47 protein-coding genes (1 of these 47 running past the window's edge) are annotated in these 57,119 nt (G+C 66.3%); 19 read left to right on the top strand and 28 right to left on the bottom strand.

Annotated features, from left to right (window positions below; translation table 11 throughout):
* Both galU and cysQ read left to right on the top strand, forming a co-directional pair.
* Positions 1-576 carry the 3' portion of a UTP--glucose-1-phosphate uridylyltransferase GalU gene (gene galU, locus ACDC67_RS09480; RefSeq protein ID WP_376692600.1) on the top strand. It extends 285 nt beyond the left edge of the window, so the window shows 576 of its 861 coding nt (coding positions 286-861); its start codon lies beyond the left edge, outside the window; the stop codon is at positions 574-576.
* Positions 577-752: 176 nt separating this feature from the next.
* Entirely contained in the window at positions 753-1,562 is an 810-nt protein-coding gene (gene cysQ / locus ACDC67_RS09475) for a 3'(2'),5'-bisphosphate nucleotidase CysQ (protein ID WP_376692598.1), read from the top strand.
* Between the two features lie 27 nt (positions 1,563-1,589).
* Here the strand turns inward: cysQ and ACDC67_RS09470 are convergent, their stop codons facing one another.
* On the bottom strand, positions 1,590-2,522 hold the full coding sequence (locus ACDC67_RS09470) for an SPFH domain-containing protein (RefSeq protein WP_376692596.1): 933 nt from the start codon (positions 2,520-2,522) through the stop codon (positions 1,590-1,592).
* A 40-nt stretch (positions 2,523-2,562) separates the two neighbouring features.
* The gene (locus tag ACDC67_RS09465) at positions 2,563-3,036 is read right to left on the bottom strand and encodes an NfeD family protein (protein WP_376692595.1); all 474 of its coding nucleotides are present in this window, start codon (positions 3,034-3,036) and stop codon (positions 2,563-2,565) included.
* Positions 3,037-3,201: 165 nt separating this feature from the next.
* On the opposite strand from ACDC67_RS09465, the gene ACDC67_RS09460 reads away from it, so the two are divergent.
* On the top strand, positions 3,202-5,076 hold the full coding sequence (locus tag ACDC67_RS09460) for an ATP-binding cassette domain-containing protein (protein ID WP_376692593.1): 1,875 nt from the start codon (positions 3,202-3,204) through the stop codon (positions 5,074-5,076).
* 25 nt (positions 5,077-5,101) lie between these two features.
* Here ACDC67_RS09460 and ACDC67_RS09455 read toward each other — a convergent pair whose 3' ends face one another.
* The 3 genes from ACDC67_RS09455 to ACDC67_RS09445 all read right to left on the bottom strand — a co-directional run bounded on the left by ACDC67_RS09455 (position 5,102) and on the right by ACDC67_RS09445 (position 7,998).
* The gene (locus tag ACDC67_RS09455; RefSeq protein ID WP_376692591.1) at positions 5,102-5,239 is read right to left on the bottom strand and encodes a DUF3096 domain-containing protein; all 138 of its coding nucleotides are present in this window, start codon (positions 5,237-5,239) and stop codon (positions 5,102-5,104) included.
* A 90-nt stretch (positions 5,240-5,329) separates the two neighbouring features.
* On the bottom strand, positions 5,330-5,863 hold the full coding sequence (locus ACDC67_RS09450) for a gamma-glutamylcyclotransferase (RefSeq protein WP_376692590.1): 534 nt from the start codon (positions 5,861-5,863) through the stop codon (positions 5,330-5,332).
* Positions 5,860-7,998 (bottom strand): pilin, encoded by a 2,139-nt coding sequence (locus ACDC67_RS09445; protein WP_376692588.1) that lies wholly within the window; start codon positions 7,996-7,998, stop codon positions 5,860-5,862. The genes ACDC67_RS09450 and ACDC67_RS09445 overlap by 4 nt, the downstream gene beginning before the upstream one ends.
* 179 nt (positions 7,999-8,177) lie before the next feature.
* Between ACDC67_RS09445 and ACDC67_RS09440 the strand changes: the two genes are divergently transcribed.
* Together ACDC67_RS09440 and ACDC67_RS09435 are read left to right on the top strand one after the other, a co-directional pair.
* Positions 8,178-8,660 (top strand): YajQ family cyclic di-GMP-binding protein, encoded by a 483-nt coding sequence (locus ACDC67_RS09440; protein WP_376692586.1) that lies wholly within the window; start codon positions 8,178-8,180, stop codon positions 8,658-8,660.
* 21 nt (positions 8,661-8,681) lie between these two features.
* Entirely contained in the window at positions 8,682-9,164 is a 483-nt protein-coding gene (locus ACDC67_RS09435; RefSeq protein WP_376692585.1) for a nuclear transport factor 2 family protein, read from the top strand.
* Between the two features lie 34 nt (positions 9,165-9,198).
* Here ACDC67_RS09435 and ACDC67_RS09430 read toward each other — a convergent pair whose 3' ends face one another.
* Genes ACDC67_RS09430 through ACDC67_RS09420 form a run of 3 tightly spaced genes read right to left on the bottom strand, consistent with a single transcriptional unit; the run spans position 9,199 to position 11,665 of the window.
* Positions 9,199-10,245, bottom strand: a complete 1,047-nt coding sequence (locus ACDC67_RS09430; protein ID WP_376692584.1) for a zinc-binding dehydrogenase — start codon at positions 10,243-10,245, stop codon at positions 9,199-9,201.
* Entirely contained in the window at positions 10,242-10,577 is a 336-nt protein-coding gene (locus ACDC67_RS09425) for an SET domain-containing protein (protein ID WP_376692582.1), read from the bottom strand. Before ACDC67_RS09425 ends, ACDC67_RS09430 begins: the two co-directional genes overlap by 4 nt.
* Positions 10,574-11,665 carry a hypothetical protein gene (locus tag ACDC67_RS09420; protein WP_376692580.1) on the bottom strand — a complete coding sequence of 364 codons (1,092 nt, stop codon included), beginning with the start codon at positions 11,663-11,665 and terminating at the stop codon, positions 10,574-10,576. The genes ACDC67_RS09425 and ACDC67_RS09420 overlap by 4 nt, the downstream gene beginning before the upstream one ends.
* Here ACDC67_RS09420 and ACDC67_RS09415 point away from each other — a divergent pair.
* Complete coding sequence (locus ACDC67_RS09415; RefSeq protein WP_376692578.1) at positions 11,664-12,152, top strand: GNAT family N-acetyltransferase; 489 nt, start codon at positions 11,664-11,666, stop codon at positions 12,150-12,152. The two genes, ACDC67_RS09420 and ACDC67_RS09415, sit on opposite strands and share 2 nt — an antisense overlap.
* Here the strand turns inward: ACDC67_RS09415 and ACDC67_RS09410 are convergent.
* Positions 12,141-12,713 (bottom strand): YkvA family protein, encoded by a 573-nt coding sequence (locus ACDC67_RS09410; RefSeq protein ID WP_376692577.1) that lies wholly within the window; start codon positions 12,711-12,713, stop codon positions 12,141-12,143. The two genes, ACDC67_RS09415 and ACDC67_RS09410, sit on opposite strands and share 12 nt — an antisense overlap.
* Before the next feature lie 142 nt (positions 12,714-12,855).
* On the bottom strand, positions 12,856-13,230 hold the full coding sequence (locus ACDC67_RS09405) for an MAPEG family protein (protein WP_376692575.1): 375 nt from the start codon (positions 13,228-13,230) through the stop codon (positions 12,856-12,858).
* Between the two features lie 182 nt (positions 13,231-13,412).
* Between ACDC67_RS09405 and ACDC67_RS09400 the strand changes: the two genes are divergently transcribed.
* Positions 13,413-15,575 carry a putative bifunctional diguanylate cyclase/phosphodiesterase gene (locus ACDC67_RS09400; protein ID WP_376692573.1) on the top strand — a complete coding sequence of 721 codons (2,163 nt, stop codon included), beginning with the start codon at positions 13,413-13,415 and terminating at the stop codon, positions 15,573-15,575.
* On the opposite strand, the gene ACDC67_RS09395 is transcribed toward ACDC67_RS09400, so the two are convergent.
* The 5 genes from ACDC67_RS09395 to ACDC67_RS09375 are packed head-to-tail and all read right to left on the bottom strand — an operon-like array spanning position 15,537 to position 20,726.
* A complete protein-coding gene (locus tag ACDC67_RS09395) occupies positions 15,537-16,598 on the bottom strand; it encodes an FAD:protein FMN transferase (protein WP_376692572.1) in 1,062 nt (353 codons plus the stop codon). The genes ACDC67_RS09400 and ACDC67_RS09395 overlap by 39 nt on opposite strands.
* A complete protein-coding gene (locus ACDC67_RS09390) occupies positions 16,599-17,111 on the bottom strand; it encodes an LEA type 2 family protein (RefSeq protein ID WP_376692570.1) in 513 nt (170 codons plus the stop codon).
* Complete coding sequence (locus ACDC67_RS09385; protein ID WP_376692568.1) at positions 17,108-18,013, bottom strand: ABC transporter permease; 906 nt, start codon at positions 18,011-18,013, stop codon at positions 17,108-17,110. Before ACDC67_RS09385 ends, ACDC67_RS09390 begins: the two co-directional genes overlap by 4 nt.
* Positions 17,983-18,942, bottom strand: coding sequence for an ABC transporter permease (locus tag ACDC67_RS09380; protein ID WP_376692566.1), 960 nt, complete (start codon positions 18,940-18,942; stop codon positions 17,983-17,985). The genes ACDC67_RS09385 and ACDC67_RS09380 overlap by 31 nt, the downstream gene beginning before the upstream one ends.
* Positions 18,939-20,726 (bottom strand): ABC transporter substrate-binding protein, encoded by a 1,788-nt coding sequence (locus tag ACDC67_RS09375; RefSeq protein ID WP_376692564.1) that lies wholly within the window; start codon positions 20,724-20,726, stop codon positions 18,939-18,941. Before ACDC67_RS09375 ends, ACDC67_RS09380 begins: the two co-directional genes overlap by 4 nt.
* Before the next feature lie 210 nt (positions 20,727-20,936).
* Here ACDC67_RS09375 and ACDC67_RS09370 point away from each other — a divergent pair, with 210 nt between their 5' ends.
* Genes ACDC67_RS09370 through ACDC67_RS09360 form a run of 3 tightly spaced genes read left to right on the top strand, consistent with a single transcriptional unit; the run spans position 20,937 to position 23,597 of the window.
* Positions 20,937-21,683: an EAL domain-containing protein gene (locus ACDC67_RS09370; RefSeq protein ID WP_376692562.1), complete on the top strand. Its 747-nt coding sequence runs from the start codon at positions 20,937-20,939 to the stop codon at positions 21,681-21,683.
* Position 21,684: 1 nt separating this feature from the next.
* Positions 21,685-22,545, top strand: coding sequence for a DUF6502 family protein (locus ACDC67_RS09365; RefSeq protein WP_376692560.1), 861 nt, complete (start codon positions 21,685-21,687; stop codon positions 22,543-22,545).
* A gap of 53 nt (positions 22,546-22,598) precedes the next feature.
* Positions 22,599-23,597, top strand: a complete 999-nt coding sequence (locus ACDC67_RS09360) for a hypothetical protein (protein WP_376692559.1) — start codon at positions 22,599-22,601, stop codon at positions 23,595-23,597.
* Positions 23,598-23,741: 144 nt separating this feature from the next.
* Here ACDC67_RS09360 and ACDC67_RS09355 read toward each other — a convergent pair whose 3' ends face one another.
* Positions 23,742-24,110 carry a SirB2 family protein gene (locus ACDC67_RS09355; protein ID WP_376692557.1) on the bottom strand — a complete coding sequence of 123 codons (369 nt, stop codon included), beginning with the start codon at positions 24,108-24,110 and terminating at the stop codon, positions 23,742-23,744.
* A gap of 303 nt (positions 24,111-24,413) precedes the next feature.
* On the opposite strand from ACDC67_RS09355, the gene ACDC67_RS09350 reads away from it, so the two are divergent.
* On the top strand, positions 24,414-26,306 hold the full coding sequence (locus ACDC67_RS09350; RefSeq protein WP_376692555.1) for an acetyl-CoA hydrolase/transferase C-terminal domain-containing protein: 1,893 nt from the start codon (positions 24,414-24,416) through the stop codon (positions 26,304-26,306).
* Positions 26,307-26,417: 111 nt separating this feature from the next.
* Here ACDC67_RS09350 and ACDC67_RS09345 read toward each other — a convergent pair whose 3' ends face one another.
* Positions 26,418-27,269: an alpha/beta hydrolase family protein gene (locus tag ACDC67_RS09345; protein WP_376692554.1), complete on the bottom strand. Its 852-nt coding sequence runs from the start codon at positions 27,267-27,269 to the stop codon at positions 26,418-26,420.
* A gap of 127 nt (positions 27,270-27,396) precedes the next feature.
* Here ACDC67_RS09345 and ACDC67_RS09340 point away from each other — a divergent pair, with 127 nt between their 5' ends.
* Entirely contained in the window at positions 27,397-27,975 is a 579-nt protein-coding gene (locus ACDC67_RS09340; RefSeq protein WP_376692552.1) for a carboxymuconolactone decarboxylase family protein, read from the top strand.
* A 71-nt stretch (positions 27,976-28,046) separates the two neighbouring features.
* Here ACDC67_RS09340 and ACDC67_RS09335 read toward each other — a convergent pair whose 3' ends face one another.
* Positions 28,047-29,072 carry a threonine aldolase family protein gene (locus tag ACDC67_RS09335; RefSeq protein ID WP_376692550.1) on the bottom strand — a complete coding sequence of 342 codons (1,026 nt, stop codon included), beginning with the start codon at positions 29,070-29,072 and terminating at the stop codon, positions 28,047-28,049.
* A 357-nt stretch (positions 29,073-29,429) separates the two neighbouring features.
* Between ACDC67_RS09335 and hrpA the strand changes: the two genes are divergently transcribed.
* The 3 genes from hrpA to ACDC67_RS09320 all read left to right on the top strand — a co-directional run bounded on the left by hrpA (position 29,430) and on the right by ACDC67_RS09320 (position 37,601).
* Positions 29,430-33,260 (top strand): ATP-dependent RNA helicase HrpA, encoded by a 3,831-nt coding sequence (gene hrpA, locus ACDC67_RS09330; RefSeq protein ID WP_376692549.1) that lies wholly within the window; start codon positions 29,430-29,432, stop codon positions 33,258-33,260.
* A 144-nt stretch (positions 33,261-33,404) separates the two neighbouring features.
* Positions 33,405-35,258 carry an Ig-like domain-containing protein gene (locus ACDC67_RS09325; RefSeq protein ID WP_376692547.1) on the top strand — a complete coding sequence of 618 codons (1,854 nt, stop codon included), beginning with the start codon at positions 33,405-33,407 and terminating at the stop codon, positions 35,256-35,258.
* 183 nt (positions 35,259-35,441) lie between these two features.
* Positions 35,442-37,601 (top strand): RelA/SpoT family protein, encoded by a 2,160-nt coding sequence (locus ACDC67_RS09320; RefSeq protein ID WP_376692546.1) that lies wholly within the window; start codon positions 35,442-35,444, stop codon positions 37,599-37,601.
* 174 nt (positions 37,602-37,775) lie between these two features.
* Here ACDC67_RS09320 and ACDC67_RS09315 read toward each other — a convergent pair whose 3' ends face one another.
* A complete protein-coding gene (locus tag ACDC67_RS09315) occupies positions 37,776-42,164 on the bottom strand; it encodes a glycosyltransferase (RefSeq protein WP_376692545.1) in 4,389 nt (1,462 codons plus the stop codon).
* Between the two features lie 250 nt (positions 42,165-42,414).
* Here ACDC67_RS09315 and mrcB point away from each other — a divergent pair, with 250 nt between their 5' ends.
* Genes mrcB through tsaB form a run of 4 tightly spaced genes read left to right on the top strand, consistent with a single transcriptional unit; the run spans position 42,415 to position 47,769 of the window.
* Entirely contained in the window at positions 42,415-44,616 is a 2,202-nt protein-coding gene (mrcB, locus tag ACDC67_RS09310; RefSeq protein WP_376692543.1) for a penicillin-binding protein 1B, read from the top strand.
* Between the two features lie 45 nt (positions 44,617-44,661).
* Positions 44,662-45,180, top strand: coding sequence for a tetratricopeptide repeat protein (locus tag ACDC67_RS09305; RefSeq protein ID WP_376692541.1), 519 nt, complete (start codon positions 44,662-44,664; stop codon positions 45,178-45,180).
* A gap of 28 nt (positions 45,181-45,208) precedes the next feature.
* Positions 45,209-47,116: an ATP-dependent DNA helicase gene (locus ACDC67_RS09300; RefSeq protein WP_376692540.1), complete on the top strand. Its 1,908-nt coding sequence runs from the start codon at positions 45,209-45,211 to the stop codon at positions 47,114-47,116.
* Positions 47,113-47,769 carry a tRNA (adenosine(37)-N6)-threonylcarbamoyltransferase complex dimerization subunit type 1 TsaB gene (tsaB, locus tag ACDC67_RS09295; RefSeq protein ID WP_376692538.1) on the top strand — a complete coding sequence of 219 codons (657 nt, stop codon included), beginning with the start codon at positions 47,113-47,115 and terminating at the stop codon, positions 47,767-47,769. The genes ACDC67_RS09300 and tsaB overlap by 4 nt, the downstream gene beginning before the upstream one ends.
* A gap of 304 nt (positions 47,770-48,073) precedes the next feature.
* Here tsaB and ACDC67_RS09290 read toward each other — a convergent pair whose 3' ends face one another.
* Genes ACDC67_RS09290 through ACDC67_RS09250 form a run of 9 tightly spaced genes read right to left on the bottom strand, consistent with a single transcriptional unit; the run spans position 48,074 to position 56,918 of the window.
* Entirely contained in the window at positions 48,074-50,407 is a 2,334-nt protein-coding gene (locus ACDC67_RS09290) for a glycosyltransferase (RefSeq protein WP_376692536.1), read from the bottom strand.
* Positions 50,408-50,414: 7 nt separating this feature from the next.
* Positions 50,415-52,157, bottom strand: a complete 1,743-nt coding sequence (gene ptsP, locus ACDC67_RS09285) for a phosphoenolpyruvate--protein phosphotransferase (RefSeq protein WP_376692535.1) — start codon at positions 52,155-52,157, stop codon at positions 50,415-50,417.
* Entirely contained in the window at positions 52,154-52,423 is a 270-nt protein-coding gene (locus ACDC67_RS09280) for an HPr family phosphocarrier protein (protein WP_376692533.1), read from the bottom strand. Before ACDC67_RS09280 ends, ptsP begins: the two co-directional genes overlap by 4 nt.
* Positions 52,420-52,797, bottom strand: coding sequence for a PTS sugar transporter subunit IIA (locus tag ACDC67_RS09275; protein WP_376692532.1), 378 nt, complete (start codon positions 52,795-52,797; stop codon positions 52,420-52,422). Before ACDC67_RS09275 ends, ACDC67_RS09280 begins: the two co-directional genes overlap by 4 nt.
* Positions 52,794-53,657 (bottom strand): RNase adapter RapZ, encoded by an 864-nt coding sequence (rapZ, locus tag ACDC67_RS09270; protein WP_376692531.1) that lies wholly within the window; start codon positions 53,655-53,657, stop codon positions 52,794-52,796. The genes ACDC67_RS09275 and rapZ overlap by 4 nt, the downstream gene beginning before the upstream one ends.
* 25 nt (positions 53,658-53,682) lie before the next feature.
* On the bottom strand, positions 53,683-54,624 hold the full coding sequence (hprK, locus tag ACDC67_RS09265; protein WP_376692529.1) for an HPr(Ser) kinase/phosphatase: 942 nt from the start codon (positions 54,622-54,624) through the stop codon (positions 53,683-53,685).
* Entirely contained in the window at positions 54,621-55,091 is a 471-nt protein-coding gene (locus ACDC67_RS09260; protein ID WP_376692528.1) for a PTS sugar transporter subunit IIA, read from the bottom strand. Before ACDC67_RS09260 ends, hprK begins: the two co-directional genes overlap by 4 nt.
* 32 nt (positions 55,092-55,123) lie before the next feature.
* Positions 55,124-55,444, bottom strand: coding sequence for a ribosome hibernation-promoting factor, HPF/YfiA family (gene hpf / locus ACDC67_RS09255; protein ID WP_376692527.1), 321 nt, complete (start codon positions 55,442-55,444; stop codon positions 55,124-55,126).
* Positions 55,445-55,496: 52 nt separating this feature from the next.
* Positions 55,497-56,918: an RNA polymerase factor sigma-54 gene (locus ACDC67_RS09250; protein ID WP_376692526.1), complete on the bottom strand. Its 1,422-nt coding sequence runs from the start codon at positions 56,916-56,918 to the stop codon at positions 55,497-55,499.
* Between the last annotated feature and the right edge of the window lie 201 nt (positions 56,919-57,119).

Here is a 57,119-nt window from a genome sequence, read left to right as displayed (position 1 = left end):
GTCGAATGTCTCTACGTCCGGCAGCGCCAGGCCCTGGGCCTGGGACACGCCGTGCTCTGCGCCCGCTCGCTGGTCGCCGGTGACGCCTTCGGGCTGATCCTGCCCGACGACCTGGTCGACAACGGCGATGATCCGGTGCTCGCACAGCTTGCGCGTCACCACGCCGAAACCGGCGCCTCGGCGATCAGCGTCGAGGAAGTGCCGCGCGAGAAGACCCGTTCCTACGGTGTGGTGGATGTCGAGTCGTTCAGCGGTCGCAGCGGTCGCATTCGCGGCGTGGTCGAAAAGCCCGAGCCGGAGGACGCGCCTTCCAACCTGGCCATCGTCGGGCGCTACGTCCTGAACTCGCGCATCTTCGAACTGCTCGAGCACACCGCCCCGGACCACCGCGGCGAGATCCAGATCACCGACGCCATCGCCACGCTGCTCGACGAGCAGGCGGTCGACGCCTACCAGTTCGAAGGCCGCCACTACGACTGCGGCTCCAAGCTCGGCTTCCTCCAGGCCACCGTCGACCTCGGCCGCAAGCACCCCGAGCTGGGGGGCGACTTCTCGGCGTGGCTTGAAAACAATTGAAAACAAACCTTTGAAACGCAAAGACGCAAAGACGCAAAGAAAACTAGAATTCAATTAGGGACAGAGCCGAAACCCGGGACTTTCCGAAGTCATTCTGTTCCACAAATGGTTGAGTCTTTTCCCTTCGCGTCTTGGCGTCTTTGCGTTTAGATTTTTTTGGAAATTGAGAGAATTCAATGCAATCAGATGATCTGCTGCCGCGCGTGCGCGAGGCTGTGGCCGAGGCCGGTGAGGCCATCATGGCGGTCTACAACGACCCGGCCACGACCGAGTTTGTCGACAAGGAAGACAACAGCCCGCTGACCGAGGCCGACCTGGCCGCCAACCGCATCCTGGTCGAGCGCCTGCAGGCGCTGACCCCCGATGTGCCCATCCTTTCGGAGGAATCGAAGCAGGCGCCTTGGTCGCAGCGCAAGCATTGGCGGGAACTGTGGGTGGTCGACCCGCTCGACGGCACGCGCGAGTTTCTCAAGCGAAACGGCGAGTTCACGGTCAACGTGGCCTTGGTGCGCGACCACAAGCCCGTGCTGGGCGTGGTCTACGCCCCGGCGCTGGATCGCTGGTACTTCGCCTCGATCGAGGACGGCGCCTGGCGCCAGGATGACGCGCGCGAACCGGTCGCCATCGAGGCCGGGCACAAGCAGGATGATCGGCCCTGGCAGGTGGTCGGCAGCCGTTCGCACAACACGCGCGAAGTCGAGGATTTCGTGGCCCGGCTGGGTTCGGCCGAATTCGTGGCCATGGGTAGCTCGCTCAAGCTGTGCCTGGTCGCCGACGGTTCGGCCCATATCTACCCGAGGCTCGGGCCGACCTGCGAGTGGGATACCTGCGCCGCGCAGGCGGTGGTGGAAGCCGCCGGCGGGCAGGTGGTCAACGCCGAAACGGGCGAGCCCCTGACCTACAACGCTCGCGAGGAAGTGCTCAATCCCTGGTTCATTGCTTGCAGGGAGCCCGATAGAGCATGGTTCGAAGCGACGACCGGCTGAGCCGGCCGTCGTTCAAGGACGCCGATCTCAGGCGGCGGGTGACTTGACGCTCTTGTTGAGCGTCTGGGCCAGGCCCGCGACGACGCCGCCGATGTCCGACAATTCGGCCGGCAGAATGAGCGTGTTGGTTTCCTTGGCCAGCTTGCCGAACTCGCCCACGTACTGCTCGGCGATGCGCAGGCTCACGGCCTCGCTGCCGCCGGGCTGGTTGATGGCGCTGGCGATGCGCTCGATGCCGGCGGCCGTCGCCTCGGCAAGCAGGCGGATTTCTTCCGAATGGCCCTTGGCCTCGTTGATCTGCTTTTGCATGTCACCTTCGGAGACATTGATCGTCTCCTGCTTCATGCCCTCGGAAACGTTGATCTTGGCTTGTCGGGCACCCTCCGACTCGGCCACGGTTGCCCGGCGCTCGCGTTCGGCGCGCATCTGCTTTTCCAGCGCGTCGCGAATGGTCTCGGGCAGGATGATGTCGGCGACCTCGTAGCGCAGCACCTTGATGCCCCAGGGTTCGGCGGCCTCCGACAGGGCCTCGACCACCTTCTCGTTGATGATCACGCGTTCCTCGAAACTCTTGTCGAGGTCGGTCTTGCCGATCACCGAGCGCAGGGTGGTCTGGGCCAACTGGATGGCGGCGTAGCGGTAGTCCTCGATTCCGTAGGAGGCCGAACGGGCGTCCATGACCTGCATGTAGATCACGCCGTCGACGTGGATCTGGATGTTGTCCTTGGTCACGCAGGCCTGTTGCGGCACGTCGATCGCTTCTTCCTTGAGCGTGTGCTTGTAGGCGACGCGGTCGACAAACGGAATCATCAGGTGGAAGCCGGCGTCGAGCACGCTGTGGAAGCGCCCGAGACGTTCGACCACGTAGGCCGAGCGCTGCGGCACGATCTGGGCGGTCTTGACCACCGCGATGATGACGATCGCCAGCACGATCAGTGAAAGAACGGTTGCAAAGTCCATCGATGGATCCCTCTGTAGTGAAAATTCTAAAAAATGACGATCAGCCGGCCTGATCGTGCGCGTGGTCGGGCCGCTCGGCCGAGACCAGCAGGGTGATGCCGCGATGACCGACGACCCAGGCGGTGTCTCCCTCGCCGAGTTCGCCGTTTTCGCATTCGGCCTTCCATTCGGCGCCGCTGAGCCGCACCTTGCCGACGCCCTCGGAGAAGCTCCGGGTCACGGTCACGCGTTCGCCGCGCGCGGCGACCAGGTCGCGATCGCCGTCCCAGCGGTCGGAGACGCTGCCGCGGAACCAGACCCGGATCTTTTCGCGGGCGAACAGCAGTGAACCGACCGACAGCACGGCGAAGACGATGACCTGCTCGGGCAGGCTGCCGAGCAGGCCCATGGCCGTCAGGAGGCCGACCAGGATCGCGCCGATGCCGAAGAACAGGGCGACGACACCCGTTGCAAAGAATTCGGACAGGACCAGCAGGGCCCCGAGGATCAGCCAGAACCAGGACTGTTCGATCATCAATTTCTCCCTCCGTGAACCGACGCCAGGCCACGGCGTGCCATGGCTACCCGCAAGTCTACTGCAACCCTAACGCGGTGGCATGGCCGATAAGTCATGCATTCGGGTGTCGATTCCGTACAATGGCGGTCCGTTTCGCCCCTTCGGTCCGCAAGGCCCTTGCCCATGTCCCTGGTTGCCATTCGCAAACTCGATTTCAGTATCGGCGGCCCGCTGTTGCTCGAACAGGTCGAGCTCGATATCGACGCCGGCGAGCGCGTCGCGCTGGTCGGTCGCAACGGGGCGGGCAAGTCGACGCTGCTCAAGCTGATCGCCGGCGAAATCGAGCCCGACGACGGTGAAATCATCCGGGGTAGCGGCGTGCGCGTCGCCACGCTGCCGCAGGAGGTGCCGGGCGAGGCCCAGGGCAGCGTTTTCGATCAGATCGCGCAGGGCCTCGGCGATGTCGGCGAGTTGCTGGCGGAATTCCATCGCCTCAGCGAGGCTGAATTCGATCCCGATGCCTTCGCGCGCGTGCAGGCAAAGCTCGATGCCACCGGCGGCTGGGACGTCGACCAGCAGGTCGAGCGCGTGCTCGAGCATCTCGGGCTCGACGGCGAAGCCCGCTTTGCCGAGCTCTCCGGCGGCATGAAGCGCCGCGTGCTGCTGGGCCAGGCCCTGGTACAGAGCCCCGACGTGCTGCTGCTCGACGAGCCGACCAACCATCTCGACATCGAGTCGATCGAGTGGCTCGAGGGCTTCCTCAAGGAGTTTACCGGCAGCCTGGTCTTCGTTACCCATGATCGCCGCTTCCTGCAGAACCTGGCCACGCGCATCGTCGAAATCGATCGCGGACAGGTCACCTCCTGGCCGGGCGACTGGCAGAACTACCTGCGCCGCGTCGCCGAGCGCGCCCATGCCGAGGAACTCGAGAACCAGCGCTTCGACAAGAAGCTGGCCGAAGAGGAAGTCTGGATCCGCCAGGGCATCAAGGCGCGCCGCACGCGCAACGAAGGTCGGGTGCGCGCGCTCAAGCGGATGCGCGAGGAACGCTCCCAGCGGCGCGAGCGCCAGGGCAGCGTGCAGATGGAGGCCTCCAGCGCCGGCCAGTCCGGGCGCAAGGTGATCGAGGCGGAGGACGTCAGCTTCGCCTGGGAAGATCGAATCATGGTGCGCGATTTCTCCACCACGGTCTTTCGCGGCGATCGCATCGGCCTGATCGGGGCCAACGGCAGCGGCAAGTCGACCCTGCTGCAGCTGCTGCTCGGCCAGCTCGAGCCCCAGGCGGGCACGGTGACCCTGGGGACCAACCTGGAAGTCGCCTACTTCGACCAGCACCGCTCGGTGCTGCGCGACGACTGGTCGGCGGCCGAGAACGTGGCCGACGGACGCGATTTCGTCGAGATCAACGGCAAGCGCAAGCACATCATCGGCTACCTGCAGGATTTCCTGTTCACGCCCGAGCGGGCACGCGCACCGATCAGCAAGCTCTCCGGGGGCGAACGCAACCGCTTGTTGCTGGCGCGTCTGTTCGCCCGGCCGTCCAACCTGCTGGTCATGGACGAACCGACCAACGACCTCGACGCCGAGACCCTCGATCTGCTCGAGGAACTGCTGGCCGAGTACAGCGGCACGCTCCTGCTGGTTAGCCACGACCGCCAGTTCCTGGACAACGTGGTCACGGCGACTTTCGTGATGGAAGGCGACGGCCGCGTCGGGGAATACGTCGGCGGCTACAACGACTGGCTCAGGCAGCGGCGCGTCGATGCCGAGCCCGCGCCGGCCACCGGGCAGGGCAAGTCGCCGCCGCCGAGAGGCAAGCCCGAAAAGAAGCCGGCCAAGCTCAGCTACAAGCTCGCGCGCGAACTCGAGCAGCTGCCCGAGAAGGTCGAGGCGCTCGAATCACGCGTCGCCGAGCTCTCGGAGCGGATGAACGAGCCGGATTTCTATCGCCAGGATGCCGAGGCCATCACCCGCCACAATGCCGAGGTCGAATCGGTCCAGGCCGAGCTGGACGCCGCCTATCGGCGCTGGGAAGAACTGGAAAGCCGGACCGGGTAAGCCCGGCCCGATCCAATCGGGTTTTCTACAGTCCGAAGATCCCCACGATGCCGATCACGATCAGATAGATCGCCACGATCAGGTTGAGCAGCTTGGGCACGATCAGGATGGCGATGCCGGCGATCAGTGACAGGATGGGTACCATTTCGAGGTGGAGGGTCATGCGCATTCTCCTTGGGGTGGGTGATCCGGTACGGTCATTCGACCGTTGCAATCACCGTATCAGAATGCCTGGTCGACTTCTTCCCGGCAGTCAGTCGGCATCGTTGAGCAGGGCCCTGACGCGCCGTTCGAGATCGAAGACGTGTTCGTCCTCGTCGCCGAGTTCGCGCAGCGATTCAGCCAGCCTGAGCAGGTAGTCGCGGTTCAGGCCGCTCGGTCCGCGGGCGGCGACGATGTGTTCGGCCAGAACCTGCGGCTCGTCCGGCCCGAGAAAGGCCGGATTGTCGCGGCCCGCCACGTAGAGCATGCCCGCCACCGACTTGCCGCGACGGAGCAGGTCGATAGTCACGCGGTGGTGCTGGTAGCCGTTTTTCTCGCGATGGTCGAGGTGCTCGAACACGTCGTGTTCGACGCGGTAGGCCATGCCGCGGCAGGTGCGGGCCGCATCCGGAACCAGGGTCACGACCCGGCCCGGCGCCTCGGGCGTGCCCCGGTGGTCGTGTGAGCCCTGCCAGAAGCGGCGTACCCAGCCGTTGATCTGCGCCGGCTCGCGATCCAGGTAGGGAAAATCCACCTTGTAGATCAGCGAGCCGTAGCCAAAGACCCAGTCGCTTTCGGTGCTCACCGGCAGCTGGCGGGGAGGTGCTTGTCCTCGACGGTGTCGCTGCTGCAGGTCCAGCCAGTGAGCATTTCCGCCTCGATCTGGGGGCTGATCATCAGCTTGGCGTTTTCCGCCAGGCCCGAGCCACCGGCGAGGACCAGCCTCAGGCCGGGCGGCTCCGACTGCCAGATGGCGTTGACGACACCGGGCCCCAGCGGGATGGCGGCCGCCCAATCCGCAGCCGCCGCGCTCGGTGGCAGTCGGCCCTGCTCGGACACGTGGCGGGCGACCAGGCCGCGGAATTCGGCGGTCGAAGCGTAGGCCGTCGCCAGCTCGGCGCGGGCACGGTAGTCCTGGTAGGCGGGCACGGCCACGGCCGCGGCAACGCCCAGCGCCGCCACGGCGCTCAGGCCGCCGGCGTAGAACAGGTCGCCGGGGTGATTCTCGAAGGCCAGGGTGGCGCCGAGCCGGCCCTGCGCGTAGTGCACGGCGAATCCCACCGTGCCGGTTTCGGGCAGGTCGAGTTCGCGGGCCGTCGGGAAGGCGGAGACGTCGATGTCGGCCTCGAGCATGTCGGCGATGCCCAGAAGAGAGCTGATGTAGTAGTAATAGTTGCGTCGCGGGGCGTCGTTGAGGCGCAGGGCGCCGAACACGCCGGCATGCTCGGTATCCACGCCGGAATTGGCCAGCCACTCGCCGACGACGACGTCACCGGGATGGTCGAGGCGCGCCATCAGCACCTGCGGAACGGCGGCGATCAGGATGCGGTCATCCTCCTGCATCCAGAACAGGTGCGTGCCGACCTGCATGGATCGGCCCATGATGAACGCCAGGCCGGGGTTGCTCTCGCGCAAGTCGCCGATCTCCTCGGCGATGTCGATGCCCGGAATGACGAGGTGATGGATCCGTGCCCCGCCGATGCGCGTGCTCGATTGCTCGATGTCGAAGTGGCGGGCGAGGGCGTCCCAGAACCTGGTCCATCGTTCGCCGTCGCTCTCGTGCACCAGGTAAGTACCGTTTTCGTCGTCGACCAGGAGCATGCGCCCGGCCAGGGTCTCGATGACGCTTTCCAGGTCGAGGCCGATTTCTTCCTCGAGCCGGGCGCTGGCCTCGGCCAGCTCCGTTCCGGCATCCTCGCCGAGCGAAGCGGTGGCCTGCTCCAGCCAGTCGTTGTCCGGCACGGTCAGGCCGAACACGAAGTCGGGCGTTCCCGAGCTGCGAAAGTCGATCGCATCGGAAACCGGCAGGGAAAGATCCCAGACCTGTCCACCCTGACCTTCGGCGATGACGGCCAGGCGCGCCTTGCCGCCGGCGCTGCCGTAGCCCATCGCCAGCTGGCGGGTGGCGAACACGCCCAGCGCCTCGAACTGTGCCAGCTGTTCGGCGTCCAGGCCCTGGCGCATTATCGGGCCCAGCCGCGTCATGTCGGCCCACTGGAAGAAACCGAGTCCGGAAGCATCGATCTGCTGCTCGTAGTCGCGCATCGGGCTGCGATCGGGCGCCTGCCAGTCGTGGGAGGCGGCCAGTCCCTCGGCGCTGGTGTTCATCCCGGTGAGAAAGCGAGCGCGCCGGGTCCGGGGGTCGAAGTCGTAGAAGATGGGAAACATCGTGGCCAGGAGTTGTCCGGGGCCATCGCCTTCGGCCGTATCGATCAGCTTCAGTAGGCCGGCCTGGTCGGCGATCTCGGCCATCGCGGCATCGAGTTCGGCGACCGTCTCGAAGTCGAACCGGCCCTCGATGACCAGGTCCGCTTCCAGCGGTTGGGGGCCGTCACCGACCAGCGCGATCTCGAGCGGTGATCGCAGGGTTTCCAGCAGCAGCGTGAGCACCGGCGCGAGCTGGCCCATGTCGGCGGCCAGGACCTCCGGCAGGCGGGCTTGCAGCGCGCTGATGGCGTCGCGGTTGGCCTGGGTGTCCAGCCCCTTACCCAGGGCACTGGACTTGGGTGCGCCGGCCAGCCCCCACAGGCTGGGCAGGCGCAGGTAGGCAATGGTGTTTTCGGGCAGCCGGTCGATCAGCCGGGCGCGATCCGCGATGCCGACGTCCCAGGCCGAGGGTTCGTCCGCTCGCCCGGTTTCGCCCGATCCGGGGCGCTCGCAGCCGACCGTGGCGAGAACGGCGGCCAGCGAGAGCGCCATGGCAATGGAGTGGAGTTTCATCGAATGCCCTCTGGAGTGGTCGGAGATGGAATGCGCTTTTCAGCGGCAGTATAGCCGCGGTCGGCGGCGCCATTGCGTCTTCGTGGTGATCCGAAGGCAAGGTGGGGGCGGGTCGGAGGCGTTCAGCCGCAGGTCATTTGATCGTATGATGAGCGCTTCACGTTACCCGGAGAATCTGCATGCCGTCGTTCGATATCGTGTCCGAAGTCGACCAGCACGAAGTGGCCAATGCCGTCGACCAGGCCAACCGCGAGGTCGCGACCCGCTTCGACTTCAAGGGTACCGATTCCAGCTTCGAACTCGATGACCACCGGATCGCGCTCAGGACGGAGTCGGAGTTCCAGCTCGAGCAGATGCTCGATGTGCTCTATTCGAAGCTGTCCAAGCGCGGCATCGACCTCGAGGGCGTGGAGGCCGACGAGCCCGAGATCATGGCGAAGACCGCGACGCGCAACGTAACCATTCGCGTGGGCATCGACGCCGACACGGCCAAGAAGATGGTCAAGCTCGTCAAGCAGTCCAAGCTCAAGGTCCAGGCCAGCATTCAGGGCGAGCAGGTGCGCGTTACCGGCAAGAAGCGCGACGAGCTGCAGGCCGTCATGGCGCTGCTGCGCGAGGCGGAACTCGGCCTGCCGCTACAGTTCAAGAACTTCAGGGATTGACCGACAGGAGGGCCCGCCGCCATGACACGACCGATTGCCATCACCTGCCTTGTTGTCGGCCTTTGCCTGTCGCCGTGGACGTTCGCCTCGACCGCGGATCAGGCGGAGCTGGCTCGTCTGCTGGAGCGGTTTCTCGACGGGGCTTCGGTCAACGACGCGGCCGTGCACGAGCGCTTCTGGGCCGATGACCTGATCTATACCGGCTCCGATGGCCGGCGTTTCGGCAAGGACGAGATCATGGCTTCGCTGTCGGCGTCGGATGATGCCGGGGAGGCGGATGCGTCGGCGCCGCCCGAGTACTCGGCCCGGGACATCACCATCCGCGTCTTCGGCGATACCGCGGTGGTCACGTTTCGTCTCATGGCCCGCCAGGACGGCGAGGTCATCGGCGAGTATCTCAATACCGGGGTGTTTCGCAAGCGCGAGCCGGGCTGGCGGGCGGTGACCTGGCAGGCCACGCGTGCCGCCGCATCCGACGACGGCGTCGACGAGCCGGACTCCTGACCTGTCCTGCCTTCGAGAAGAACAGCATAAGCCGTCAGGGAATCAGAGCGAGCTTGCCGAGCGTCTGACCGGATTCGATCCGCCGCTGGGCCTCTGCGGCTCGAGAGAGCGTATAAGACTCGACCGGCAGGGGGTCGAGGCGGCCGTCGGCAAAGCGCTCGAGCAGCCACTCCATGCCTTCGCGCATGGACGGCGCGTGCGACTGCAGGAAACTCAGGTTGGCCGCCAATACGCTGCGGTTGCTCTGGGTCATGTCCATCGGGTTGAAGCGCGGCGTGCGCAGCCAGTCGCGCGCGAGCTTGAGCCAGTTGAGGCGGCCGTTTTGCGGCAGCATCGAGGCAAAGCCGTAGATCACCAGCCGTCCCGTCGGCGCCAGGTGTTTGTAGCTCGGTCCGAGCGTGGCGACGCCGTTGGCATCGAAGATGGCGTCATAGCCTGCCGGGGCGAGCGCTTGGGCCCGCTGCCAGAGCTTTTGGCTCGACTTGTCGATGACGGCATCGGCGCCCATGGCGCGGGCGTGGTCGACCTTGTGGGTGGCGCCGACAACGCCGACCGCGCGCACGCCGGCCAGTCGAGCCAGCTGCAGCAGGGCCGAGCCGACGCCGCCGGCGGCCGAATGCACCAGCCAGGTTTCCCCCGCCCGCGGATGAACCTGGCGGTGCACCATCCACCAGGCCGTCAGGAAAACGGTCGGCAGGGTGGCCGCCTGCTCGAAGTTCAGGCCGAGCGGCTTGGCGAACACGCCTTCGGCCGGCAGCCTGAGGTGGCTGGCGTAAGCGTTGAAAAGGCTCAGTCCGATCACTTCGTCACCGCTGCGCCAGCCTTCGACGCCGTCGCCGACAGCGGCGATCGTGCCGGCCGCCTCGAAGCCCGGCGTGATGGGGTAGCCGTGGAGCTTCTTGGCCGAAGCGTAGAGCCCCATCCGGATAATGCTGTCGGCATAGTTGACGCCGCAGGCGCGGCAGGCGATGACGATCTCGTTCGGGCCCGGCCGGGGTATGGCTTCCTCGATCAGCTCGAGTGCATCGAAGCCGCCGGGACGCGCGATGACAATCCGGCGCATGCGGCCGGACATGCTCATTCTTCCTCGTCCCAGCCGTAGTCGAAGGTGATCTCCTCGTCGGGCTCGATCCTGCGCAGGGCATAGAGCTCGTCACCCCACCAGTCGGCATTGGGCTCGGGGGCGTGGTTGAGAAAACGCATCTCGTTGGTGCCGTCGATGCCTTCCCATTGCCCGGTGTCCTCGTTCCACAGCCATAGCACGTGCATGCCGTCCTCTTCGCTGGCGGGGCCCTCGTAGGTGCCGATATAGGCGTCCGGCTCGATGCGCCGTCGGGCAAAGACTCCGTGGCCGTGAATCGGCGATTCGGCCACGTAGGCCAGCGGGTTGTCGTCGTAGTCTGTTTTCTTCATTTTTCGGCCGGCCGCAGGCGGCCGGTCTCCGGGTTGGTGTGAAGCTGCTGGTCGGCGTCGAAGCGCGGCAGGCCACGGGCGGCGAGTTCGCGCATGACGCGGTCGGCCGACTCCGGCCGCAGGGGGTAAATGTGCATCATGCGGCCGTCCTCGACGACGGTCCAGGCGACCAGGCCGGTTTCGGGATGGTGCTGCACCGTTACGCCGTCGGCGTGCTCGGTCGCGCCGACGGATTCGATCATGCTGCGGGTGTCGGGGTCGAACACGACCGGGTCCGCCGGCAGGGCGTGCCAGTCGACGGCGTGACTGTCGAGCATGGTGGTGAGCGTGCGAAAGGCGCGCAACCAAAGGGCGTAATCGTCGGTTTCGCCGTCGAACTGGTCGAGGCTGGCAAAGGGGATCTGCACGCCCGAGCCGGCCTTCCAGTAGGCTCGCAGACCCCCGGGCAGCGACTCGTGGTCGTGATCGCGCTCGCCGTCGACCAGTATCTGTTCGACCACGGGCCAGAAACCGCCCAGTCCGGCACCATCGAGCTGGACATGCTGCAGGGCGATGAGGTCGGCCAGGGTCAGCAGCTGGCCGTGCACGGAGTCGATGCCGGCGGACTCGCCGAGCAGGGCGCGCGCCGGCGGATCGATGCTGCCGCGTTCGAACAGTTCGTCCTCGAGCGCGTCGCGAAGCGCTTCGGCGTCTTCGGCCGGGCAGGTCAGCGTCATCGGAAGCGCCAGAAACAGGCCCTGCGGCGCTTGTGCGGGCGGCTGAAGTGCCTCGTGCGGCATCCGGCCCCGGTGGGCGCCGATCGCCACGATGCGCGGCTCGAAACCGCGCTCGCGCAGGGTGGCCTGGGCCAGCTCTTCCAATGCCTCCCAGGCCGGAAAGCCGGGGCGCATCAATTCGAACGGCTCGAACAGGGCCGCGCCCACCACCAGCATGCCGCGCTCGACCGAGGCGACCGTGCGTTGGAGGTCCTCGGCGAGGTGGCCGGCCAGGCGCTCGGCCCGGTGTCGGTCGAGCACCCGCTCGGGATTCGTTCCCGGCTCGATTTCCAGTCCGGCCAGCAGCCGGATATGATGCACACTTTCATTCATGACGGTAACCGTTCCGGCGATGACCCAGGCAATAAAATGGCGCGTGGAGCGCTTCGACGAGCTGTCACTCGATCGACTTTACGCCATCCTGGCTGCCAGGGTGGCCGTGTTCGTGGTCGAGCAGGACTGTCCCTACCAGGATCTCGACGGGCTCGATGGTTGCGGCCTGCATGTCGCGGCCTGGTCCGGCCATGATGTGCTGGCTTACGCCCGAGTACTGCCGCCGGGCGGGCGATTTGCCGAGCCGTCCATCGGCCGCGTGCTGACGACGCAGTCGGCGCGCGGCAGCGGCCTGGGGCGGGAACTGATGCATCGCGGCATCGAGACCGCCGAGGCGCATTTCCCCGGCATGGCGTTGCGGATTTCCGCGCAACAGTATCTCGAGCGTTTCTACACCGAACTCGGATTCAGGGTCGTCAGCGAGCCGTACCTCGAGGACGGCATTCCGCACCTCGAGATGCTCCGTGCGGCAGGATCAGAACAGTGAGAAGGGCGACTTGCCCGAGCCGCCGCTACCGCCACCGCCGCGGCGCCGCCGCCGGCGCATGCGCGAGAGAAGCTCCTGCTCGCGGGACTTGAGGTAGTCCCCCCGATTGAGTTCCTCGGGCTTCATGCCGCGTCGATTGGCTTCGGCTTCGCGGTAGTTGACGAAGTCCCGGTAGGCCTCGACCTCCGGCTTGAGTTCGCGCGCCATCAGTTCGATCATGATGGCGTCGTCGAGGAATCCCAGGCCGGGAATGTGGTCCGGGATCAGATCCTGCGGGTCGTTGAAGTAGGCCAGGGCGGCCAGCACCCTCTGGCGGCCGACTTCCTGCATGCCCCAGCCTTCGTCTTCGAGCATATCGATGAGCAGGCCGAGCATATCGAGGCGGCTGCGGACGAACTCACTGCTCTTGCCTCGCTCGGAGGCTTCCTCGATCAACTTGCGTGCGCTGCTGATGATCTGTTCGGGTTTTTGCTCGCGCGTGTTGTCCATGGCCTTGCGGGCCATGTCGCGAAAGCGTTCGAGATCCTTTTCGGAAAAGTCGAGTGTGATTTTGAGGCTCATGGGTCGATTCCCTGCATGTTCTTGGACAGCGAGCGGGTCAGGCGCATAGCTTAGTGTACCGCGCTCTATAAGTTACAAGGTGAGTGACGGAGTACACTAAAGCGCGGCCCGCGCAGCGTCAACGTCTTCGGGTTCGGTCGCATCAAACACCGGCGACGAACAGCCAGACGCAGCAGAAGAATCCGCCCAGCCACATCAGGGAGCGGGCCAGGTGAATGTCGGCCAGGTAGCAGATGCCGTAGGCGATGCGAAAGGCGATGAAAGCGATGGCCAACGCGTCCACGAGTGGCTGCGCGGCGCCGGCGAAATGGGCCACGAGGGCCGCGGCCGCAAACAGCGGAAACGCCTCGTGGCTGTTCTGCTGGGCCCACCAGGCGCGTTTCCGGTAGCCGGAGACGGATTCGTACCAGTCGCGCGGGCGGCGATTGTTGAAGGACTTGTCGCCCGCCTTGGCCACGCCCGCAAGGACGATCGGCATCACGCCGGCGACCAGTACACACCAGAATGCGATGGTCATCGTAGTTGATCTCCCTCAAAGCTTCAGTTTACACCAGTGGTTGGTCGTGGCACGCGCGGCCCGGATGCGGACTTGCCGAACGAAACGCCTGCCTTTACTCTGGCTCTTTAAAGGGGATGGAGCCGAGTCGGGGACCCGCTCGAAATGACTTCCAAGATATCTCACCCTCCAGGGAGGCGGGCGTGCGCGTCGGCCTGAGCGTGCTCGCCGCGCTGGCCGTCTTCCTCTGCGGTCAGCTCCTGTTGACCCGGTTCGTCCAGGGTGAGCAGCAACGCGATGCCGATCTGCAGCGTTTCGTCGCCCTGCAGGAGCTGTCGACCTACCGGGCCCGCGTCGAGGGGCACCTCAACGCAAACCTGATCAGCATGCGTACCCTGCGGGCCGAGATCGCGCTTACGCCCGAACTGGATCCGGATCGCTTCGAGCGGCTGGTTTCGGAGCTGCTGACCGCCGACCTCCACACCCGCCACATCGCCGCAGCACCGGACCTGGTCATTCGCTACATCTACCCGCGCGAAGGCAACGAAGCGGCCCTCGGCCTCGATTACCGCGAAAGCCCGGAGCAGTTCGGGTCGATCCAGGCCGCCATCGATGCCGGCGACATCGTCATCGACGGACCGGTGGATCTCGTCCAGGGCGGCCGGGCGCTGATCGGGCGCCTGCCCGTCTACGAGCGGGACGGTGGCGAGCTGTGGGGCGTCATCTCGGTGGTTATCGATCATGAGCGCCTGTTCAGGGATGCCGGTTTGACGGCCCCACAGAACTGGAACGTGGGCCTGCGCGGCGGTCGTGGGGCCGAGGAGGAAGGCAAGGTCATTCTCGGTGAACCCGGCTGGTGGGACCTGGATCCGGTGACCGTCGCCGTCGACCTGCCGATTGGCGGCTGGGAGCTGGCGGCCGCGCCTCCCGGTGGCAGTTGGGAGGCGCCGTTGATGTCTTACCGCTGGCAATGGCTGGCCGGTTCGTCCGTCAACCTCGCGCTCGCGGTCCTGATCTTCGGCCTGATGGTCAGCCGCCGCCGCTTGCAGGGCGCGCTGTCGACGATCAGCTACCAGGCGCGCTTCGACAGCCTCACCGATCTCCCCAACCGGGAGTATTTTGTCCACCAGCTGGGCGAGGCCATTCATCGGGGCCGGCGCGAACACGGTCGGTTCGGGTTGTTGTTCATCGATCTCGATCATTTCAAGGAAATCAACGACTCGCTCGGTCACGAGGCGGGCGATGAGCTGCTCCAGGCCATCGCCGGGCGGCTCGGCACCGTGTTGCGTGGTCAGGATCTTGTCGGTCGCTTTGGCGGTGACGAGTTCGTGGTGCTGCTGCATCAGCTGGCTGACCCGATTGATGCGGAACTGGTCGCCAACAAGCTGCTCGAGGCGCTGCACCCGGTGTTGTCGATCAAGGGTCACGACGTGACCATCGACGGATCCATCGGCATCGCGGTCTATCCCGAGGACGGGCATTCGGTCGGTGACCTGCTTAAGCACGCCGATCTGGCGATGTATGCGGCAAAAGCCGCCGGTCGCGGCACGAGTCATTTCTTCAACGAGTCGCTGCGCCAGCAGGCCGAGTCCCACCTGAACCTGCACAACGAGATCAAGCGCGGCCTGTCGCAGAACCAGTTTCTCGTCTACTACCAGCCGATCATGGACGCGCGCGGTCGGCGACTGGTCGGTGCCGAGGCGTTGCTGCGCTGGCAGCATCCCCGGCGCGGCCTGCTGGGGCCGGCGCAGTTCATTCCGGTTGCCGAGCGAACGGGCATGATCCGTGAACTGGGCGGCCTGGTACTGCGTCGGGTGTGCCGCGACTACGAGGCCATGTTGCGCGCCGGCCTGGATATCGGCCTGGCGCTCAATCGTTCATCGCGCGAGTTCAACGATCGACGCACCGTCATGCGCTGGCTCGAGATCATCGACGCAAGCCGGATGCCGCGCGAGCGGCTCACCTTCGAGATCACCGAGTCGGTGCTCATGCCCGACAAGGAGCGCCAGCACCGCTTGTTGCGAAGGCTCAATGCGGAGGGGATTCGCCTGGCGATCGATGACTTCGGTCAGGGCTATTCCTCGGTGACCTACCTGAAGAAGTTTCCCGTCGGCCAGATCAAGATCGACCGGGTGTTCGTGCAGGACATGACCGAAAGTCCGCAGAAGCATGCCCTGGTCGAAGCCCTGGTGAAGATGGCCCAGGCCCTGCAGCTCGAGGTCGTGGCCGAGGGCGTGGAAACGGCCGAGCAGGCGGACCTGCTGGCGGCTCTCGGCTGCGACATGCTCCAGGGGTTCTACTTCGGACGGCCGATGCCGCTGGCCGAGCTACTGGAGCGCTTCTGCGGGGGCCGTGTTCTCGAGTGAGACGACCCGCAGATGGTCGGGTTGTTGGTGCCATCGGACCCGCTCGGCCATGCCGCGTGTGACGACGATGTGGCCGTTGGCATCCACCCGCATCACCGCGTCGACGCCCATGCTGGCGGCGATCGCCCGCCACTCGCCGGCATCGGCGACCGCCAGGGCAGTGGCGGCCGCATCGGCGATTGCGCCATCCCTGGCGATGACCGTGATCGAGCGTACGCCGTCGGCCGGGTAGCCGGTGCGCGGGTCGATGATGTGACCGTAGCGGATGCCCTCGCCCTGCCGGTAACGCCGGTAGTTGCCCGAGGTAAAGACGAATTCCCCGTCCTCGACCGTGAGGTCGGCGAGATAGCGACCGCCTTCACCGTCGGGGTGCTCGACGGCGGCCCGCCATGGTCGATTGCCGCGGCGACCGATCACCCCGAGATCGCCGCCGGCGTTGACGATGGCGTGCTCGATGCCGGCCCGGGCCAGGATGGCCAGGGCGCGCTCGACCGCGACACCCTTGATGTAGGCGCCAAAGTCGAGTTGTACCGCCCGGTTGCGGCTCGCCAGCGTGCCGTCCCGGATCTCCAGGTCGCGCATGCCCGGCGATTGCGCCAGCAGCGCATTGATGGCGGTGGCCGGCGGTGGTGGGCCGACCGGTAACTCGCTGGCATGGAAACCCCACAGGGCGAGCAAGCGGCCGATGGCGGGGTTGAACAAGCCCCCGCTGGCATGTTCCAGCGCCCGCGCGCGCTCGATGATCGCCACGGCCTCGGGGTTCAGCTCGATGCGCCGTCCCGCGGCCAGTGCCTGGTTGATCTCGGTCAGCCGGCCCGCCTCCCAGGCGTGCCAGCGACGATGCATGGCCTGGAGCTCGCGATCGACGGCGGCGACGGCCGCGTCGGCTTGTTGTCCGGCGCGCAGGGTCACGTTGACTTCGCTGCCGAACGCGGCAATACGATGGTGGACGAGTTCAGGCTGGTGTTCGCAGGCCGTCAGTGCGAGCGCCGCCAGCGCGGCCGCGTGCAGACCGACACGCATTCAGCGGAAGCGGTCGGGCTGCCCCGGCACCGGGTGCAGCCACCCCTCGGCCTCGGTGACTCGATCGCGGCCGCCTTCCGTTGTCAGTCGCGCCTGCAGCGTCCAGGGCAGGCGGTTTGCGCCTCCTTTGGCGAGACGCTGCAGGGCCTCGAGGCCGTCCGGTTCGGCCGGCAGGGAAAAACGCAGGGTTTCACGACCGCGCGCGGAAATTCTCAGCGTCAGTTCCCGGCTGCCCGCGGCGAGCGGCTGGCCGTCGAGCACCAGGTCGACCGAAGCGCCGCTCAGCCGCAGGGCTTCGTCGTTGACGTTGCGAACCGATAGCTCGAGGGTCACGCTGTCGGCCTGCCGCTCGAGCCCGCTGAGCGAAACCTGGGGCGGTTCGCCGAGCACTTCGCGCAGGTTGCCGCTGCAGGCGGTCAGCAGCGCTAGCACCAGCAGCAGCCCATGGATTCGACCGGTCAAGATGGTCACGCGTTTGTCCAGCCCCCTGTACAGATCTTGTGAGGCGGTCATGATAATCCCCTTGGCTGGGTGGCGGTGTGCAGGCTGCGCCGGGTCGCGGTGCGGCGGGCTCGCGGGTCGAGTCTTTCCTGCAGCCGGTCGGTCAGCTGATTGATCGACAGCACGAGCGCGAACAGCGCCAGCGATGCGGCAATGAAGTTCATGTAGTGGCCGGCCAGGATTTCCTGACCGGCTTCGGCGATCATGATGCCCCAACTGATGGAGTCCTGCAGGCCGATACCGAGAAAGCTGAGCACCACCTCGGCCTTGATGGCGGCGACAAAAACCAGGGAAGTCTGTACCAGCAGGACCGGGGCGGTGTTGGGCAGGATGTGGCGCAGGATGATTTGCCGCGCGTTCAGGCCGCTGACGCGGGCGGCCGTGACGAACTCGCGCTTTCTCAGGCGGATGGTCTCGGTGCGCACCAGTCTTGCGGTTAGCGTCCAGAAGCTCGTGATCATCGCCAGGTGCATGGCGCCCGACCAGCCCTGCAGGGCGAAGGAGACGGCGGCCACGAAGAGATAGAAGGGGACGGCGTCGATGGTGCCGATCAGCCAGGTCGCCACCGCGTCGATGCGGCGGTGCGCGAAGTAACCGGCCAGGCCACCGATCAGCGCGCCGATGAGAACCGACGCCAGGGCGACCAGGATGCCGACTTCGAAGGCGGTGGCCGTGCCCGCCAGCAGGCGCTCGAAGACATCTTGGCCGAGTCGATTGGTGCCCAGCCAGTGCTGCGCGGAAGGCGGCTCCCGCAGCGCGCCGCTGATGGCTGCCCAGTCGCCGCCCCATAGCCCGGTCCAGACGCCGACGGCGCCCGCCAGGTAGGCAAGCACCACAAGGAGCGCCAGGCGTTCGCCGGGACCTGATTTGGGCCAGGGCCGGCTCATGCGTCGCGCGACCTGGGGTCGAACCATGCGGTCGACGCATCCGTGGCGGCGAGGGCCAGCACGAACAGGATCGACGAGAGGCTGACGACGGCCATCAGCACCGGCTGGTCGCCGGTGAGTATGGCGTTCCAGGTGGCCCGGCCCATGCCGGGAATGCCGAAATGGGACTCGATGATCAGGCTGCCCGAAATCAGGATCAGCGGGATGGCCACCAGCACGCGGGTGAGAATCGGCGGGGCCGCGGCCCGAAGCACATAGCCGGTGATGATCCGTCGGGCCGGCATGCCGTAGGCCCGGGCCGTGCGCACCGGGGCATCGGTGAGCACGTCGCGGAAGATGGTGCGAAAGAAGCGCAGGTTGTAGCCCAGGTTTGCCGCGATCAGGGCAAGGGTCGGCACGCTCACGTGCTGCAGGTAGGCTCCCGTGCTGTCGGCTCGCCAGCCGCGCACCGGGAACCAGTCAAGCCAGACGCCGAACACGGCCTGCAGGCCGATGAAGATGATGACCAGCGAAAGGCTCATGCTGCCGGCCGACGCGATATCGCAGAAGCGATCAAGCCGGCTTCCCGGTCGCCAGGCCGCCGCCAGCGCGAGCATCAGCGCCACTGCGATGCCCAGAATGAACCCGGGCGTCAGCAGGGCGAGCGTCACCGGCGCGGTTCGTGCCAGCAGTTCGCCGACCGGCTCACCGCTGGCGTAGCTCGAGCCGAACTCCAGGCGCGCGATGCGGGCCAGGTAGTCGCCGTAGCGCAGCAGGAACATGCGGTCCTGGCCGAGTTCCGTGCGCACTTGCTCGATCTGGGCGGGGGTGGGGTTGCGTCCGAGTTGCTCCCAGGCGGGATCCGGCCCGAAGTGGACCGTCAGCGTAAAACTCAGGAGCGTCACGCCCAGCAGCAGGGGCAGGATGCCGAGTATGCGCTGCATGGCATACCGGCCCGGCGATTCATCCCCTTTCACGGCCGCTTGCCGGTGACATCGACGAAGCGCAGGAAGAAGCCGCCGACCATTTCGCGGTCGGGAAGCATGCGCACGTGTCTTTTCCACAGGTGCAGCCGGGTGCGCGCGAGGGAGCCGATGACGACGCAATCGTCGATCACCATGCGGTTGAGCCGTCGATAAAGCTCCCTTCGCTCCGGCCCGGACGACATGCGTGAGGCGCGTTCGAACAGGCGGTCGAACTCGTCATTGGCGTAGTTGGTGCCGTTTGCGCCGGGTGCGGCGTTGGGGCCATAGAAGAGTTGAAGGGCGTACTGGGCGTCGGGGTAGGCGAGTGTCCAGCCCATCAGGAAGATATCGAGGTCCCGCTGACCGATGGCGCGCGAGTATTCGCCGAAGCTGGCGAAGGTGCGCGGTTCGAAGTGACCCGGCGGAAAGCCGATGGCCTGCATCCAGGCGCGAAACTGCTCGAACATCTGGCGCTGCTGGACACTGGCTTCGAGCCCGTAGGACAGGTGCGGCAGCGACTCGGGCCGCCAGCCGGCCGCCTCGAGGCGTTCGCGTGCACGCTCCGGGCGGTGGGCGATGGAGCTCATGTCGCCGGCGGCGTCGTATGCATCCAGCATCGGCGGCACGACGCCGGGAAAGACGCGGCCGAGCCCGTGGTAGAAGGCGCGGTTTCGGGCCGTCCAGTCGAAGGCGTCGCGCATGGCGCAACGCAGGGCCCGGTTGCGCTGCTGGCGCTGCGGATCGTCGTTGTAGCCGATGGCCGGGTTGGACAGGTCGAAGCCCAGGAACACGAACCCGGCTTCGAGTCCGGCCTGGCTGTGGTAGCGCTCCCGGATGCCGGGCTTCAGGGACAGGGGTTGGCGCGCCTCGAGGACGCGCTCGGCCATTTCCGGCGGAACCATCACGACGTCGACGCCGCGGCTTGACTCGAAGCTGCTCCAGCGCGCCGTCGGTTCGGTGATGAAGTGGACTTCCAGGCGATCCAGCAGCGGGTAGGGCTGCCCGTCGATCGGCTCGAGCCCGAAGCGCGCGTGTTGCTCCGCGTCAAAGCCTTCCGCGTGCAGGTCGATCGGGCCGCGATCGAAATGCGGGTTGGGTTCGAGCACGGCCCGGGCTTCGTCGAACTGCGTCAGCACGAACGGACCCGAGCCCACCGGCCGGGCGCCAAAGCGCGATCCGTAGTGCTCGACGGCTTCGCGCGGGACAATCGCCGAAAGTGCGGTGGCCAGCGTGTGCGTGAACTGGGGGTAAGGCTCGTTCAACCGGATCCTCAGCGTGGACTCGTCTACCGCCTGGAGCCCCTCTACCGCCTGGTCGGCGCTGTCGAGCGTGACGTCTTCGTCCAGGCCCACGATGCGGTCGCGCCACAGCCATGCCCCCCGCGATCGCGTTTCAGCCATGAAATGCCGCTTGAGCGAATAGACCACGTCCTGCGCCGTCACGGCACGACCCTGGCCGCCTTCGAAGGCGGGGTCATCGGCGAATCGCGCGTCGTCTCGCAGACGGATTTCGTACACGCGGCCGTCCTCGGAAACTTCGGGAAAGCCCGCGGCCAGGTTGGGCGTGAGCGCGTAGGGCCGCTCCAGATACTTGTAGCGGTAGAGCGTGTCGAACAGGTTCTTGACCAGGGTGGCCGCGTAGACATCGCCCGCATGCGCTGGGTCGAGGGTGGCGGGCGCCCCGTCGATGGCATGCCGGTAGACCTTCTCCGCACCACTGGCCTGCTGATTCGACTGCTGGCAGCCCGCCACTAGTGTCAGGGCGAACATCAGGGCGGCCAGACGCGCATTGAGCATGGTCAACTCCCTGAAAATAAAGAAAGAATACCGCATGCCTGCCCAGTCATCGAGTTGGTGGAGCGGATGCGCTGGCCTAACAGTAGCGGAAGGCGTCGACTGCTCACAAGCGCTTGTGAGCATTTTTTTCGGGTCGCTTATTGCAATTTCTGGCAAATGCCGTTATTGTCAATTACCAGATTTGGCAAACGCCAGAAACGAGGAAAAGGGATGGATGCTCAAGTCGCCCACACGGCGCCACTCCAGGCCACGACGGACTTCTGCACGTTCGCCGTTCACGAGATTCGCGCGCTGGGCGCCCCCGGAGACCGATTCGGCGGTGATCAGCCCTGGTACGAGGCGCTGATCCGGCCGCGCGGAATACACCGGCACTGGTCGCCCGGGGATTTCATCGATCGGCTCTATCTCGAACGGCCGGTGCTGCACACGGACCTGGAGGTCTTCAAACGAGTGGCCGCCTGGCTGTTGGAGCAGAACGAGCCAACCCGCGTCAGCATCAACACGCACCCGGAGTCCCTGACCAGCCGGCTGTTCGTCGACACCGTGCTCAGGTACCAGGGGGCGGCGGCGCGCGCCGGCCACTCCATATGCCTGGAGCTGATCGAGTTCGGCCGCAGCCGGGAGAAGAGCAGCCTGGTTGCCAACGCCCAGACGCTGCGGCGAGCGGGCGTGCTGATCGCGCTCGACGACTTCGGGAGCCGCGTCAATTGCTTCGATCTTTGTGCAGCCGGCATTGTCGATCTGCTCAAGATCGATACCGGCGTCACCAACGGCGTTCATGTCGACCGCAATCAGCGGGCGATCGTGGAAAGCATCAAGACCCTGGGGCGTGGTCTGGGTGCCGGCGTCATTGCCGAAGGGGTGGAAACGTCACAACAGGTGGCGGCCCTGCGCGGTCTGGATGTGGACTACGCCCAGGGCTTCCATTACCAGAAACCCCAACTGCTGGAGATCTGAGATGGGCCAGGCACTCGCACAAGGAGAGCACGGACAGGACATCAGCTGGCTGATCGACGCGATGACCCGCATGGTTCGCCCGATCGTTCGTTTTGCCGTCGGCCGCGTTTCCTGCGCGGCACTGGTCAACCTGGTTCGCGAGATCTACGTCGAAGAGGCGAAGGTCTACCTGCATTCGCAGAACCCCGACCGCAAGGTCACTCGATCGGCGCTGGCGCTTCTTTGCGGCATGGACGGCCGCGCCATCAAGGCGTTCGAGGAGAATCCCGATCGCGAGTACGTTCCCTCCGACGTTTGCTCGGAAGCGCACATCCTGGAGATGTGGAACAACGACGAGGCCTTTCTCGACGAGGACGGCTCGGCCGCCGAGCTATTGGTTCATGGGCCGCAGGGCACTTTCCAGCGCTTGGTAAGCCGGGCGGCCGGACGGGCCGTGACGCCGCAAACGGCGCTCGACCGCCTGCTAGAGAGCGGCAATGTCGAATTGACCGACAACGACACCCGGGTGCGCCTGATCGATCCGTTCTACAAGCCGGTCAAGGATTCGGAGAAGACGGCGATCGAGGCCGGAAGCCTGGCGATCAACCGGCTCGGCCGGGCGGTGGTGCACAACACCAGCCGCGTGCCGGAAGGGGCGCCGTCCTGGCTGCAGCAGGATCGCTGGTCGTTCCGGATTCCCAAGGAGCGCGTCGAGATCATCCGTGCCGAGGTCAGAGCGATTCTCGAACGGCACATCGTGGAGATGGAGCAGTACCTCGAATCCGAGGAGAAGAAGCCGTCGGAAACGAATGAAAGTTCGGTCGGTATCGGTTGGTATTACTGGGAGGAAAACACCCCCCAAGGCGCGATCCAACCGGGCTGAACGCAACCGGTCGTCCCCCAAATTCAATTGAGAAAAAGCTCGAGGAGTTAACCATGATCAATGCAATCGAAAAGTCCGGAACGGGCATCGGCAAGAGCGGAACCGGTATCGAGAAGAGCGGAACCGGTATCGAGAAGTCCGGAACAGGCAGCCGGCGTGGGAAGTGGCCGCTGCTTTCGCTCGCGGCCGCGGCGCTGTTTGCCGCCCATGCCACCGCCAGCGAACCCGAGGTGCTGGTTTCCGCCGGCGGCGACCAAGTGTTCGTGTCGGTCCATGGCAGCGACGGCATCCTCGTGGGCCGGGGTGACATGCTCGACGATTCGGGCTACTACCGGATCGCGCTTTATTCGGCCGTCGGGCCGAAGGGCTCCGGCGCAGCCTTCGAGCCCATGGTCGCCGGATCCGGCAGCGGATCGGCCGGCGAGAAATGCAGCGGTTCATCGTCGCTGATGGTCGCCGGCTCGGGTAGCGGCAGCGCCGGAGAGAACTGTCGGCCGGCTCCCGGACTGATGGTCGCCGGCTCCGGAAGCGGTTCCTCGACCGAAGTGGCCGGTTCCGGAAGCGGTTCATCCACCGAAGTCGCCGGTTCGGGCAGCGGCTCTTCCACGGAGGTGGCCGGCTCCGGCAGTGGATCGGCCGGCGAGCGCTGTTTCGGATCGTCCTCGCTGATGGTGGCCGGCTCGGGCAGCGGCAGCGCCGGTGAGGGTTGCGGCGCGCAGACGATGGTCGCCGGTTCCGGCAGCGGCGCTGCGGGCGAAGGTTGCGTCGGGGGTCGATCGGACGTGGCCGGCTCCGGCAGCGGTTCCGCCACCGAAGTCGCCGGCTCCGGCAGCGGATCGGCCGGCGAAGGTTCGGGCTGCGCTGCCGCGGCCAATGCCTGGGGCGTGGCCGAAGTGGTCGTCGATTCCGCTGGCACCCATGTCGTGGTTCACCAGATCAAGGAAAGCGTGGCCGAGGAATACCTGGTCGCCTTCCTGCCAGTCTCGAACCGCGAGGTCGCTCACTCGCTGGTTCGGGGGTCGAGCAAACATGGATTCGTGGCAACTCCCTGAAGCTAGAAGCCAGAACATGATTTGCTTTTCCAATGGGCGTTTGAGTCGTCAGTCTCCCCCTTCCCGTTGACGACTCATGCGTTGTTGGCTGCCCCGGCTCTGCCGGGGCATTTTTTTGGTTGCTCGCGCCGTTCGCCCGCCTGGTCAAAGCGGCTTGTGCAGTGCCAGGGCCGCGATACACAGGAAGACAATCAGCGCGAGCACGTACAGCCCGCTTGCGCGCGAGGGAGCGCGCCCGACGGCCCTGAACGCGGCCATGCCGAGCAGGATGTAGGCCAGCACCAGCAGCAGTTTCACACCCAGCCAGGACAGGACTGGCCACCCGACCGTGATCCAGAGGGCCACGCCGGACGCGAGCAGCAGCGTATCGATGACGTGCGGAGCGATCTTCCAGACGCGATGGGGCAGCGGACGCTGCAGCACGATTCGGATGAACCCGCGTAGCGCAAAGCCGATGCCACTAGTCAGTGCCAGCAGGATGTGAATGCTTTTCAGAAGCGGGTAGTAGTGCATGAGTGTGGTCGGCGTGATCGGATGAATGCTGGAGTTCCGCTAGGGTATCTGCAATTGTCCCGCATCGAGGGAGTGGATCGGGAATCTAAATCCCAAGTACCAAGCACCAAGGACCAAACACAACGAATGATCGAAATTCGAATGATCGAAACGCAACTGCTGCTGCGAACAGGCTGGCTGTGAGTGTCCTGATCACAGCGGCTCACGGAAACGGTGGCTTGCTGCGTGGTATGCGAGGATAGTGTTCGTGGGTAGTCGGCGATTGCCCGCATTCCATCGACAGTGAGAACAGGGCGAGAAGGCTTGAATCCGGATACTACGGCATCGTATGAAGATCTGATCGATCGCATTATCCAGCGCGTCGGGCGGCGGCTGGTGGTTGGGTTGCCCCTGGGGCTGGGCAAGCCGAACCGGCTGGTCAATGCCCTCTACGCTCGCGCCCGCGAGGATTCAGAGCTGGAGCTCGAGATCGTCACGGCCCTGTCGCTGGACCTGCCGCAGTCGTCCCACTGGCTTGCGCAGCGCCTGATGGATCCGGTCGTCGAACGGCTTTTCGGCGCCGACTATCCGCAACTGGACTACGTGCGCGACCAGCGCAGCGGCCGGGTGCCGGACAACGTCACGATCACGGAATTCTATTTCCAGTCGGGGGCGGCACTCGGCAATGCGACGATGCAGCGCCACTACGTCTCGTCGAACTACACGCATGTGGCCCGCGACCTGGTCGACCGCGGCATCAATTTGCTGCTGCAGTTGGTCTCGGGACCCGAGCGGGAGCGCTACAGCCTGTCGTGCAATCCGGACGTGACCCTGGATGTCGTAGCCCGCCTGCGCGCTCAGGCCGACTGGCCCTGGATGGCCGTGGGCCAGGTGCATCCAGACCTGCCTTTCATGCACGGCGATGCCGTGGTCGAGGCCGATTTCTTCGACGAGATCGTCAACGAGGATCCGCGGCAGCGGCTGTTCGCCGTACCGCGCACGCAGGTTTCACTGCAGGATCATGCCGTGGGCGTTCACGCATCCCGTCTCCAGGCCGATGGCGGCACGCTGCAGATCGGCATCGGCTCTCTCAGCGATGCCCTGGTCAACGCCATGATTCATCGCCAGGACGACAACCGGGTCTACCGTGAACTGGTCGATCGGCTCGACGCGCCGACAGCTGGTATTGAGCATCTCGACCGCTTCGACGAGGGCATCTACGGAGCGAGCGAGATGTTCATGGACGGGTTCATGCATCTCTACCGCGCCGGCATTCTCGCGCGCGAGGTGTTCGACGACCTCGAGGTCCAGCAGCGCGTCAATGCCGGCGAAGTCGTCGAGCAGGCCGGCAGCGGCGCCCTCATGGACGGTGGCTTCTTCCTGGGCAGTGGCGAGTTCTATCGCTTCCTAAAGGATCTCGACGATTCTGAACGACCCCGCTTCCGCATGCACGGCGTGGGGCGCATCAACCAGCTATACGGTGGCCGGGAGGCGCTGGAGATCGCGCAGCGCCGGCACGCCTGTTTCATCAATACATGCATGATGGTCACTGCAACCGGTGCGGCCGTTTCCGACGGTTTGGCCGACCACCAGGTGGTCTCCGGCGTGGGCGGTCAGTACAACTTCGTGGCCATGGCGCACGCCATGGACGACGGGCGTTCGGTGCTGATGCTGCGCTCGACGCGCACCGGCAGCGGCGGGGAGGTCTCTTCGAACATCGTCTGGGAGTATCCGCACACGACCATACCCCGGCACCTGCGCGACCTGGTCGTGACCGAGTACGGCATCGCCGAGCTGCGCGGGCGCACGGACGAGGAATGCATCAAGGCGCTCGTTTGCATCATGGATGCTCGCTTCCAGGACGAGCTGGTCGAGCGGGCCAGGAAGGCCGGCAAGCTGGATGCCGACTGGGAAGTGCCGGCAGCCGCCCGCGACAACAGCCCGGAGCGTCTCGAGCGGGCATTCGACGACTATCGGCCGATGTTTTCCGATTACCCCTTCGGCAGCGACTTCACCGAAGTCGAGCAGCGCCTGATTCCCGCGCTCGAGAAGCTGAAGCGGTTATCGAAGAGCAAGATGAGCCTGTTGCGAGCGCTATGGCGAGGACGGCCGGATGGCTATGCCGAGGAGCTCGATCGCCTGGGCCTGGCCGAGCCGTCTTCTGTCAAGGAGCGGATGTACGCGCGCCTGGTGGCGGCGATGCTGGACGAGCAATGAGGCCTGAACCAGGGCAGCGGTTCTGTTTCGGTCATTCGAACATTGGAATTTCGAATTTGTTTCGGATTTGGTGCTTCGAGTTTCGTGCTTTCAACGTGAATCCCTTGTACCTTACCTCTCAGAGGCACCGAGCCACCGATTGATCGCCTCCGCCGTCGCCTCGGGTCGTTTCATCCATGCATAATGATCGGCCTTCTGCTTTTCGCCCTGGGCCTCGATCACTGTTTTTGTGACCTCACACCCCTCCAGCTTTCCCATAAGCCAATCGAGGGACCCGGCCGGCACGAACCAGTCATCGGCCATGTCGAGCGCCAGCACCGGCAGCTCCAGTGCCCGCAGGCCCGCTTCCAGGTCGACCTCGACTCCCGATGGTCGGTATTGCCCGGATCGCGCGCTGCGTGCCCAGTCGGCCATCACGTCGCGCGCCTCGTTGCCCGCAAAGCCGACGCGCTTGCCCGGGTAATAGCCGAAGACGGACCCGAGCGCGGGGAAGGCGAACATGGTGGCGATCATCACCCCTTTCATCGGCCACTCAAATGCGCGCCAGTAGGGCGACCCGCCGGCGATGACGATCAGCCCGCGCAAACCATCCGGATCCTGCGCCGCGCTCAGGCAGGCGAACTGGGAACCGAGGCTGTGGCCGGCGAGCAGGTACTCGCCGCCGCTTTGCTCGGCCACTGCATGCCGGGCCGAGTCGATGTCGTCCAGCAGTTCGCGGTAGCCCCAGTTCGACTGGCGGGAGGCCCGTCGATTCGACGACCCGTTGCCGCGCCATTCGTGGATGAACACGCTGACCCCCAGCCCGGCCAGCGCGCGCGAGAAGCGGATGAACAGGCGCGCGCTCAGGCCCATGCCGGGCAGGAAGAGGATCGTGTGTCGCGGGCGCTCGGCGGCGACGTGGATCAGTTCGAAGCGATGGCCGTCGCGGCTGGTGACGGGGATGACAGGCTGGTCGTGGGGCATGGGGAAGAAAGGTTTCAGGATTCAGGTTCAAGGTTTCAGGGGGACCGCCCACGGCTGGATCATGGCGTTATAGTGTCGGTTGGTTGCAATTTTGAGCGTGGATTCTCTAATGGCGCATATTGATCCCTTGCCTGCAGATCATACCCCGGAGCTGGGTGATACCTTTCGGCACTTCGAGGAAATCCTGGGCTTCGTGCCCAACAGCCTCCTGACGCTTCAGCGGCGGCCGAAGATCGTCGAGGCATTCGGCCAACTGACGGAAGCGATCATGGATCCCGAGGGCAGCGTCGATCCTGCCTTCAAGCGCCTGCTGGCCCACTTCGCCAGCCGTGCGGCCGGATGCCAGTACTGCGAGGCGCATTCCCTGGTGGCCGCCGGGATCAGCGGACTGCCCGAAGCGAAGCTCGAAGCGTTGTGGGAGTACCAGACTTCCGAACACTATTCAGAGGCCGAGCGTGCGGCGCTGGACTTCGCCCTGGCCGCCGGAAGCGTCCCCAACGCCGTTGACGAGGAACTCATGGCCCGCCTGAAAAAGCACTGGAGCGACGAACAGATCGTGGAGTTGCTGGCGGCCGTGTGCCTGTACGGCTTTCTCAATCGCTGGAACGACTCCATGGCCACCGATCTGGAAGACGGGCCGAAGGCGCTCGGCGAAAAAGTGCTCAAGTCAGGCGGCTGGACCGGCGGTAAGCACGTCGGACGTTAGAGCAAACTCGAAACCCGAAGCACCAAATCCGAAACAACACCGGCGCTCAAGGACGGGGACGCGAGCGGGGCCTACGAGCCCAGGGCCACGAGGAAGGCCGATATGTCGTCCTCCGTGGTCGCCCAGGAGCACACCAGCCTGGCGAGGTCGTCGTGGCCGGGCCAGATGTGGAAGAGAAAGCCCTTTTCCTTCAGCGCGGCGAGCTTTTCGGGTGAGGCTTTCATGAACACCTCGTTGGACTCGACCGGCCAGTGGAGCGAAGCGTGTGGGCTCGATTCGATGCCGGCAGCCAATTGCGCGGCCCGGGCGTTGGCGGTGCCGGCGAGTTCCAGCCACAGGTCGTCGTCGAGCTGGGCCAGGAGTTGCGCGGAGACGTAGCGCATCTTCGACAGAAGGTGGCCGGCGCGCTTTCGGCGGCGCGCCATGCCTTCCAGCCACTCCGGGTGGCCGAACACCACGATTGCTTCGGCGGTCAGCGCGCCGTTCTTTGTCGCTCCGAAAGAGAGCACGTCCACGCCGGCTTTCCAGGTGGTCTCCGCCGGATGACAGTCGAGATAGCGAACGGCGTTGGCGAATCGGGCACCGTCCATGTGCAGGTGCAGGCCGCGCTCGTGGGTAGCCTCGGCGATGGCTTGAACGTGGTCGGGGCGATACGTCGTGCCGCATTCGGTGGCCTGGGTGATCGAGACCACCGAGGGCTTGACGTTGTGCACGCCGTGCGCGCCCGCGCTGTCGATGGTCGCCGCGACCGTTTCGGCATCGAGCTTGCCGTTGTCGCCGGCCAGCGGCAGCAGCTTGGCGCCGCCGGAGAAGAATTCCGGCGCGCCGTTCTCGTCGTTGTGGATATGGGCCAGTTGGTGGCAAAGTACCGCGCCCCAGGGCGGGCTCAGCTCGGCGATGGCCGCGCAGTTGGCCGCGGTCCCCGTGGCGATCGGCAGGACGTGGCAGTCGGTATCGAACAGTTCCGAAAAGCGCTGATCGAGTTGCTTGCTGTAGATGTCGTTGGAATAGGCGGTCGCGAAGCCTTCGTTGGCCGCGCTGATCGCCTCGATCATCGCCGGATGCGCCGGCGCTTCGTTGTCGCTGGTGAAATTCATGGTCGATTGCGGGCTGTGTTGATTCTTTCGCCGTAGCGTAGCACCCGGGTCGTTCGAGATTGCGGGTTTCTAGGCGAGGGAAGGGTTCAGGTTTCAGGGTTCAGGTGCGTTTGGAGAAGGCCGGGGATGGGTTGCCGAAAAGCAATTCGCAGTGCGTGCCGTTGGCTGCTCGAAGATCACTGGGTGATCGCGAATCGTGACGCCCGAACCCCGAACCCCGAACCCCGAACCCCGAACCCCGAACCCCGAACCCGGAACCCGGAACCCGGAACCCGGAAACCTGAAACCTGAAACCTGAAACCTGAAACCTGAAACCTGAAACCTGAAACCAACCCCTGATCTGCGAAAATATCGCCAATGTCCAACATCCCCATTTTCGAACCCCGGGCCGTGATGCAGCGCGACATCGCCGGACTGAAGCGGCGCCACAAGCAGCTGGCCCGTTTCCGCGGCCCGGACGACAAGCGACAGCGTCTGCTCGACGAGTACCGGCAGCTGCTGGACGACTCGCGCGCGCAGCGCCAGTTGCGGGCCGAGGGCCGGCCCGATACCGGTGAGGCGCCCGACCTGCCGATCGCCGCCCACGCCGGCGACATCATCGAGGCCATCCGCGAGCACCAAGTGGTGATCGTCGCCGGCGAGACGGGTTCCGGCAAGTCGACCCAGCTGCCCAAGTTGTGCCTGGATGCCGGCCGCGGCGAGCGCGGCCTGATCGGCTGCACCCAGCCCAGGCGTATCGCCGCCCGCTCGGTGGCGCGCCGCGTGGCCGAGGAGCTGGGCACGGAACTGGGCCATGCAGTGGGCTTCCAGGTGCGCTTCACCGACCGGGTTTCCGACCAGAGTTACATCAAGTTCATGACCGACGGCATCCTGCTGGCCGAGGTGCACCGCGACCGCCTGCTCGACGCCTACGACACCCTGATCATCGACGAGGCGCACGAGCGCAGCCTCAACATCGACTTCCTGCTCGGCTACCTCAAGCGCCTGACCCGGCGCCGGCCGGATCTGAAGATCATCATCACCTCGGCCACCATCGACACCGAGCGCTTCGCCGAGCACTTCGATGGTGCACCCGTGATCACCGTCGAGGGCCGCGGCTACCCGGTCGATATCCAGTACCAGGAGCCGAAGGAGAGCGAAGACCTGCCGCAACAGGTGCGTCGGGCTGTCGACACCGTCAGCCGCATCGACTCGCGCGGCGATATCCTCGTCTTCCTGCCCGGCGAGCGCGAGATCTTCCAGGTCTCGCGCGCGCTCCAGCGCGCCCAGCTGTCGCATACCGAGGTGCTGCCGCTCTACGCCCGCCTGCCCTCGGCCAGCCAGGACCGGATCTTCAGGCCGGGCAAGGGCCGGCGGATCGTGCTCGCCACCAACGTGGCCGAAACCTCCCTGACCGTGCCCGGCATCCGTTTCGTGATCGATTCGGGCCTGGCGCGGATCTCGCGCTATGCCGCCCATTCCAAGGTATTGCGCCTGCCGGTCGAGCCGGTCTCGCAGGCTTCCTGCAACCAGCGCGCGGGGCGCTGCGGCCGGGTTGGCCCGGGCACCTGCGTTCGCTTGTTCGACGAGACCGATTACCGCTCGCGTCCGGAATTCACCGACCCCGAGATCCAGCGCGCCGGCCTGGTTGGCGTGGTGCTGGAAATGCTCGCCCTCGGCCTGGGCGACCCCGAGGATTTTCCCTTCATCGATGCGCCGCCGAAGCGACTGATCGGTGAGGCCCGGCAGAGCCTGTTCGAACTGGGCGCCGTCGATGACGATAGACGCCTGACCAAGCGGGGGCGAACCCTGGCGCGCCTTCCGGTCGATGTCCGACACGGCCGCATGCTGATCGAAGCCGCCGAGCGCGGCGCCCTCGCCGAGTTGCTCGTGCTCGTGGCCGGACTCTCCATCGCCGACGTCCGCGATCGTCCGCTGGACCAGCAGCAGGCCGCCGACCAGGCCCACCAGCAGTTCGTGGTCCAGGGCTCGGACTTTCTCACGCTGCTCGAATTGTGGCGATGGTGGCAGGAAGCTCGCGCCAGGCATTCCCGCAGCCAGGCCGACAAACTGGCGCGCAGGCATTTCCTCGCCCCGCAGCGCCTGCACGAGTGGGGGCAGCTGCACGGCCAGCTCAGGCAGATTGCCCGCGAAGAGCGCTGGCCAACGGGTCAAGCCGGTTCAGCCGAGCCCGAAGCCGTGCATCGCAGTCTGCTGGCCGGACTGCTGGGCATGGTCGGGCAGCACCAGGAGGCCGGCGAGTACCAGGGTGCGCGCGGTCACAAGTTCCGCATCTTCCCCGGTTCCGTCCTGGCCCGCCGCAATCCGGGCTGGATCATGGCCGCCGAGCTGGTGGAGACGGCCCGTCCCTATGCCCGCATGGTCGCCCCGGTCAAGCCGGAATGGCTCGAGCAACAGGGCGCGCACCTGCTCAAGCGCCGGGTGTTCGATCCGCACTGGGACAAGCGCTCGGGCCGCGTCATGGGCTACGAGCAGCTCAGCCTGCACGGCCTGGTGCTGGTCGAGAATCGCCGCGTGCATTTCGGCCCACACGATCCGGACACGGCCCGCTCGATCTTCATTCGCCATGCCCTGGTGCGCGGTGAGATCCATTCGAAGGCGGATTTCCTGAAACGCAACGCCGAGCTCAAGCGGGAGCTGTCCGAGCACGAGCACAAGCGTCGACGTCGCGACGTGCTGGCGGCGGAGGCCGAGCTGGAAGCGTTTTTCGCCGAGCGCCTGCCGCCCGACATTTTTACCACCCGGGCCTTCGCCCGCTGGTACGAGAAACTCGGAGCGGCCGAGCGCGAGCGGCTGCTTTTCGATCGCGCCACGCTGCTGCGCGACGACGCGCCGCTGGCCGGGCAGGAGGCGTTCCCTGCATCCCTGGCGATGGCCCCGGAGAAATTCCGCCTGCACTACCACTTCGATCCGGCGGCCGACAACGACGGGGTCACGCTCGATTGCCCCCTGCACCTGCTCAATCGGCTCGATACCGGGCGCCTGCAGTGGCTGGTTCCGGGCCTGCTCGAGGAAAAGGTGACCGCTCTGATCGCCAGCCTGCCCAAGTCGAAACGACGCTCCCTGGTGCCGGCCGCCGATTTCGGACGGGCCGCGGTCGAGTCCCTGGGGCCGCCCGACGGCGCCTTGCTGGAGCGCCTGTCCGAGGAGCTGACGCGGATGTCGGGCATGACGGTGACGCCGGACGACTTCAAGCTCGAAAAGCTGCCCCGGTACCTGAACTTCCTGGTGCGGGTGTTCGACGAGGCGGGCCGGGTCATCGGCCAGAGTCGCGACCCGGAAACGCTCATCGAGCGCTTCAGCGAGCGGGCCCGGCGCGAGTTCATGCAGCGCCAGGCCGGCCAGTGGCAACGCGACGGCCTGGGGCCGGACGACTTCCCCGAGCTGCCCGAGGAGATCACGACCCGGGGTGGACACCGCGCATGGCCGGCCGTGGTGGACCAGGGCGATCGCGCGGGTGTGCGCCTGTTCGATACCGAGGAAGACGCCCGCCTGGCGCATCGTGACGGGCTGCTCGTATTGCTGCGGGCATCGCTTCGCGACAAGTGGAAATACCTGAGGAAGAACCACGAACTATCGCGCGAGGCGCAGCTGGCCTGGACGCGCGTGGAAGATATCGCCACCTTGACCGAGGCGCTGCGCAACCTGGCGCTGCGCGACCTTCTCGAGCAACCCTGGTCGGTTCGGGACGGGGAGGCCTTTGGTCGCCTTGCGGTCGCCGTTCGTCAGGAAATGCTTGGAAATTATGGCGATTTGGCGAAAATTGTCGATAAATGCCTGCTAACGTGGCACGAGTTGTCCATGTGGCTCGATAGCCTGGACACCGCGGTGCCGGCCGCGGTCGCGGACATGCGCAGCCAACTCGAGGATCTGATGTACGCCGGCTTCCTCGACGATATCGAAGCCGACCGCCTGCGGCATTATCCGCGCTACCTGGAGGCGCTGCGCCTGCGGCTCGAAGCACTGGAACTCGATCCCGTGCGCGATCGGCAGCGCATGGAACAAGTGCAGCCCTGGTGGCAGCGCTACCTTTCGCAGCTCGAGGCGGGCTGGTACACGCCCGAGTTGGATGCCTACCGTTGGTTGATCGAAGAGTACCGAGTTCAGGTTTTTGCGCAGAAACTGGGAACCGCACAAAAAACCTCGCGCAAGCGCCTGTCCGAAGTCTGGGCGGAGTGCGCCGTCTGAGAGGACTGAGTTTGCGTGATGGTGTTCTCAAGTAGCGTCAGAAGGGCCTGAATTAACGGAACTTTTATGCCCTACGCATGGTCCTTTTGCTATTCGAACGGATACAATGTTGTTGTGACCATCTATTGTGGAATGATCCCGACCGTGAACGCATCTGCTCGCAACTTCCTTTTGAATGCCGCCGTTGCCATCGTTGCCGTAGTCGTCAGCGGATCGGCGCTGGGGCAGCTTGATACACCACGTGTGACCAGCGATCTGTCCTTGGTTGTGGACGGGGGTAGCGAAATCCTTGTGATTCCGCTCATTACCGAGGAGGCGCAGGACGAAGTCCTGACCTACGACCTCGGGGCGGGCGTGGTTCGTTTCGATGCCGGTGTGATTGCTCCGGAATACGATGAACCGTTCTTCTGCTTCGATCTGACTGCCCCGTCGTCGGCAGTCTCGATGGAGGTGCTTGATCCCAACGGCCACGTCGTCATCGACCAGTTCAACCTGAATGGATTCCTTGCGTACTCGTTGGACCCTCTGACCCTGACGATCGATCCGTCTTCGGATCAGCAATGTTTCTATCGCTCGAGTCAGGGCGTCTTCGGATTGTTCGGGATGGCTTCCTCCAGCATCCCCGAACCGCCCGGATTGATTTTCGGTGATCGACTGGAAGTCGCTCGGTCGCTCAGCCTGGAGTACCAGGATGTTCCCAGCTTCGTGACTCCCGGTCAGACCGTCAGCTATGACCTCGTTGTAAGCAATACCGGCACCGGCGCGCTCCAGACCACCGCGCTCCAGGAGTTGTTCCCCGAGAATCTCGGGGTGTATGACGCTGCGTTGACTGGCACGACGTGGACTTGCTCCGAAACCGGCGGTGCCGTGTGTCCGGCCAGCAGTGGAACGGGCCCGCTACGGTTCGAGGAGATGAACTCCGGAGGCAGTGACCTGGCTGTCGGGGGCAGTCTTACTTTCACTATCGAGCGTATGGTCGATGTCGATTCCATCAGCGGCGAATCGATCCGGTTGCACGCGGGTACAGTGGCCGATCCGCTCGCTACCGGCACGCCCTTCGCCGTCGACGAGGCCTCGATGACCGTTATCGGCGAATCCGCGGGCCTGAACGTAAGCGCCCCGACGACACAAGTAGGTGACGAGGTCACGATCACGGTCACGGTACTCGACAGCAGCCAGAATCCGGTGCCCTACGAAACCGTGGACGTCGACGATCAGGCCGGGCTGAATTTCACCTCGCCGACTACCGGCGACAGTGATGAGTCCGGCGAAGTGACGTTCACGGCCACGACGGAAAGCGCCGACGACTACACGGTCTCGTTCTCTTCGGGAACGCTCAGCGGAAGCGGCACGGTAACCTTCGAAGCAGGTCCACCCGCATTTTTCGTTGCCGCTGCGCTCGATGCCGAGGCCATCGCCGACGGTACAGACTCAGCCCTGATCAGCGTTTTGGTCGAGGATTCCTATGAAAACCCCGTCGACAGCGTCGCCGTCGAAGTGTCCGACGACGGCGGACTGAGTTCTCTGCCCGGAAGTGTGTTCACCGACATCAACGGCGAGGCAAGCTTTACGCCGACCTCCACCATTGCCGATACCTTCCAGATCCAGTTCTCCGTGACCGGTGCCGGTACGGAATCGGTTTCCCTTGAGTTCGTGCCCGGGGCTCCCTCCGATCTGGTCTTTTTTGAGCAGCCCAGTGACGTCGCTGCCGATGAGATCATGTCGCCGGGGGTGGTCGTGCGCGTTGTCGACGAAAATGAAAATTGGGTGGAAGATGATTCCTCAACTCATGTCCAGCTTCGCCTAAGGCAGAATGGAACGACCGTGGATTCGAATCTGGCCAATATGACAGTGAGCAATGGCGAGGCCCTGTTCGACAGCCTCAGCTTCGACTCGAGCCAGGTCGGTTCGGGCTATACCCTGCGAGCAGTGGGAACCACCGCGAGTTCAATCTTTTTCGAAGACAGCACGAGCTTCGAGGTTACGTCGGCCCAGTAGGCCGGGCGGAACGCCCCGAGCAGGGATTTCCGGCGGTGCAAGCGTAAACGGACGTCAGCGGAAATGCTGGAGGATGTTGCGGGACGCGCCCGAGCTTATGGGTCCGCCTGACGATTTGCGTCATCCTGCCGGGCACCGGGTCGGTTATGCTCCGGCGATGAATCGCACACACACAGCATGGTTGTGAGTCGCAGAGTTGCCGCCGAGCGACGCGCACTGGATCGTTGGATCGACGAGCAGTCGCATCGACGCAGCGAGTTTCCCGTCATGGAGCTGCGTTCTCGCATCGGCGTTCTGGTCGACAGCGTTGGCGATGGTGCGGAGCAAGTCCTATGCCTTGTGCATGGTGCGCTCGATGCGCTGGCGCGCATCGCGCCCGATCCCGTGGTTGTAGAGGCCACAATTCTCCTGCCCCTGGTCCTTGATTCAGATGGCAAGTCCGCGCTGCCCGACGACTGCGATCGGCGGGTCGTCGCGCTGCTCGAGCAGCTCAGAACCCTGACCTTTTTCGGTCGAACTTACCTGCCAGACGATCACTCGCGCGCGGAGGGCTTGCGGCAGTTGCTAATGGCCTTGGTGGCTGATGTTCGAGTGGTGTTGATTGCGCTGGCCTGGCAGATCGCGCGCCTGCATGCGGCGCGCGAGGTCGACGAGGCGACCCGGCGCGAAGTCGCGCGCGAGACGCAGATGATCCACGCGCCGCTGGCCAACCGCCTCGGCATCTGGCAGCTCAAGTGGGAGCTGGAGGATCTGTCCTTCCGTTATCTCGAGCCCGAGACCTACCAGCGCATTAGTCGCCTGGTGGCGGAGAAGCGTTCCGATCGCCAGGCTTTCATCGAACAGTTCATGAATCGCCTGCGCCAGTTGCTCGGAGAAACCGGTATCCAGGCCGATGTCAGCGGCCGGGCCAAGCATATCTACTCGATCTGGCGCAAGATGCAGCGCAAGGGACTCGATTTCCACGAACTGTTCGACGTGCGCGCCGTGCGCGTGCTGGTCGACAGCGTCGAGCAATGCTACGCCGCGCTCGGCCTGGTCCACACGCGCTGGCAGCCGGTGCCGGGCGAGTTCGACGACTACATCACCAACCCCAAGGCCAACCTGTACCAGTCGCTGCACACGGCCGTGAGCACCAGCAGCGGCCGGGTGGTGGAAGTGCAGATCCGTACCCACGACATGCACCGTCACGCCGAGCTTGGCGTGGCCGCGCACTGGCGCTACAAGGAAGGCGGCCCGCGCGACGACGCGCTGGAGAAACGTATCGGCGTCATGCGTCAGCTGCTGGAGGGGCAGGATGACGAGGGCGATGACGAGGCGCTGCTGGAAAGCTTTCAGAACCTCACCACCGAAGATCGCGTCTACGTGCTCACGCCCAGGGGCGAGGTGCGCGACCTGGCCGCCGGCGCCACGCCCCTGGATTTTGCCTACCTGATCCATACCGAAGTGGGCCATCGCTGCCGCGGTGCGCGGGTGAACGGACGCATCGTGCCGCTGACCTACCCGCTCAAAAACGGCGACCGCATCGAGATTCTCACCGCGAAGGAGCCGCGCCCGTCGCGCGACTGGCTCGTGCCCCGGCTGGGCTATATCGGCACGGCGCGCGCCCGCGCCAAAGTCAGGCAATGGTTCCGCCAGGCCAACCAGGAAGAGAACATGGCCGCCGGCAAGCAGGCCATCGAAGCCGAGTTCCGTCGGCTTGACCTGGATGTCGCCGAGATCCGCCGGGTCATGGAGAAGTTCAACGCCTCCCGCGTCGACGACCTGTTCGTGAGCGTCGGCGCCGGCGACGTGACCGCCACCCAGGTCGCCCAGGCGGTCGAACGCCTGCATGCACGAGAGCGCAAGGAAAGCGAGGGTATTTCTCTCAAGCGCGGTCCGGTCGAGACCGGCGGCGACGACGATGTGCGCATCGAGGGCGTGGGCAGCCTGATGCACCAGATGGCGCGTTGCTGCCAGCCCGTTCCGGGTGATGCCATCGCCGGCTACATCACGCGCGGCCGCGGCGTGAGCATTCACCGCCAGGACTGCCGCCAGTTTCTCAACCTGCAGCGGCAACAGCCCGAGCGCGTGCTCGACGTGCAGTGGGCGAGTGGTTCACGCAGTCGCTACCCGTCGAAGATCGTCGTCAGCGCCTGGGATCGTCGCGAACTGATCAAGGACATCGGCACGCTGCTCGCTTCGGAGAAAGTCAACGTGACGGGAATGAACGCGCAGCATGCAGAGAGCGGCGATGAGGTCAAGATCGAACTGACCGTCCAGGTCGCAGACTTCGACCAGCTCTCGACGCTGCTCAGCCGCCTGCAGGCGATTCCCAGCATCACCGATGCTCGGCGGTTGCGCTAGCTGGCAGGGAAAATCTTATAAACGCAAAGACGCTAAGACGCAAAGAAAGATCGAGAAACTATGGAAGATAAAGAAAGAGTTGACGGTTGGAGAAGTCTTCAATGGCTTGATCACGGCCCAGAGGTTTAAAGCCGATATCGACCATGCATGTTCTTTTGCTGGGCATTTTGATTTTTATTCTTCGCGTCTTTGCGTCTTTGCGTTCCCAGGGTTTTTTTGATTCTCGGGTTCCATCAACTCGCTGATGGCCCGTCGGGCGGCGTCGAAGCTGAAGTGTTTTTCGACGTTGGCCAGGCCGCCCTCGGATAGTTTCATCCAGAGGGCTTCGTCGTTGTAGGCGCGCACGATGGCCTCGACGAGGGCTTCCGTGGTGTCGGCCAGGAGCACGTCCTCGCCGTCTTCGAGGTACATGCCCTCGGCGGCGCAGGCGGTGGCCACGACCGGCAGGCCCCAGGACATGGCCTGGTTGACCTTTCCCTTCACGCCGGCGCCGTAGCGCAGGGGTGCGACCGACAGGCGGCAGCCTTCCAGGTAGGGCGTGAGGTCTTCGACGTATCCGTGCATGACCACGCCTTCGCTTCGCCGTTCGCGCAGGCCTTCGGGCATGCGGCTGCCGATGATGTGCAGTTTCGCTTCGGGAATCCGGCAACGGACCAGCGGCATGATTTCGTCGATCAGCCATTCGGCGGCATCGAGGTTGGGGGGATGCTGAAAGCCGCCGACGAACATCAGGTCGCGCCGCTCGGCCCAGCCGCGCCGGCGGCCGTGGACCCGGTGGATGTTCGAAAGCACCCGGACATTGGCGTCGGAAACCAGCTCCTGCAGCAGCGCCTGTTCCACCGGACTGACCACCAGCGTCGCATCGGCCTGGCGAATCAGGGCCAGTTCGCCTTCGCGCGTCTTTTGCGCCATGCGTGCGGCCTTTTCGTCGCCGGCGATCTCGGCCATGCGCTCCTCGCGCAGGAAGTGCAGGTCGACGGTGTCGAAGACCACGGACGCCGCGGGGCAATGCTTCTGGATGGCCGGCAGCAGGGGATCGAGCACGTAGTGGCGGCTGACCATGACAAGATCGATGCGCGCTCCGTGGGCGGCCAGCCAGGGCTCGATACCCTGTACACAGGGGTGGTGCAGCACCTCGATTCCGAGCGACTGCAGCTCGGCGGTGTAGCGCGGAACCCAGGCCAGGTTCTCGGGCATGAAGCTCACTCGCCAGCCCAGATCGCGGAGAATGCCGAGCATTGCCACCATGCGCATCGAGCCGGAGTCCTTGTCCGGTTCCGGGGTGGTGGCATCGATCACCAGCACATGGCCGCGACAGCGGTGATGCCGTGCCCGGTAGACGGCCTCCACGGCTTCGGGCCCGGCAACCGGCTCGGGCTGCGCCTGCAGCCGCTGTTGCCAGCGCTGCAGGAACTTTTCGCGGTTGATCGCCTGGTAGCGCTTGGTCCCGGATGATTCGTCGGTGCCGGAACTGATGCCTTCGTGGTGGACGATGGTGCAGGCCGGCTGGCAGATCACGCGCAGACCCTGTTCGCGGACCCGGAAACACAGGTCGGTGTCCTCGTAGTAGGCCGGGGCGTAATGCTTGTCGAAACCGCCGAGCCGATTGAAGCGCTCCCGTTCAATGGCCAGGCAGGCGCCCGAGACGTAGTCGGCTTCGCTCGCGAAGCTGTACTCGGGACGCTCGGGCTGGTCGCCACGGCCATAGTTCCAACCCGATCCGTCCCTGAAGATGATGCCGCCTGATTCCTGCAGGCGCCCGTCGGGGTAGATCAGGCGGGCGCCGACGATGCCGACGTCGGGCAGGCTCGAGAAGGTTCCAACCAGGGCTTCGAGCCAGCCGGTGGTCACCGTGGTGTCGTTGTTGAGAAAGACCAGGTAGCGCCCGCGGGCGGCCCGGGCACCGGCGTTGCAGCTGGCGATGAAACCGCTGTTGCGGGCATTGCGAACAACCTTTACGCCCGTGCAGTCGGCCAGGTAGTCGGCCGTTTCGTCGCTGGAACAGTCGTCGACGACGATAACCTCGAAGCTTCCCTGCGCGCCGTGCTCGGCAATGGAATTCAGGCAGGCCGAAGTGTAGTGGGCCTTGTTGAAAACCGGCACGATGATGCTGACCTGCGGATCCTCGACGGCGTCGAGCGAGACCGGGTGCAGCGTTTCGCGCGGTGCCTCGACCGGCTGAAAGCCTTCGGGTTGTTCGGCCGAGGGATGCGCACCCTGCTGCATCAATGCGAGCGTGCCTCGCGCGCCGTAGAGCCGAAGATTGTGGACGAGCCGTGCCAGAAGCCGCGGCCAGCGAAGCGGGTTGTAGACGCGGCGTCGCCGTGCGTTGGCCGCCATCCGGTTGGCGACGCGCATCGGGCGGGTCAGTCGCCAGGAACGGCTGGCGAAGATGGTTTCCAGCTCGCTATCGAGATGCTCCGCCCGGGCCCGCTGCGCTTCGGCGTCGCTTGCGGCCAGCTGGCGTTCATGCTCGGTCGCCTCGAGCTGGCGTTTGAGCCCCTCGGCTTCGGATTCGAGCCGCCGGGCCCAGCGGGTGCGTTCCTGGACCAGCCGCTCGTGCTTGCGGGCCCAGTCGGTCCGGTCCGCCAGGTCGACGCGCAGAGCGCGCACCTGCTCCACCAGGCCGGCCTCGATCCTGCGAGCGTCGGTCAAGCTGGCCGAGGCCGCGGACAGCCGCTGGACGTCGAGCGGGGCCGGTCTCGCCGCGACCGGCCGCCTCGCCATCGCCGAACCGCTGGATTGGTCGAGGTCGGCGATGACTTCGCCGACCGATCGCTCGTCGGGCAGCGCGGCGCGCAGCGCATCCAGGCGCTCGGGTTGTGCGTGCAGCTGCGCGACGGCGTCGGCGAGCGACTGCGGGTCGGGTTCGAACAGCAGGCCGTCGACGCCGTGCTCGATGCGCTCGACGAAACTGCCGGTGCGCGTGGCCAGGGGAACGAGGCCCAGCGCACGGGTTTCGCTGAGCACGTAGTTCCAGGTCTCGGCGACGGTGGAAAGAAAAAGCACGGCCTGGGCGCCGACGCGCGCCAGCTGCCGTGGCAACGACTCGTGGTCGTAGTCGAGCACGATGTCGACCCCGGGCCGGCCGAAGAATCGCATGCCGTGGTGGCCGCAGCCGATCAGGGTGACGCGGGCATGCTTGTCGAGCCCGTCCAGGGCGGCCTCCAGCAGGCCCAGGCCCTTGCCCGGCGAGAGACGGCCGACGACCACCAGGTTGAGCCGGCCGTCGGCCAGGGCGCGCGGCTCGATCACCGGTGCGTCGGCGGGCCAGCCGGCAAAGCCGTGGGGAATGACGCGCGCCTTCGCCAGCGGGTCGTCGACCAGGCGGCGCCAGCGCGCAAGGACGTGGTTGGCCGGCGCGGCGAGGGCGACATCGTGCCGCTCGACGGCCGCCAGCCAGTCGCCGCTCAGATCGCGCCAGGACTGGGCGCGTCGCTCGGCGAACAGGAAACCTTCACCGGCCTTGGCGATGGCGCGATCCAGATCGATCCGGCCGGCTTCGTTCGCGAAGGCCAGCGGGTCCCGGTCGAGCACCGGCCAGGCCGGGTAGTAGTCGTGCAGCATCTCGACGGTCGGCAGGCCGGTGGCCAGGGCATCGAGGCTGTGGCCGATCAGCGAGGAGACGACGACCCGCGCCACGCCGTAGCGTCGAATGATCGTCTCGAGAGTCTCCCGGTAGCCGGCGTGCTCGGCCTGCGTGCCGGCGATGGCCGGCACCAGCGGCCACTCGCGCACGCAGGTCCTGCCCGGCCCGGCGGCGTAGAGCTTCAACCATTGCCCGTGAACCTTGCCGTCGGTACGGCCACCGGCGGAAAGCACCAGGTGGTCGTGGGTCTCGTCGGCGGCCACGAGGTCGGCGATCCAGCGCGCCACGCCGCCGCCCCAGTCGTGGCTGATGTGCAGAACGACCGGGCGATCGTCGAAGCCGAACAGGGGCAGGGGAGGGGCTTCGTCCGCCTTGGCCAGCGCTTCGACGGCGGTTCGCAGGTGCCCCAGGGCCGCAAGCAGATCCGGCGTGTCGGGACCACGATCGTCCTCGGCCAGCGGGTCTTGACACCAGCCGCCGTCGTAGACCCAGCAGCGGCCGTCCTCGGCCTCGCGAACGGCCTCGCGCATGCGGCCGGCGGGAATGATGGCGAGGCGCTCGGGCCGCAGGTGCACGGGTGACCAGCGCAGGTCGGCGGCAGCCTGCACCAGGGCGTCGATTTGATCGCCGGGTTCGAGCAGACCGCCGGCGGGGTCGAGGCCGGCCTGGTGATTGCCGGGCAGGGTCAGCAGCGGCGGACAGTCGGGGGCCTCGAGCAGGTGCGCGAGCCGATCGGCGAAGCGCTCCGGCAGGACCAGGCCCGGCGCCAGCAGCACGACGCCGTCGCTGACGGCTGCCGCATCGACGTCGCCCAGCCAGGTCCACCACGGACCGCGGGTTCCGGGCAGCACGCGCAGGTCGCCGGCCGCCTGCGGGGCCTGGCAGGCCGCGACTTCGCCGGGCCACTGGCGGCGCAGCGACGCAATCCATCCGGGATCGATGCCTGCATCGGCCTCGTTGAGGACGATGAGCAACGGAAAATGCCTGGTTTTGGTGTCGGAATCAGTCACCGGATAAGAACGTTTTTCCAGGTCGAGCACCGGACGGTATACTGCCGGAACCGGCCGGGCCGGTCGGGTGCGTTGCCGCAAACGCGCAATTATCCTTCAACCACCGTCTCCTGTCATCTTGTGTATGGGCAGCAAGCCGCGGCGTCGCCGCAAGACACGTTCCGGTCGCAGCAAGTCCCCGTCGCCGAACCGGCGCCGCTGGCTGGTCCGATCAATGCTGTTCGTCCTGGGCCTGGCGCTGGGCCTGTTCGGGCCGTGGATCTGGTGGCTGGACCGGGAAGTGTCGCTGCGCTTCGCCGAGCGGCACCTGACCGAAGCCAGCCGCGTTTACGCCCGTGCGCTGGAACTGCACGACGGCCGCGCTTTTTCGCGCCGCGACCTGCTGGTCGAACTCGAGGCCGCGGGCCTGCGCGCTGGCTCCCCGAGTCGGCCCGGGTATTTCAGCCTCGAGGGCAATCGCATCGATCTGCACCTGCCCGCTTTCGAGTTTCCCGAAGGGCGGCAACCGGCACAGCGTGCGCGGCTTCAGCTTCGCGACGGCCGCGTCGAATTGTCGGGCGAGACGGCCCTACTGCGGCTGCCGCCGGCCGAGCTGGGTCGTATCCTGCCGCTGGACGACCGCGTTCGCACGCCCCTCGAGCTGGCCGAGTTTCCGCCCTTGCTGGTGACCGGTGCGCAGGCGGTCGAGGACCGGCGCTTCAAGCATCACCTCGGCATCGATCTGCGCGGGCTGGCGCGGGCCATGTGGGCCAACCTGCGCGCCGGGCAAGTCGTGCAGGGCGGCAGCACCATCACCCAGCAACTGGTCAAGAACCTCTTTCTTTCTCCCGAGCGCAGCCTGCTGCGCAAGTTCAACGAGGCGGTGATGGCCGTCAGCCTGGAGATGCGCTTTTCCAAGGCGCGGATTCTCGAAGCCTGGCTCAACGAGGTCTACATGGGCCAGGACGGGCGCCGGGCGATTCACGGCTTCGGGCGGGCGAGCGAGTACTACTTCGGCCAGCCGGTCGAGGCCCTGGACGCCGGCCAGATTGCCTTGCTGGTGGGCATGGCGCGCGGCGCTTCCTGGTATCACCCCCTGCGCAATCCTGAGCGGGCGCGCGAGCGGCGAGATCTCGTGCTGGCCATGTTCCACGAAACCGGGCTGATCGACTCGGGCACCCTGCAGCGGCAGCGCCAGGCCGGCCTGGGCCTTCGCCCCTCGCTGCGTTCGGGGGCCAGCCAGTACGGCGCCTTCATGGACCTGGTCGGGCGCCAGCTCAGGGCCGATTACCGCGACCGCGACCTGCGCGGCAAGGGACTTCGCGTGTTCACCACGCTCTCGCCTTCGGCGCAGAAGCGTGCCGAGACGGCGCTGTCCGAGGGCCTGGCCAGAGTCGAGCGCGAGCCCGATGCACTGCAGGGGGCGATTGTGCTGCTCGAGCCCGGAAGCGGCGAGGTGCGCGCGCTGGTGGGCGACCGCGTGACCGGCCAGTCCGGCTTCAACCGGGCGCTCGACGCGCGCCGGCAGGTCGGCTCGGTGATCAAGCCCCTGGTCTACCTGCTGGCGCTGGACCAGCCGGAGCGCTTCAACCTGCTCACCCCGATCGAGGACGCGCCGCTGACCGTCGATATTCCCGGCTCCGGTCCCTGGCAGCCGGTCAACCACGACGGAGTCAGTCACGGCACCGTCCCGCTGCTCGAAGCGCTGGCGCAGTCCTACAACCAGGCCAGCGTGCGCGTCGGACAGGCCGTCGGTGTCGATGCGCTGTTCGGCCTGATGCGCCAGCTGGGCGTGGCGCCGGGTCGCGAGGCGCATCCGGCGGCTTTCCTGGGCGCGGTCGACCTCACGCCGCTACAGGTCGCGCAGCTCTACCAGCCGATTGCGGCCGAGGGATACACGGCCGCGGTCCGATCGATTCGTGAAGTGGTGGACCCGGCCGGGGACTCCGTCGCCCGCTATCCGCTGCGCCTGAAGTCCCTGCCGCAGCGCGAGGCGCTGGCCCTGCTGGATTTCGCCCTGCGGCGGGTGGTGACGCATGGGACGGCTCGATCCCTGCCTCGCCTGATGACCGGGGACCCGGGCGTGCGCGGCAAGACCGGCACCACCAACGAGCAGCGAGACGCGTGGTTCGTGGGCTACACGGCCGACTGGCTGGGCGTGGTCTGGGCCGGCCGCGACGACAATCGCGCCGCGGGCGTGGGCGGCGCGAGCACCGCGCTGCCGGTCTGGGCCGCGCTGTTCGATTCGTTGCCCAAGCGGCCCGTCAGACCGGCCTGGCCCGAGACGATCGAGTGGTACTGGGTGGAATGGCCGCATCCGCGGCTGGCCGCCGAGTACTGCGAGGACGCGGTGGCCGTTCCCTTCATCGCCGGTAGCCAGCCCGAGGAACTCTCCGACTGTCTCGAGCGGCGGGGCGCGGGGCCATTCAGACGCTGATTGCCTGTACCATTGAGCCCAGTTGATCACCTGAAACCTGTTCGCATGGCATCGATGCGCCCCAGCCTGAACATCTCCGGCCTCGCCGCGCTGCTCGCGACCCTTTTGCTGGTCGCCTGTGCCCCTTGGCAGCCGACCCTCGACGATCCCGAGATCGCCGAACAGGTGCGTGCGCCCGAAGGCGGTGAGGCGGCTCGCGGACTGCAGGTCTATCCCCTGCGCAACCCGGCCGTGCGCGAACTGGAACGGGCCGCGGAAGCGGCCGGCTCCGAGGGCGACTACGACCGGGCCGAGGCGCTGCTCGAGCGCGCGCTTCGGATCGAGGACCGGGATCCCGAGCTGCTCCAGCGCATGGCCGAACTGCAGCTCACCCGCGGCCGCTGGGACCAGGCCGAAAGCTACGCCATGCGCTCCTGGGAGCTGGGGCCGCAGGTGGGCGAAATCTGCCGCCGCAACTGGCGCACCGCGGCCCTGGCGCGCGAGCGCGCCGGCCAGGTGCTCCAGGCCGCCCAGGCGCGCGAGCGCGTCGAGATCTGTCCGGTCGAGCCGCCCGAGCGCTTCTGACCATGGCGCGCGTCGGGGTGCTGGGCGGATGAACGACTCGCTGGCGGCGCTGTTCGGCCCCGACGGGGCGCTGGCCTCGGCGCTGCCGGCGTTCCGTCCGCGCGAGGGACAGCTCGAACTGGCCGAGACCATCGATCGCTGCCTCGACGCCGGGCAGGACCTGGTGGCCGAGGCCGCGACCGGCACCGGCAAGACCCTGGCCTATCTCGTGCCGGTCCTGCTCCGCGGCGATCGAACGATCATTTCCACCGGTACGCTCAACCTGCAGGACCAGCTTTTTCGGCGCGACCTTCCCCTGGCGCTCAAGGCCCTGGGCGTGGAGCGCAAGATCGCGCTGCTCAAGGGCCGGGCCAACTACCTGTGCCTGCAGCGCCTCGACCGCCACGCCTCCGAGCCGGAGCTGTTCGAGGACGTCATGGACGAACTGCGGCTGGTGCAGCGCTGGGCCCGGCACACCAACAGCGGCGAGATCAGCGAGATCGACGACATTCCCGCCGCCTCGCGCGTGTGGCCGCTGGTGACCTCCACCCAGGACAACTGCCTGGGCAGCGATTGCCCCTTCCTGTCGGACTGTCACCTGGTGCATGCCCGGCGACAGGCGCAGGAGGCCGACGTCGTGGTGGTCAACCATCACCTGCTGTTCGCCGACATGGCGCTCAAGCAGACCGGCTTCGGCGAAGTGCTGCCGGGGGCGGAGACCGTCGTGATCGACGAGGCCCACCAGGTGCCGGACACCGCCATGCGGTTTTTCTCGCGCGGCCTGAGCGCCTGGCAGGTGCGCGAGCTCGCCCGCGACACCCTGGCCGCCAGCGCCGGTGCGGCCGGCAGCCTGAAGGTGGTGCAGACACCCACCGCCAATCTTCGCGCCGCGCTCGAGCAGGCGGTGAGCGCCTGCGTCGATCTGCCGCAACGCGGCGAGTTCTCGGCGCTGCGCAACTGCCTGGATGAATTCCGCAGCCTGGCCCGGGCCCTCAACGATCTGGCCCGCGCCCTCGATCCCCTGGCCGAGCGCACACGCGACCTGGCCAACTGCTCCGAGCGCGCCTGCGCCCTGCACGACGGCCTGCATGCCTTCCTCGAAGGCCAGGAAGGCTACGTGCGCTGGTTCAGCAGCCGCAACGGGCGCTTCCAGCTCAACCTCACGCCGCTCGATGTCGCCGCGCCCCTGACCGAATTGCGCGAGCGCGTGCCGGCGAGCTGGGTCATGACTTCGGCCACCCTGGCGGTCAACGGCCGCTTCGAGCATTTCACCCGCCGGCTGGGGCTGGCCTCGGCCGAGGAGCTGGTGGTCGAGAGTCCCTTCGACTACCCGAACCAGACGCGGCTGTGGATCCCCGAGAACCTGCCCGAGCCGCGCGACCCGACGCATACCGAGCAATTGCTCGAGCAGGTCCTGCCCCTGCTGCGCGCCGCGGGCGGTCGGGGCTTCCTGCTGTTCACCGCCCACCGTGCCCTGCAGCGGGCGGCCCAGTGGTTGCGCGCGAATACCGACTTCAACCTGCTCATCCAGGAAGACGCGCCGCGCCATGTGCTGCTCGAGCGTTTCCGAACCACGCCCAACAGCCTGCTGCTGGGCGCGGCCAGTTTCTGGGAGGGCGTGGATGTGCCCGGTCGGGCCCTGAGCGTGGTCGTCATCGACAAGCTGCCCTTCGCCGCACCCGACGACCCGGTGCTAGAGGCAACGCTCAAGGCGGTGCGCGAAGCCGGCGAGAATCCCTTTACCACCGTGCAGCTGCCGCAGGCCGTGCTGGCGCTCAAGCAGGGCGCCGGCAGGTTGATCCGGCAGTGGGACGACTTCGGCGTGCTGGTGCTGGGTGATCCGCGCATTTCCCAGAAACCCTACGGTCGACTGTTTCTCAAGAGCCTGCCGCCGATGACGCGAGCGGCCACGGCAGCCGAGGCGGCCGAGTTCCTGCGCGAGCGCTTTGCTGCATGATCCGCCTGGGTATCGAGACGGCGACCGATTTCTGTTCCGTGGGCCTGGACATCGACGGCGAGATCAGCGTGCGCGAAGCGCTGGCTCCGCGCCGCCACGCCGAGCTGCTGCTGCCCTGGATCCGCGAATTGCTCGCCGATCGCGGTATCGGTTTCGGTGACATCGATGCCCTGGCGATCTCGCGCGGCCCCGGCGGTTTTACCAGCCTGCGGATCGGGCTGGGCGTGGTCCAGGGTGTCGCGCTGGCGCAGGAGCTTCCGATCCACGCCGTGTCCACACTCGCGACGTTGGCGCATGCCGCCGATCCACAGGCGCGGGCCGGACATGTCCTGGCCGTATTGGATGCGCGCATGTCTGAAGTCTATGCGGGATTTTTCGAGAGCCGTGGGGGCGCGCATGTCGCCATTGCCTCCGAGGTCGTGTTGCCACCCCGGCAACTCGTGTTGCCGCACCCAGGCCCCTGGCTGGCCGCTGGCTCGGGCCTGGCGAGCTACGGCGACGAATTGGACGGCGTGTTTGGCGAAGCGGTTTCGGAAAGGTGCCCCGATATCTGGCCGAATGCCCGCAGCGTTCTGGCCCTGGCCGACACGGTCGAGCCGGTGGCGGCGTGGGAGCTCGAGCCGAAGTACGTGCGGAATGAGGTGACTGGATAATGCAATTTTCAATTTCCAAGCACCAATTTTCAAACAAATTCCAAGCATCAATGTTCGAATGATCGAAAGGAATCAGGGGGTTTGGCAGCCCGTGTAGCTGATTGAAGACATCGGGCTTCGAACATCGCCAAGCGCGAACAAACTCCAAACGCAGCCGGTCGCGGATGCGACCGCCACCTGCGTCCGGAGAGCCGCGTTTTGGTCATTGGGTTATTGGAATTTCGAATTTGTTTGAAAATTGGTGCTTGGAATTTGGTCCTTCGCGCAACTCGGGGTCACCGCCACGGCGGCCTTGAGCGAGGAATCAGACGGCCTGAGTCAACTTCCGGAACAACCGGTCGTAACGTCCGGCGATCTCCTGCCAGCTCAAGGAGCGCGCCATGGCGTGCCCAGCCGCGCCCAGCGCCTTGCGGCGGGCATCGTCTTCGAGCAGTTCGGCCACGGCCCGTGCGAACTCGTCCCAGTCGTCGCGAATCAGCAGGTTCTCGCCGTCGGCGACCGGCAGGCCTTCGCAGCCCTTGGTGGTGCTGACCACCGGCAGGCCGGCGGCAAAGTAATCGAGGATCTTCATGCGCGTGCCGCCGCCGGAGGTCAGGGGCACGATGGCCAGGCTGCAGGCCTTGAGCGGCCCGGCGAGTTCGTCGAGGCTGCCGGGCAGGCGCAGGTCGGGATGGTCGATGCCCGGCGGCGCGTCGCGGCCGATGCCCAGCACCTGGACGCGATGGCCGAGCCGCTCCAGGCGCGGAAGCAGTTCTTCGACGGCGATCATCAGGGCCTGGCGGTTGGGCGGATAGGAGAAGGTACCGTGGTAGGCGAGTACCGGGCGGTCCGGGTCCAGGTCGAAGTTTGCCGCCAGGTCGCTCGGCTCGGCCGCGTCGAAAGCGGGCAGGTCGACACCGTGCGGGATGGTCAGCTGTTGCCCGGGCGAGAGCCCGTCGGTGATCAGTTTGGCGCGATCCCGGTCGGAGACGCAGACCACCGCATCCATGCAGTTGGCGAGCTTCAGCTCGCTGCTCCTGAGCTTGTCGATGGCGCGGGAAGACAGTTCCGGGAGCTGTTCGGCCAGGCGCTGGTACTCGACGTTGTGTTCGGCCAGAACGGCGTGGCCGCCGTTGAGCAGCCGGCAGATGCGGGCCGACTGGGCATAGGCGGGAAACTCGGCCAGCGTGATACTCGCACCGATGCGCCGCCCCACCCAGGCCGCACGCAGACCGTAGCCGGGATCGTAGAGCGGCCAGTACAGAAAGGCGTTGCTCGCCGGCAGGCCGCGCAGGCGGTGGATGGCGTGGCTGACGATCTTTGGCAGCGCCATCAGTCGCAACCACCACGGCAGCGGCTTTTCCACGATATCGTCTTCGCCCACGAGCCAGTAACGATCGCGCTCGGCGGTGACGATGGCGACACCGCGCGCGCTTCGCGCCAGCCCTCGCGCGGTCTCGACAATCTTCACCGCCGCGCCGTGGTCGGTGGGGAACAGGTCGGATCGGGTGATCACCACGACACCGTCGCCGGCGACCTCGCGGCGGAACGGGCGCAGCATCTGTCGGGCCACCATGCCCAGCAGGCTGGGCTGCTGCTCGGCCGCCGCGGGCGCGGCGCCGCTCGGCGGGGCGATGGTCGAGTGTCGCTTTCGCGCTGAATCGAGCCAGTCGAGCAGCGGGCGGCTGCAGCGCTCGGGGGCGAGTTGCTCGCGTGCGAGCCGCCGTGCGCCGGCGGCCTTCTCGCGCCAGGTCTCGGGCGCCTGCAGGGCCTCGCGCACGGCCTCGCGGGCCGCCTCGCGCGAGTCGACGACCCATCCGGCGTTGTACTCGCGCACCCGCCCGGCCAGCGGCAGGTAGTCGTTGACCAGCAGCGGCAGCCCGGCCTGCAGGAAGGAAGCGATACGGAAGGGCTGGGCGAGCTCGCGCTCGAAATTGGGTTCGGCCAGCTCGACGCCGACATGCGCCCGCTCGGCGAGAAAGTCCTGCCAAGCCTGCCAGGTCGCCAGGCCGTGCTCGACGGCCCCGGCATCGAGCGTGTGCGCGCCGAAGTGGTGCAGCTCGACATCTTTTTGCAGCTGCGGGTCCCTGAGCACGGCCAGCCAGTCCGATGCGTCGCGCCAGGCCCAGTCCTGGCCGCCGGTCACCAGCACCAGGGGCTTGCCGTGATCGATGCGAGCACTGTCCGGCGGGGTAACGGCCAGCGGCAGTTCGACGATCGGAACCGACTCGCGCAGGTCCTCGCCGGCGGCGAGCAGCCAGCCGGCCAGCAGCGTGCGCTGACGCGCGTTGCCGACCAGGACCAGGTCCGCCTTCGCCAGTGCGCGCGTGTAGCGCTGGATCATGGATGCTGTCTGTAGCGGATCGACGAAGTGTTCTTCCAGCGGACGCGGCGCGATGCAATCGACGACCAGGGGTTGCTCGACCCGCTCGGGCAGGCACTCGGCCAACTGCCAGTAGCCGAGCAGGATGGCGTCGGCCTGAACGTCATCGATGCGGCGGATGACTTCCTTGTGCGTCCACTGCGATCGCGATGCCTGGATCGGCTCATGGCCGGCGTCGGTCAGGGCGGCAACGAGCGCGGCGGTCCGCATCTGGCTGCCGGTTGCGATCTCGTTCGCATCCAGCGGCGGTTCCAGGGTCAGGTACAGAATGCGCATGTTGCAGTCAGCGCCCGCCGGCACCGTGACGAAGCCTGTCGAGCAACGCGGCGCCCTGCTGGCTGCCCTGGTCGCGGAAGCGTTCGACGATGTCGCGGCAGCGATCGGCGCTGGCCTCGATCAGGCTTTTCTTGACCGGTGCCAGGCGCGCCGGCGGCATGCTGAAGCGGGTCACGCCCAGGCCCAGCAGCAGCCGGGCCGCGCGCTCGTCGCCGGCCAGTTCGCCGCAAACGACGACGTCGAGCTTGTGCCGTTGTCCGGCCGCCACGATCCGGGCCAGCAGTTCGACGATGGCCGGGTGGGCCGGGTCGTAGAGGTAGCTGACCAGTTCGTCCTGGCGGTCGATGGCCAGCACGTACTGGATCAGATCGTTGGTGCCGATCGACAGGAAGTCGAGCTCGGTGGCCATGGCGTCGACGTTCAGCGCCGCGGCCGGGGTCTCGATCATGCCGCCCACGGGCAGTTCGGGGTCGATCGCCAGGCCCTCTTCGCGCAGCGCCTCGCGGCATTCGGCGATCAGCTGCCGTGCCTGGACGATTTCCTCGACGCTCGTGAGCATCGGCAGCAGGATCCGCACGGGACCCTCGACGGAGGCGCGCAGGATGGCGCGCAACTGGTCGCGGAACAGGTCGGTGACCGAAAGCGACAGGCGCAGGCCGCGCAGGCCCAGCGCCGGGTTGGGTCCGCGGGTGAGCGAGAGTGAATCGGGTAGCTTGTCGCCGCCGGCGTCCAGGGTCCGGATCGTGACCGTCTTGCCGCCCATGGCCCGAATGGCGTTGCGGTAGGCGCGGAACTGGGCTTGTTCGTCGGGCAGTGAACCGTCCAGGAAAAGGTACTCGGTGCGCATCAGGCCGATACCGTCGACCCCGGCCTCCACGCAGCGCTCGAACTCGACCGGCAGTTCGGCATTACCGTACAGCTGGAAGCTCTTGCCATCGGCGGTGCGCGACGGTCGCGACAGAAAGCGCTTGATCTCGTCGCGATGGCGCTGGCTGCTCGACAGCTTTTCTCCGTAGTGTCGCTGCAGGTTGTCGTCGGGGTTGACCAGAACGGCGCCGTAGTGGCCGTCGAGAACCAGCGGCTCGCCTTCGGTGAGCAGGTCCAGGGCGTGATGCACACCCACCACCATGGGGATTTCCAGGCTGCGCGCCAGGATGGCGGTATGCGACCACGGACCGCCGTGCTCTGTGACCAGGCCGGCGACGCGGCGCTGACTGAGTATGGTCAGGTCGGCCGGGGTCAGCTCGGCGGCGATCAGGATCGTGTCGTCGAGCCGGTGCGGCACCTGGGTGCTGAACAGGGCCGAGGGCTGATCCGCCAGCTCACGCTGGATCAGGCTGACGACCTGCTCGAGATCCTCGCGCCGGAGCGCCAGGTACTCGTCGTCGAGGCGGCGGAACTCTTCCTGGAGCTGTTCGCCCTGCTGGGCCAGGGCCCATTCGGCGTTGATTCGCTGTTCGCGAATACGATCACAGGCGGCCTCGACCAGCATGGGGTCCTGCAGAATCAGGCGGTGGGCTTCGAGCAGTTCGCGCGCGGTCTCTCCCCCGGATTCCCCGACGCGGTCGAGTACGCCGGAGAGAAAATCGTCGCCGCGCTGGACGGCGCGGCGGACGCGTTCGATCTCGGCATTGACCGCGTCCGCCTCCAGGTGGTACTCGGGCAGGGTGAGTTCGCCCGGCGTCAGCCGGTGAGCCTTGCCCAGCGCAATGCCGGCGGTTACGCCGATTCCGGTCAGGGTCAGGCTCATTCGCCTTCTCCAAAGCGGTCGGCGACGAGCGCGGCGATCGCCTCGGCGGCGGCATCCTCGTCCGGTCCGTCGACTTCGAGCGTCAGCCGGCTGCCGCAGGGGGCGGCCAGCAGCAGCACGCCCATGATCGACTTGGCGTTGATCCGCTTGCCGCCGTGGCTCAACCAGACCTGGCTGTCGAAGCTCGAGGCCGACTGAACCAGCTTGCTGGCGGCCCGGGCGTGCAGGCCTAGCCGGTTGATCAGTTCGAGTTCGACGGTCTTCACGACTGCACGATTCCCTGTGCACCGCCGCTGGCGGCCAGCTCAGCCAGCTGGGCCGGCGGCTTGTCGGCGTGATTGATCACCTTCAGCAGCATCGGCAGGTTGAGGCCGGAAACCACCGGGATATCGTGCTCGCTCGCGGCCTGGCGGGCCAGGTTGTGTGGCGTCGCTCCGGGCAGGTCGGTCAGCAGCAGCGCGCCCTGGTGATCGGCGCCGCTGGCCAGGGCACCGCGCAGCATCTCGAGCGTTTCCTCGACCTCGGCGCGGTAGCTGACCGCGAGGGTGGTCAGGGCGAGCGGGCGGTCGAGGATATTCTCCGCCTCGCGCTGAACGGCCGCGCCGAGGCCGTCGTGGGTCACCAGGATTATGCCGGTCATTGCTCGAGCTCGCGGTGGCTGACCAGCACGCGCAGCCCATCCTGGCGAAGCTCGCGCGCGATGCGATCGACGATGTAGACCGAGCGGTGCTGGCCGCCCGTGCAGCCGATCGCCACGGTCACCAGGCTGCGTTGGTCTTCGGCCAGGGCCGGCAGCCAGCGCCGGATGAAGGCGAGGATGTCCCCGCAGAAATCGTCGACGATGGGATGGGATTCCAGGTAGTCGCGCACCTGAGACTCCAGGCCGGTATGGGCGCGCAGCCCCGGTTGCCAGTGCGGATTGGGGAGACAGCGGGCGTCGAAGACCATGTCGACGTCACGCGGGACGCCCTTCTTGAACGCGAACGACTCGAGCACCAGCGACTGCACCGATTCGTTCTCGGTCACGCCGATCGCGCGCCAGACCTGGCGGCGCAGCTGGTGAATGTTGCTCTCGGAGGTGTCGATGATCCAGTCGGCCTTCTCCCGGATCGGGGCGAGCAGCTCGCGCTCGGCGGCGATGGCCGTCTCGACGCCGCCGAGGTCGCTGAGCGGATGGCGCCGGCGGGTTTCGCTGAAGCGTCGTACCAGCACCTTTTCGTCGGTGTCGAGGTAGAGCAGCTGGAAGGGCCGATCACCCGGCAGCGAATCGAGCAGGTCGGGCAGCCTTTCCAGGCCTTCCGGGCCGCTACGGGCGTCGATGCCGATGGCCACCCGCGGGTAGCGCTCGGGCTGGTCGCGGACCTCGCGCGCCAGGTCCGGCAGCAGGCTGCCGGGCAGGTTGTCCACGCAGTAGTAGCCCAGGTCCTCGAGGGCGTGAAGGGCGACGGTCTTGCCGCTGCCCGACAGGCCGGAAATGATGATGAGGGGGCTCGCCTGCATCGCTACTTGTCGCATCGCCCAAGCGTCATTGCTTGTCGGCCAGCAGCCTGCCGTGGCGCTCGACGAACTCGGCCGCCGCGTCGAAGCCCTTCATGCGCAGCATGAAATCGCGCACCGCGGCTTCGGCGATGACGGCCATGTTGCGCCCGGCCAGCACCGGCAGGTTGATCTGTGGAATCTTCAGGTCGAGCACCTGGTGCTGGGTGTCATTGCCCTGCAGCCGGTCGGGCTCGGTTTCATCCTCACGCGGCAGGTGCAGGTGGATGATCAGGCGCAGGTACTTGCTCGCCTTGATGGCGGCGTCGCCGAACATGCGGCGGATGTTGAGAATCCCCAGGCCGCGGACCTCCAGGCATTCCTTGAGCACCGGCGGGCAGGAGCCTTCGACGATGTCGGGCGTGAGCTGGGTGAACTCCGGCGCGTCGTCGGCGATCAGGCGGTGGCCCCGGGTGAGCAGTTCCAGCGCCAGTTCGCTCTTGCCGGTACCCGACTCGCCGGTGATCAGCACGCCGATGGTGAAGATCTCCATGAACACGCCGTGCAGGGTTTCGCGCGCGGCGAGCCGCCGAGAAATCTGGTACTCGAGAAAATTGACCAGCTCCCAGTCCTTGTGGCTCGAAGACAACAGCGGCGTGTCGTTCTCGCGGGCGAGCTTGACCAGGTCGTCGGCCACTTCCAGGCCGTTGGCCACGATGATCGCCGCGGGCCGGTCGTCCATGATGCGCGCCAGCGTCTCCCAGCGCGTTCGTGAGGCGAGCCCCTCGAGCCAGTCGAACTCCTCGCGTCCGATGACCTGGATGCGCGTGGAGTGAATCGGGGTCAGGAAGCCGACCAGCGAGGGACGGGAATGAAATCCGGTGGGTTCGATCTGGCGCTTGCCGGCTTCCGATTTGCCGCAGATCCAGCGTAGATCGAGGCGGTCGGAAAACTGCTCGTAGAGTTCTGCCGGCGTGACGCGCTGTGTCATTGCGCCTGTGCGTCGGCGGGGTTGGCCGATAGCAGTCGCAGCAGCTCATCGGCGTCGTCGATGGACCGCAGCGTCTGTCGCTGCGATTCGCGCCCGAGGCGCTCGGCCATCTCCGCGAGCAGCCGCAGATGCGTGTCGGTGCACTGGCCGGGTACTGCCAGGGCGAAGAACAGGTCAACCTTCTCGTGGTCGGGCGCGTCGAAGTCGATCGGGCGCTTGAGGCGAATCATCGCGCCCGAGACGTTCTCCTGCGCATCGACCCGGCCGTGCGGAATGGCCACGCCGTGCCCCAGGCCGGTCGATCCCAGTCGCTCACGCTGACACAGGCTGTCGAAAATGTCGCGAGCGTCGGCGCTGCCCGGAGCGGCGGCCAGCAGTTGGGCCGCCTTCTCCAGCAGGGTCTTCTTGCTCGAAACCGAGATGTCGACCGCGATGCGATCGGCTGCGAGCACGTCTACAAGCTGCATGAATCAAACCCCTTGTGGCCTCGCGGCCTGCGTCAGCCGGCCTCGGCCGGGCGGGAACTGCGGTGGGAGGTGACCTTGTCCTTGTGGCGGCGGACCTGGCGGTCGAGCTTGTCGATCAGCCCGTCGATCGCGGCGTACATATCCTCGGACTTGGCCTCGGCGTGGAGCGGGTTGGTCCGGCCGCCGACGGTAATGGTGCCTTCGACAGTGTGTTCCAGCTTCTCGAGGTGGAGCACGAAATGGCCGGAGATGAGATTGCCGAAATGCCGTTCGAGTCGCTCGGTCTTTTCGGCGATGTAGGCCTTGAGGGCCTGCGTGATCTCGATGTTCTGTCCAGTGACTTCAAGTTGCATCAGGTCGCTCCTCTTTGCAAGCGTCAATGTTAATACAGTAGCGGCAACGGGTTCAGGCCGTTTGCAGCCGCGCGGCGCGGCGGCGCTGGGCCGATCCGGGGATGCCCAGCTGCTCGCGGTACTTGGCCACGGTGCGCCGGGCCAGCTTGATGCCGGCCTCGGCCAGGCAATCGGCCAGTGCCTGGTCGGACAACGGTTTGCCCGGAGTTTCTTCACTGATCAGTCGACGCACTCTCGCTTTGACCGCGGTGGCGGCCACCTGGTTGCCGTCCTGTGTGTCGATACCGACCGAAAAGAAGTACTTCAGCTCGAAAGTGCCGCGCGGCGTGTGCGCGTACTTCTCGGTTGTCGCCCGTGACACCGTGGACTCGTGCACGCCCACCGACTCGGCCACCTCGCGCTGGAGCAGGGGCCTGAGCCCGGTTTCGCCCTGGTTGAAGAAGGCGTGCTGACGCTCGACGATGGCGCGCGTGACCGCCTGCAGGGTCTGGTTGCGCATCTCCAGCCCGCTGATCAGCCAGCGGGCCTCCTGCAGGCGATCCTTGAGGTATTTCTTGTCCTCGCCGCGGGCCTGCTTGGCCAGCTTCATGTACATGCCGTTGAGCTGCAGGCCGGGGTCGTTGTCCGGGTTGAGGGTCACGCGCCAGCCGTCCTCGGCCGGGTGGACGTAGACGTCGGGCACGATGTAGTTTTCGTCGTCGCGCCCGAAGCGCGAGCAGGGATGGGGGTTGCAGCGCCGAATCACTTCCAGGGCGGCGTGAATTTCCGGCTCGCCCATGCCCGTGGCGCGTGTCAACGCGCGAAAATCCTGCTTGCCGAGGGCGTCGAGGTGGCGCTCGACCAGGTGACAGGCCAGCCCCAGGGCCGGCGTGCTCGACGGCATGGCGCGCAGCTGCACGAGCAGGCTTTCGCCCACGCTGCGGCTGGCCACGCCGATCGGTTCGAAGTGCTGGACGCGCTCGAGCACGGCCGCGACTTCCTCGACGCTGACCAGGTATTCCGGCGCCAGCGAGACGCGCAGGGTGGCCAGGTCGTCCTGCAGGTAGCCGTCCTCGTCGAGCGCGTAGATGATGGCCCGCGCGATGGCTTCGTCGGTTTCGCTGAATCCGGCCAGGTTGACCTGCCACATCAGGTGCTGCTGCAGGGACTCGTCGGCGCGGTCGCTGATGAATTCGTCGTAGTTGGGTGCCGGGCCGGAACTGATCGAATAGCCGTCCGGCAGGTCGTCGAAGCCGTAGTCGTCGCCGTAGTCGACTTCCATGTCGCTGTCGAACTCTTCCCCGGCCTGCTCGTCGCCGCTTTCGGCGAGGGGTTCGTCGGCGCGCTCGAGCATCGGGTTGGTGTTGAGCGCCTCGCGGATGGTCTGGCGCAGCTCGATTCGGTTCAGTTGCAGCAGTGCGATGGCCTGCCGCAGCTGCGGCGCCAGCTTGAGCTTCTGACCCAGCTTGAGCTGGAGACTTGCACCCTGTTTCATGATCCCGATTCTACGCCACGGGCGGGGATCGGGCCACGTGCATGTGGCGTGGGTTGGGCTGGCGCCACCGGTCGCTGTGGTGGCCTCGACACGTCAAAGGCGGTTTCGCCCGCCTGCTTCGCAGGCTGATGGCGAGTACCTTTTTTCCAAAGCGAAAAAAGGCACCAAAAATCGCTTTTCAACTTCAAAGTCCAACGCTCG

This window comes from Wenzhouxiangella indolica, assembly GCF_042310355.1.
GTDB lineage: Bacteria > Pseudomonadota > Gammaproteobacteria > Xanthomonadales > Wenzhouxiangellaceae > Wenzhouxiangella.
Note: the sequence above shows the minus strand (reverse complement) of the source record. Positions and strands in the feature narration are given on the sequence as shown.

Excerpts from the sequence above, each read along its gene's own strand:
- ACDC67_RS09435 (WP_376692585.1), top strand. The coding sequence starts at position 8,682 with ATGACACGACCGATTGCCATCACCTGCCTTGTTGTCGGCCTTTGCCTG.
- ACDC67_RS09420 (WP_376692580.1), bottom strand. The coding sequence starts at position 11,665 with ATGAATGAAAGTGTGCATCATATCCGGCTGCTGGCCGGACTGGAAATC.
- ACDC67_RS09305 (WP_376692541.1), top strand. The coding sequence starts at position 44,662 with ATGGCATCGATGCGCCCCAGCCTGAACATCTCCGGCCTCGCCGCGCTG.
- ACDC67_RS09300 (WP_376692540.1), top strand. The coding sequence starts at position 45,209 with ATGAACGACTCGCTGGCGGCGCTGTTCGGCCCCGACGGGGCGCTGGCC.
- ACDC67_RS09455 (WP_376692591.1), bottom strand. The coding sequence starts at position 5,239 with ATGACCCTCCACCTCGAAATGGTACCCATCCTGTCACTGATCGCCGGC.
- ACDC67_RS09390 (WP_376692570.1), bottom strand. The coding sequence starts at position 17,111 with ATGACCGCCTCACAAGATCTGTACAGGGGGCTGGACAAACGCGTGACC.
- ACDC67_RS09260 (WP_376692528.1), bottom strand. The coding sequence starts at position 55,091 with ATGCAGCTTGTAGACGTGCTCGCAGCCGATCGCATCGCGGTCGACATC.
- ACDC67_RS09335 (WP_376692550.1), bottom strand. The coding sequence starts at position 29,072 with ATGAATTTCACCAGCGACAACGAAGCGCCGGCGCATCCGGCGATGATC.
- ACDC67_RS09290 (WP_376692536.1), bottom strand. The coding sequence starts at position 50,407 with ATGCGCATTCTGTACCTGACCCTGGAACCGCCGCTGGATGCGAACGAG.
- ACDC67_RS09460 (WP_376692593.1), top strand. The coding sequence starts at position 3,202 with ATGTCCCTGGTTGCCATTCGCAAACTCGATTTCAGTATCGGCGGCCCG.
- ACDC67_RS09445 (WP_376692588.1), bottom strand. The coding sequence starts at position 7,998 with ATGAAACTCCACTCCATTGCCATGGCGCTCTCGCTGGCCGCCGTTCTC.
- ACDC67_RS09430 (WP_376692584.1), bottom strand. The coding sequence starts at position 10,245 with ATGAGCATGTCCGGCCGCATGCGCCGGATTGTCATCGCGCGTCCCGGC.
- tsaB (WP_376692538.1), top strand. The coding sequence starts at position 47,113 with ATGATCCGCCTGGGTATCGAGACGGCGACCGATTTCTGTTCCGTGGGC.
- hprK (WP_376692529.1), bottom strand. The coding sequence starts at position 54,624 with ATGACACAGCGCGTCACGCCGGCAGAACTCTACGAGCAGTTTTCCGAC.
- ACDC67_RS09385 (WP_376692568.1), bottom strand. The coding sequence starts at position 18,013 with ATGGTTCGACCCCAGGTCGCGCGACGCATGAGCCGGCCCTGGCCCAAA.
- ACDC67_RS09470 (WP_376692596.1), bottom strand. The coding sequence starts at position 2,522 with ATGGACTTTGCAACCGTTCTTTCACTGATCGTGCTGGCGATCGTCATC.
- ACDC67_RS09365 (WP_376692560.1), top strand. The coding sequence starts at position 21,685 with ATGGGCCAGGCACTCGCACAAGGAGAGCACGGACAGGACATCAGCTGG.
- ACDC67_RS09410 (WP_376692577.1), bottom strand. The coding sequence starts at position 12,713 with ATGAGCCTCAAAATCACACTCGACTTTTCCGAAAAGGATCTCGAACGC.
- ACDC67_RS09275 (WP_376692532.1), bottom strand. The coding sequence starts at position 52,797 with ATGACCGGCATAATCCTGGTGACCCACGACGGCCTCGGCGCGGCCGTT.
- ptsP (WP_376692535.1), bottom strand. The coding sequence starts at position 52,157 with ATGAGCCTGACCCTGACCGGAATCGGCGTAACCGCCGGCATTGCGCTG.
- ACDC67_RS09370 (WP_376692562.1), top strand. The coding sequence starts at position 20,937 with ATGGATGCTCAAGTCGCCCACACGGCGCCACTCCAGGCCACGACGGAC.
- ACDC67_RS09355 (WP_376692557.1), bottom strand. The coding sequence starts at position 24,110 with ATGCACTACTACCCGCTTCTGAAAAGCATTCACATCCTGCTGGCACTG.
- hrpA (WP_376692549.1), top strand. The coding sequence starts at position 29,430 with ATGTCCAACATCCCCATTTTCGAACCCCGGGCCGTGATGCAGCGCGAC.
- ACDC67_RS09250 (WP_376692526.1), bottom strand. The coding sequence starts at position 56,918 with ATGAAACAGGGTGCAAGTCTCCAGCTCAAGCTGGGTCAGAAGCTCAAG.
- ACDC67_RS09375 (WP_376692564.1), bottom strand. The coding sequence starts at position 20,726 with ATGCTCAATGCGCGTCTGGCCGCCCTGATGTTCGCCCTGACACTAGTG.
- hpf (WP_376692527.1), bottom strand. The coding sequence starts at position 55,444 with ATGCAACTTGAAGTCACTGGACAGAACATCGAGATCACGCAGGCCCTC.
- ACDC67_RS09345 (WP_376692554.1), bottom strand. The coding sequence starts at position 27,269 with ATGCCCCACGACCAGCCTGTCATCCCCGTCACCAGCCGCGACGGCCAT.
- ACDC67_RS09395 (WP_376692572.1), bottom strand. The coding sequence starts at position 16,598 with ATGCGTGTCGGTCTGCACGCGGCCGCGCTGGCGGCGCTCGCACTGACG.
- ACDC67_RS09415 (WP_376692578.1), top strand. The coding sequence starts at position 11,664 with ATGACGGTAACCGTTCCGGCGATGACCCAGGCAATAAAATGGCGCGTG.
- cysQ (WP_376692598.1), top strand. The coding sequence starts at position 753 with ATGCAATCAGATGATCTGCTGCCGCGCGTGCGCGAGGCTGTGGCCGAG.
- rapZ (WP_376692531.1), bottom strand. The coding sequence starts at position 53,657 with ATGCAGGCGAGCCCCCTCATCATCATTTCCGGCCTGTCGGGCAGCGGC.
- ACDC67_RS09440 (WP_376692586.1), top strand. The coding sequence starts at position 8,178 with ATGCCGTCGTTCGATATCGTGTCCGAAGTCGACCAGCACGAAGTGGCC.
- ACDC67_RS09405 (WP_376692575.1), bottom strand. The coding sequence starts at position 13,230 with ATGACCATCGCATTCTGGTGTGTACTGGTCGCCGGCGTGATGCCGATC.
- ACDC67_RS09425 (WP_376692582.1), bottom strand. The coding sequence starts at position 10,577 with ATGAAGAAAACAGACTACGACGACAACCCGCTGGCCTACGTGGCCGAA.
- ACDC67_RS09360 (WP_376692559.1), top strand. The coding sequence starts at position 22,599 with ATGATCAATGCAATCGAAAAGTCCGGAACGGGCATCGGCAAGAGCGGA.
- ACDC67_RS09465 (WP_376692595.1), bottom strand. The coding sequence starts at position 3,036 with ATGATCGAACAGTCCTGGTTCTGGCTGATCCTCGGGGCCCTGCTGGTC.
- mrcB (WP_376692543.1), top strand. The coding sequence starts at position 42,415 with ATGCTGTTCGTCCTGGGCCTGGCGCTGGGCCTGTTCGGGCCGTGGATC.